This window comes from Rhizobium skierniewicense Ch11 (assembly GCF_023757665.1).
GTDB lineage: Bacteria > Pseudomonadota > Alphaproteobacteria > Rhizobiales > Rhizobiaceae > Agrobacterium > Agrobacterium skierniewicense.
This window is the reverse complement of record NZ_RXPG01000028.1, coordinates 58,119-113,336: the sequence shown is the minus strand read 5'-3', so window position 1 is coordinate 113,336 and position 55,218 is coordinate 58,119. Positions and strand designations below refer to the sequence as shown.

The following is a 55,218-nucleotide window of genomic DNA, read 5'->3' as shown; positions in this document are numbered from 1 at the left end:
CCAACCAGTGTTCGGTTGTACCCTGTAGCGCGGTTTTGCAAATTTGACAGCACGTTTTGCAAATTTTGAGTTTTGCAACCGCCCTGTCAAACTCGATTTAAGCGACCTTTTAAACCCCCTTGAAGTGGGCATCTTTAAGAGTTCGCCACGCATACGCCGCATCCAGGCTGACCACTCCGTTACCGGCTGCGGAGGATTGGTCCATCCACAATCTAATTCAAGATGTTCAGGGCTCATTGGCCATGTACCTTTATATTTGTAACTCCGGCACCTCGCAGCGCAGAAATGACGCGAGTAATATTCTCTTCGGTTTCGCTTTCGAGTAAAACAGTCAGGCCATTTTCACCAATCACCCATTGAGCTTGGTGGACGATACCGTCTATTAAACCTCGGACCTGGTTGATCTGTTTGGGTGAAATCTCTGTGGTGTAGCCGTCAATTTGGACGACCGAGATTGGGGAACGACCAAGGATATCTGCGAAATCGTCATCAAACTTCAGCCTTTGCTGATGTCCCGAAATGCTTTTTAAGTTTGGGCGATTTCCGTGTTCTAGTGAGCGTTTGAGTATGTTCAGTTCTTGCCTTAAGCCTCCATCTCGTGCAGCATTAGTCTGTCAGCTGGCGTGGCGGCTTGCTCAAATTGCTGGAAGCCCTTAGCCTTCGTGACAGGGTTTTCTGAGACGTAGTCCAGCCCGACCGCGTAACTGACAGCGCTTGCCAAACGCTTCTGTGCATCAAATAAGTGAAAATGCTCTTGAAGCTGAAAAGGGATGGCTCTGTAAGGCTTCACATCAAAAGGAATCTCTGTTCCCTCTAGGAACATATGGATCACGGGTTTTGCGACCATATGTCGAATACCCATTTCATAAAATGCGTTAGCGTTCAAAAGGCTCATATCTACGATCACCAACTCTGCTTCCAGCAGATGAGTGATCATTTGAGTGTCGATCATACCAGGGGACGAGATAGTGTCTGAACGGATGACCTCAAAATCACTGAAGTGGTCAGAAAAGGTTGGCTTGATTATTCCATTAAGCAGCCAATCTGCGTGCGTGCGAGTTGGGGTGGAACTGGCACCTATTGGCCCGACGACAAAGCACGTTTTTAGCTGTTTTGATGCTTTGTTACTGTCTTCTGTCATCTGTCCACCCCTTTTCGATTAGCTTCGTGTGTTGGATATAATCACTTCACGCACCACTTTACTATTGGTTCCACCAGCCACTGAATAGGTACAATCGACCTCCTCCGTTCTAAAGGCCGAGAAGGTTTCGAAGACGCCTGGAACGGCGTTTAAGGACGGGATGACGTGCCCTTTAAGAGCACTCAGAACCTTGGCCATCTCCGCGAAGTCTGCCCGACCTAAGATACCATAACCATAGTCGCGCTCGTTTCCCCAGTAGGGCGGATCAAGATAAAATAGCATGCCAGGCCGGTCATACCGCTCGATAAACTGGCACCACTGGAGCTGTTCGATGACGACGCCGGTCATTCGCTCGTGAATGGCTTCTAGCTGTGGTCCTATCTTCATCAGATTGAACCGTGCACATTGCATGGAAACACCGAAACTCTGACGGTCAACTTTGCCGCCGAATGCGGTGCGTTGCAGGTAAAGGAAGCGCGCTGCACGTTTGATCAGTCTGCGTCGTCGGCTCAGCGCTGTGGAGATACGTCCGTTTCCACCTATATTTCGTTTGGTAAGGCGTCTCCTGAATCCGGGCGCCTTGTTCTGCCGGGGACACTTTCAGGGAAATCTTCCTCACATGTGTGAATGTTCCCGCCGCCACAAAGGGCCGTGATATCCGCTTTCTGTGTTCAGGCTTATTTTGCCGTTCCAGCGAAAATCTCACGCAAAGCAAAGGGCCACCTTTGCGGGCGGCCCTTATTTCTCTTTTGCTGTTCGGATGTGTCAGCCTTGGCATCAGGCGCGCCTGAACATCCAGTTGAAACTTAAAGGCCTGGGCGGCGGTAACGGTCGCGTTCCTTGGCGATCTGGTCGGCATTGTACGGATCGAGCGTGTCGTCGAACTGCTTCCAGCCCTCCTGATTGTAAGCTGTTCTGCGTTCGGTTGGGTCGACCCAGTTGGATCGCTGCAGGATCGCTTCTGCTTCTGGAACCATTGCTTCATCGACACGAGCCGTCACAATCGTGCCGCCCCGGCGGACGCCTTCGGCATACACATGTGCATCTTCCTCGGAGACGCCGGAGCCCGTGAGCGCGCCGACGATACCGCCTGCTGCACCACCAGTTACCGCGCCTGCGACAACGCCAGCGGCCGTTGCTGCGAGCCAGCCTGCTGCGACGACGGGGCCAACGCCCGGGATCGCCATAATGCCGAGACCTGTCAGCAGGCCGCCTGCGCCACCGACGACTGCGCCAATACCAGCACCAGTGCCCGCGCCTTCGGCTGCTTTGGATTCACCATCAACATCGCCATGGTGATGGCCATCTGTGTTGTGATTGTTCGAAACAATGCTGATGTCGCCCGACGGGACACCATGTGCCTCAAGGGCGTTCACCGCAGCGCGCGCATCGGAGTGGTCATCGAATAGTCCGGTAACAGTTTTCATGGATTCATCCTCAAATTGTGTTGGCTTACTTGGCGACGACGTTACCCTGGTAGTCCAGAGCGACAGAGACGGTCTTGCCGTCCTTCATGCCCGATGCCATCCAGATGCCCTTGTCGTTCTTCATGAGGTCTTTGACGCCCGTTACGCCGGTTTCTTCCATGCGTGTCTTGGCCTGTTCTTCCGTGAAGCTGTTGGCGCCTTCCACAGGAGCGGGTGCATTGTTTGCACCCGGCGTGGCGACTGCGGGGGTGCTGCCGTCAGCGGTCGGTGCTGGTGTCGTCTGGGCCATAGCGGAAAGAGCGGACGCGCCGAGCAGCGCTGCCGCAACAATGATCTTCTTCATGGTGGTTTCCTCTCATGCGGGCCAGTCTCTGCGGCTCCGTGATGATCTAACCGCCACTCCAGTCTTTCGTTCCATATTAGTTACATAAAATTAATAAGCGCGGCGTTGCCACATCATGTGTTCTGGAAAGGACATCTGCGTTTGGGAACGACAGCGATTCTAGATATCGACAACATTGACAAGGAGGAGATGATAATCTTGAGGATAATTCGATCGCGCGTTTGCTAAGCACCGCACGGCAACTTAAAAAATCGACTTATGCCTTACGCGTTGATGCATGATGTTTGCGGCGCTGATCTCAACGTCGGATACGTCATCCGATCTTCCGCTGATAATCGCCGAAGCGCTTGCGCTCCAAGGGATTAACGCAAATTTTTACATGCGACGGAAAGCCTGTCGTTTTTTGGAACGAAATCCGACACCCGGAATTGTAACGCTCAGGTGTGGTACGTGTGGGGACGACTTTGAAATTCATCGGCGGTGGCGAATGCGGAGATCTATTCCGGGATTTTGCTTGGGAGCAAAGTCCGTTGGGATTGCCGGATGAATGGCCCGTTGAATTGCAGACGCTCGTCAACGTGATGCTCGGGTCGCTCCAGCCCATGTTGATGGTGTGGGGACCAAAGCAGATCACACTTTACAATGATGGCTACGCAGAGATGTGCGGCAATCGTCACCCGGCTGCTTTTGGGCATCCCTTCAAGGATCTTTGGTTCGATATCTGGGATGGGGTAGAGCCGATCATATCGGCGGCCTATGCCGGGCAGGGGACTTCGATGGATGACATCGAATTTATCATGCATCGCAAGGGCTATCCGGAGGAAACGCATTTCTCTTTCTCATATACCCCTGTCCGCGACCGTGATGGTGTGGTGTTGGGCATGTTCTGCGCATGCTCTGAAATCACCAACGAAATCATGCTTCGGCGAGAACAGAAGAGTCAGCAGGAGAAGTTGCTTCAGATCTTCGAAATGTCGCCTGCGGGCATCGCGATGCTGAATGGCCCGACGCACGTGTTCGAATTTGCAAACGAGGAATATTACTCGATGATCGGCGTTGGCCGCGATATCATTGGAAAGCCCGTGGCGGAGGCTGTTTCCGAGGTTGTTCGGCAGGGCTTTATCGATCTGCTTGATACGGTCTACCGCACGGGGGAGCCTTTTTCAGCGCGTGCCGTGCCGGTCGAGCTGAATCGCGGGCCGTCCGGCGAGCGGCAAAAACGTATGATCGATCTTGTCTATCAGGCTATGCGGTCGTCCTGTGGAGAAATCATCGGTATTCTCGTTCAAGCCCAGGATGTGACGGAGCGTCTTGCAGAGCAGAAGCACCGGGAGTTGATATCCCATGAGTTGGGTCATCGTCTGAAAAACCAACTTGCCATGGTGCAGGCGATCGCGTCGCAAACACTAAGAACGGCCAAGGATATTGCATCCGCCAGGCGCACGCTCTCGGACCGTATCGGCGTATTGAGCGCAGCGCATGATACCGTTATTCTGGGCGGAATTGGAACATCCGAGGTCCACAAGCTTGTCAACCAGATGGTGGAACTGCACGACGATCCGATGGCGCCAAGGATTTTTGTGTCGGGACCGAAATTACGTGTCGGCTCGCGCCCGTCTCTCTCCCTATCACTCATTCTGCATGAGCTGGCGACCAACGCGATCAAATACGGGGCTTTGTCATCGCCGGACGGTAAAGTGGATATCCATTGGGACGTCATTGAGCATCATCCGGAACGGTTTGAACTTGTCTGGACGGAAAGGGGAGGCCCTGCGGTCGTCGCGCCCGAGAAGGAAGGGTCCGGTTCCCGTTTGATCAAGGCAGGCCTTGCCGGGGCCGATGATAGCCGCGTCGATATCGAGTATGACGCACGTGGCGTAAGCTGTCGGATTTCGGCAGAGCTGGTCAGTTTCCAGCGGGAGCATTAATCATGCAAGAGCCACCACGCCTTCTCGTCGTCGAAGACGACGGGCTCATACGCCTCGACCTTGTCGATATGGTGTCGGACCTTGGTTGTCTGGCATATGAGGCCTCGACGGCTGATCAGGCGGTGACTTTGCTCGAGCGGCAGCACTCGATCAGTGCCATCTTGACCGATATTGACATGCCCGGTTCAATCAACGGTCTGGGCCTGGCTAATGTCGCTCATCGACGCTGGCCGCATATCAAGGTCGTGGTGATTTCAGGACGTTACAATCCAGCGGAGGGTATCTTGCCACCCGGAGCGATATTTATAACCAAGCCCGTTTCACAGCATAGCGTTGAAAAGGCTCTCTCGGCCATTGGCGTTCTCTCGCTTTAGGAAAATATATATTTTCCTTCTGTGCTGCTGCGGGTCTTATTCAAGAGATGATAATATGGCAACGGTCAGGCATATTCCGCTAACTCACGAAATCAATCATTGATAATTCGTTAAAATCAGATTCGACATCCGATTCGATGCGGTGTAGAACTTAAGCGTTCAGTAAAATGAACGTCAGCATTTGGCATGTCTTGGGAGGATAAGTCTTGTCTTATGTGGCTTTTGAACGTGTCGGCGCGCAGTTGTCGCCGCAGCAGGTCACTGATCTGCAGACCATATTCGATGGCGTTTGTTTTGAATGCCTTGAAGACCGCAGCAGCGAAGTCGCCAGTAAATGTGCAGCCGTTCTCATCCGAAGTGCTCAACGTGGTATCTGGGATCATGATATGTTGCGTGATATCGGTAAAGCGGTTCTCAGACGTCATTGATGTTTAAAAACATGAGTGGTTAAAGCGCCCGGTTGCCCGGGCGCTTTTCTGTGTATCAGGCTTTTTCCTGAATGTGGGCTTCCAGAAACCAAAGAGACTTATCCAGATCGCGCGATGCGGCAGTGAAGATATCCGCAGTATTGGCATCACCGGCATCATCAGCTTCATCGATTGATTTACGGATCAGGTTCGCAACGTCGCCGTAGCGCTCGATAAGCTCATCCAGATGGTCGTGAATTTTGAAGATGTCTGTCGGGTAGGCTTTGAGTTTCGAGGTCGAAGACACCGACTGGACGCTTCCCAGCGCGGTTCCTCCGAGCTGTACAGCGCGCTCGGCGATTGTGTCGCTGTGCTTGTCGAGCGATGTGCGAAACGTATCCAAAAGCTCGTGGATCGCGATGAATTGTGGACCTTTGAGGTTCCAGTGGGCCTGCTTGGTGACCAGTGACAGGTCGATGACAGAGGCCAGCGCCTCGTTCAGGAGTCCGATGACCGTTGCTTTTGCATTGGAGGGTAAATCGTTTCTGGTCTTATGGGTTCTCATTTTCTTCTCCTGAAACACCACTCGTTACTTTATTGTTTTGAGACGTTCGGGAAAGCAACGAGTGGGAGCGTCAGTCGTTCCAAAATCTGTCCGTGTATGAAACATTTCGTGTGACGCTCACCGGTCAGGCGGCACATCGCTCATGATCACACGGTTCATCAGGACGAGGGAGCGGTCCGGCGCGATGCGGTAGGTCTCGTAAGCACGCCGGCCATCTCCCATGTTGAAATCGTGCCTCAGCGTGCTTCCAACGGGCGACTTGGTGAGCTTTGTTCGCGGCTGTCCGCCATAGGTGATGCTGCCTGGGATGGGTTCGATAGGGGATGTCGCTGTTGTGCATGAGGCAAGTGCGACGGCGCACAAGAGAGCGGCGGTTTTCTTCATTCCCGTGTTCCTCTGTTCAAGCTCAGTCATACAATTATAACCAACCTGTAGCCTTTGCGTTCCGGACATAAAAAAGCCCCGCATCCTTTCGAATGCGGGGCCGGTCCTTGGGAGGATTGTTTTATCAGTCTTCGTTGGCGGCAAGCTGCGTCAGCACCTGACCACGACCCCGAATACGCATGATGAGCGGAATGAGGAAGGCGGCAGCGGCAACGATAAACAGGGCGACCGCAATCCACGACGTGAAGAGCACGGAGGGGTCTCCCTGACCGATGGCGAGCGCACGGCGCAATTGCTGTTCGGCAAGAGGTCCGAGGATGAGACCAACGACGGCAGGCGCGATCGGGTAGCCGAAAATCCGCATAATATAGCCGAGGATACCAAAGGCGAGCAGCATACCGAGTTCGAACACGGATGGGTTCGCGCCAATCGTACCGAGCGTTGCGAACAGAAGAATACCTGCATAGAGCCAAGGCTTGGGAATCGTCAGCAGCTTTACCCACAGGCCGATCAGTGGCAGGTTGAGAACCAGCAGCATCACATTGGCGATGAACAGGCTGGCAATCAGGCCCCAGACGAGTTGCGGGTTCGTTGCGAATAGCAGCGGACCTGGCTGAAGGCCGAACTGCTGGAAACCGGCCAGCATGATCGCAGCTGTCGCGGTTGTCGGTAGACCAAGCGTCAAAAGCGGCACCAGCGTACCGGCAGCCGATGCATTGTTGGCGGCTTCCGGACCGGCAACACCCTCGATGGCGCCGTGGCCGAATTCTTCCGGGTGCTTCGATAGCTTCTTTTCCGTGGCATAGGACAGGAACGTGCCGATTTCAGCGCCGCCCGCCGGCATGGCGCCGATGGGGAAGCCGATCAGCGTGCCACGCAACCATGGCTTCCACGAACGAGCCCAATCCTGCGCGCTCATCCAGACCGACCCCTTGACGGCTTCGACCTTTTCGTCGCCGCTCTGGCCTTGGGCGACGATGAACAGCGTTTCGCCGATGGCGAACATGGCAACGGCAAGCGTGGTGACCTCAACACCATCCAGCAGGTCGGGAACGCCGAAGCTCATGCGTGTCTGCCCGGTCAACTGGTCGATGCCGACGATCGCAAGCGTGAAGCCGATAAAGAGCGAAGTGAGACCGCGCAGGGCGGAATCACCGAAGGCGGATGAGACGGTTACGAAGGCCAGAACCATCAGCGCGAAATATTCGCGCGGTCCAAATACAAGCGCCAGCTTGACAATGTAAGGTGCCACGAAGGCCAGCGCGATGGTGGCGATGAGGCCTGCAACGAACGAGCCGATGGCAGCGGTTGCCAGGGCCGGTCCTCCGCGCCCCGCGCGTGCCATTTTGTTGCCTTCCAGTGCGGTGACGATGGAAGCGCTTTCGCCGGGTGTGTTGAGCAGGATCGACGTGGTAGAGCCGCCATACATGCCGCCGTAATAAATTCCAGCAAACATGATCAGCGATCCCGCAGGATCAAGCTGGTAGGTGACCGGCAACAGGAGCGCGACGGTCAGCGCAGGGCCAATGCCGGGCAGAACGCCAACAGCGGTGCCGAGCGTGACCCCGATCAGCGCATAGAGAAGGTTCATCGGTTGCGCCGCAATCGCGATACCTTGCAGCAGAAATTCAAAAGTGCTCATGGACAGTTGTCCCCCTGTCGGGTGAAGCGGCGGTTGCGCCCCATATACGGAGCGCCCAGGCTTCATGTCTTCATTGTTTATCGGGTGGATCGGCCGTTAGAAAAACAGCCGTTCCAAGGGTCCAGCGGGCAGCGACAATTGCAGCAGTTGCGCAAAGATAACCCAGATGACGAAGCTGAAAACGATGCCGATGGGGATCGAATACCAGAGCTTGCGTTTACCGAAAGCACGCGCCGTAAGGGCAAAGAGCAGACCTGTCGCGATCGAAAACCCGGCGATTTTCAGGAGCAGCATCTGTGCGGCAAGACCCGCGATGACCCAGAAAACAGGTCCCATTTCCTGTTTGTCACGGGTCGGAAACTCATTGCGCCACGCCTCGATCGCCGTCCAGATCGCCAGCCCGATAAGACAGATACCAATGGCGTAAGGAACGGTTGCCGGGCCAACCGGAGAATAGCCGGTGACGCTGGCAAGCCGTGCAGAATCCCAGAAGATGACGGCTGCAACGGCCACCAAAAACACGGCGATGGCGAACGCCGCCCAATCAGGGCGGCGCTTTGTGGGTTGGGAAGGGGATGAACCCTGGCTCATTTTACCAGTCCGATGTCTTTAAGAATGGTTTCGGTCGACGCCGTGTCTTTTTCAAGCTGTGCCTTGAAGGCATCGCCAGCGAGGTAGGTGTCCATCCAGCCCTTGGTCTTCAGTGTTTCCTGCCACTTGGCAGACTTCACCAGCTTTTCGATATCGGCGCCAACAGCCTTTTCCTGCTCAGGCGTCAGGCCTGGAGGAGCTGCAACCATGCGCCAGTTCTGGATGACGACATCAAGGCCGCTTTCCTTCAGTGTGGGCGCATCGATGCCTTCGAGCTTCTGCTCGCTGGAAATCGCCAGAATGCGAACCGTGCCTGATTTAACCTGGCTTTCGAATTCGCCGTAGCTGGAGATGCCGGCGGTGACCTGTGCGCCAAGAATGGAAGCGAGTGCTTCGCCGCCACCGGAATAGGCGATGTAGTTGATCTTGGTCGGGTCGACGCCTGCAGCCTTGGCAATCAGGCCAGCCGTAATGTGGTCGGTGCCGCCAGCGGAACCGCCGCCCCAGGATACGCTGCCCGGATCTTTCTTGAGCTGCTCGATGAGCTGTCCGATGTTTTCGATGGGCGACGATGCAGGAACGACGATGGCTTCGTACTCACCGGTTAGACGCGCAATGGGCGTGACGTCCTTCAGCGTAACCGGAGCCTTGTTGGTGAGAATGGCGCCAACCATCACGTAGCCGCCGACGATCAACGCATTCGGGTTGCCGCTCTGCTGGCTTGCGAACTGTGCAAGACCGATGGTGCCGCCCGCGCCTGGAACGTTCTGAACCTGAACGCGCTTGGAGATGCCTTCTTCCTGCAGCACGCTCTGCAACGAACGCGCCGTCTGGTCCCAGCCGCCGCCAGGGTTTGCCGGGGCGATGATGGTGTAGTCAGCTGCTGCTGCCGGAAGTGCGATTGCGCCTGCGAGAAGCGAAGCGATGAGAAAATGCTTCAAAGGGAACCCTCCTTGTATGCCGTTTTGGCATTGTTGTTGTGATCGCGGAAGGGGCGCGCATGGACGACATCAAGGGTGGCAATAGCAACCCGAACCATCTGTCCTGTGAGACTTTCCTCCCGCTTCTTCAGTCCGCCTCCACGGATGAACGAAGAATTGTACAGCACCATAGAAAGCTGTCATCTAACTGACGCTTGGCAACTCCTCGACACATTTACTGTCTATTAATTTTTGAAATCCGTCTACTGGGCACGCAGAGCTTCGTTCCAGCGCTCGATGATGCGGGCGCGCTTGACCTGATCGAGATAGACCATCAGTCCCGGACTGACCGGAACCGGCCGCAATTGTGCGCCGTGGATGGCCTGCATCATGTTGGCGGTGTTTTCCCCCGCCACATCCGGACTGACGGCGGGTATCTGCAACTGCCGCGCCATGATGGTCTGACCTTCCTTCGACATGAAGAACTCCAGGTAGCGGCGTCCGAGTTCGGCGTTTCTGGCCGCCTGCGGCACCAGCCCGATACGCGACATGACGACCGTGTAGTCCTTCGGCAGCACGATACCGACATCGGGATGGCGAGAGGCCCAATCTGCGGCATAGGAACCGAGGATGTTGTAGCCCAGCAGGAACCGACCATCGGAAATGCGCTCCAGAATGGCGGAGCTGGTGGAGTAAACCTTCACGCCCGCCGTTCCCATTGATTTGATGACGTTCCAGATATCGCCGAACTGTTCCTGATCGCGTGACATGAACAGGAAGCCGACGCCGGAGCGTTCGATGTCATAGGTCGCGATGCGCCCATGCACCTCTTTGGCGTGGCGTTCCAGATAATCCACGAATTCGGCACGACTGGCCGGGGGCTTTTCCGTAATAAAACTCGGCTTATGGTAGACGAAGACGGCGGGCTCGAAGGTCAGCGCATAGGCCGTGTTGCGCCAGTTGGCCCAGGCGGGCCATCGGGCGCTCATCGGCAGGTCGGATCGCTGCGCATAGCCGTCATTGCTGAGTTTGACCTGAAGATCCATGGCGGAGGAGAAGGCGAAATCGGCGGTTTTTTCACCCGCATCCGTTTCGCGCACGATGCGGTCGTAAATCTCGCCGGTCAGCATATCTTCATAGGAAACCGCGACATCCGGGTTCGCTCTCTGAAACCCCTCGATCATAGGGGTTGCCAGAGGTTCGTCCAACGAGGAATAGACCACGAGCGTTTCTGCATCCACCTTGCCGGACAGGGCAGGAAACACCATTGGCTGCGCCTGCAAACAGGTGGCGATACCAAAGAAAAGACAGAGGGATAGAAGAATACGCATGGAAAAGATCATGCCGCAGGCCCTTGCCATTCACAAGACGGGTAGGCTTGGATAAATTCGATCCAAATGGAGGGCGTCTGCTTGCGAATTCTGCTTGTGGAGGACAATCAGGTGCTGTCGGAAGGACTTTCCGCGCTGCTGCGGGGTAGCGGCTATGCCGTGGATGTAGTGTCCGATGGCGCTTCGGCGGACGCCGCCATTGCCGCTGAAAATTTCGATCTGGTCATTCTCGATCTCAACCTGCCGGAAATGGACGGCATCGAGGTGCTGCGTTCGATGCGTGACCGCCAGGATAAGGCAGCGGTGATGATTCTGACGGCGCGCGGCACGCCGGAAGAGCGGGTGAAAGGACTGGATCTCGGCGCTGACGACTATATGACCAAGCCGTTCGATATCACCGAGTTCGAAGCGCGGGTGAGGGTTCTCCTGCGCCGCAACGCCGGTTTGCGTTCCTCGCTGGTCAGTTTCGGCAAGGTGTCGTTCGATCTGACGTCGCGCACCTTTTCCGCCGAGGGCATTCCGCTCGATATTCCTGCGCGTGAGGTGGCGCTTCTGGAAGTGCTGTTCATGCGTGCCGGAAAGGTGGTGGCCAAGGAAGCCATCGTCCAATCGCTGACGGGTTTCGATGACGAACTGTCCGGCAATGCGATCGAGCAATATGTCAGCCGTCTGCGCAAGCGACTTGCTCCGCATGGGCTGACGGTGAAGACGGCGCGCGGCATTGGTTATTATCTCGAGAAGTTGCCGGAGATGGCGCAATGAAGCAGGCCGCCTATTCGCTGCGGCGGCGCCTGCTGGGCTGGCTTCTGATTTCCACGGCGATCATCGGCTGCATTGCGCTGGCCGATACCTACCGCGAAGCCACCAATACAGCCAATATCGTCTCTGACCGGGTGCTGTCCGGTTCCGCCCTGGCCATCGCCGAGCGGGTCGTTGTCTCCGAGAATGGGTCACTTGAGGTGGATATCCCATATGTCGCGCTGGAAATGCTGACATCGGCGGCGCAAGACAGGGTGTTTTATCGGGTGGACGGCCCGAACGGTCAGTTTCTGACGGGCTACCAAAACTTGCCTTCGGTGGAAAAGGTCCGCAGTGACACGCCCATTTTCGTGGATGCCGAATTTCGCGGCGAGCCCATCCGTGTGGCCGCAATCGAGCGCTTTGCATCGACGGGTGTGAATTCCGTGCCGTTTACCGTCACTGTTGCAGAAACCACGATTGCCCGCAGTCGCTTGGCGCAGGCGATTATCATTCGCTCGGCCCTGCGTCTTCTCTTCATGATCGTCGGTGCCGCCATTATCGTCTGGATTGCCGTGACGATCTCGCTGCGTCCGCTCTATCGGCTCAGCGAAGCTATTGATGAACGCAGCCCCAATGATTTGCACCCCATCCGCCAATCGGTGCCGGTGGAGGTCGAAAACCTCGTGGAAACCGTCAACTCCTTCATGGTGCGGTTGCAGTCGGCGCTGGATGCGCTGAGGCATTTCACCGGCAATGCCAGCCATCAGCTGCGCACACCGCTGGCCATCATCCGCACCCAGCTCGCGCTGTCGGCGCGGGCATCCACCTTGCAGGAGGCACAGGCCGCGGCGCACAAGGGGGATGCTTCTGTCGCGCATGCCGAGCATATTCTGGCGCAGCTTTTGCGCATGGCCAACATTGATGCTGCCGGATCAGGAGAAAAGCAGAGCCTTGTCGATGTCGATCTTGTCTCCTTGGCTCAATCCGTGACCGCAGATTACGTCCCTGTCGCCGCAGAAGCGGGCATCGATCTGGGGTTCGAACACGTGGAAGCGACCAGCATCCCGGCAGAGCCGCTTTTGCTCGGCGAGCTCCTCGGCAATCTCATCAGCAACGCCATCGCCTATGCGGGGCGGGGAGCGGAAGTGACGGTCAGGGTGGGGAAAACAAACGGGTTGGCCTACATCGAGGTGGAGGACAACGGCCCCGGGATCTCAGCCGAAAAACGCAATGTGGTGCGCCAGCGTTTTGCCAGGGGAGACGGAAACGCGGCACCCGGTGCGGGTCTGGGGCTTGCAATCGTCGAGGAGATTGCCTCGCTTTTCAACGGGCGGCTTGTGCTGGACGACGGCGCATCTGGAAGAGGTCTGAAGGCGACTGTGCGCTTTTGAGGAAGCGGCGCGCTTGCGCCACTTCCATTTATGCTGGCGAACTTACTCGTTAATCTTGTCGATCAACTGCATCATGATATCGGCGCAGGCCTTCATCGGCTCGTCATCGGCACATTTGATGTCAATCTTCGTCTCGCCCTGTTCAAGGCGGAAGTGCGCGCCCTTCGATGGCGGTGGCGGTGGCGGCATCATCATGCGGTCACGCGGGCCGCCGTCTTTCGGACCACCGTCACGTGGACCCCAATGGCCGGGCGGAGGTGGCGGAGGCGCATCCGCCTGCGCGCCGGGACCTGGCGGTGGTGGTGGTGGTGGTGGCGGTGCATCGACCTGTTGACCGGGGACCGGTCCACCGGCTGGTGGTGGTGGCGGTGGCTGTTGGGCGAACGAAGACCCTGCCGCGAGAAGAAGCGCGGCGCTGGCGATAATCAACTTTTTCATGAGGGACACCTCTGGTGTGTGACAACGCAGAACAAACGGTTGCACGAGGCAGTCGGTTGCTCACCACCGAAAATAAATTCCAAGTTTTTGTGGATGAAAAACTTTAGCCCATCCGCTCTGATGCGTATGAGCCTGGGCTGGGTGGGAAGACGACGGTGCGGTTGCCGTTGATGAAGGTGCGGTGGTGGATGTGGGCGTGGATCGCGCGGGCCAATACCTGGCTTTCCACATCGCGCCCGAGCGACACGTAATCTTCTGCCGATTGTGCGTGGGTGACGCGGACCGTGTCCTGTTCGATGATCGGACCTTCATCGAGATCGGCTGTGACGTAATGGGCCGTGGCGCCGATCAGCTTCACACCGCGCTCATAGGCCTGCTTGTAAGGGTTCGCACCCTTGAAACTGGGAAGAAACGAGTGGTGGATGTTGATGATGCGGCCCGACATCTTGCGGCACATTTCATCCGAGAGCACCTGCATGTAACGGGCCAGCACCACCAGTTCCGTGCCGCTGGTCTCGATCAGGTCGATCAGTTGCGCTTCGGCTTTCGGCTTGTTGTCCTTCGTCACCTTGATGTGGTGGAAAGGGATATCGTGATTGACGACGACCTTCTGATACTCGAAGTGGTTGGAGACAACACCGACGATATCGATGGGCAGCGCGCCGATTTTCCAGCGGTAGAGCAGGTCGTTGAGGCAGTGCCCGAAACGCGAGACCATCAGCAGTGTCTTGGTGCGCTCGCCATCGCTGTAGATAGCAGCATCCATGCCGAACTCCGCAGAGATGGGAGCAAAGCCGGCCTGTAGCGCTTCCATGCTCTCGCCCTCTTCGGAAATGAAGGAGACGCGCATGAAGAACTTGCCGGTTTCGAGGTCGTCGAACTGGGAGCTGTCGACAATGTTGCAACCCTTCGCCGCCAGATAACCCGAGATAGCAGCGACGATGCCGCGTTTGGATTGGCAGGCCACGGTCAAAACATAGGTCGTCATCGGCTTTCCCTCATCATGTGTCGAACGGCCTATAGCGCAGGTCGAGAGTGGCGCAAAGCCTCTCGTGCTTTACCAAGCCTTGAATGGATAGGGCATGTCGGGAGGGGTGAGACATGCCGGAAGCGACATTCTATGTTCAAAGGAAAAGCCGCCACCCGATTTCCGGCGGCGGCTTGCCAATCTTGTCAGGCGAGAAAGCTATCGCGCAGCGTCTCGAATTTCGAGAGCTGGTCCGCCAGCAATTCCTTGTTCTCGTCACGGCGCACGAAGAGCTTGAACATGGCGCTGCCACTGGCATTCATGAACCAGACCGAAAGCGAGCGGCGCCCATGGAATTCCCGATCGATGAAGGCGATCGAGGCGCAATTGTCTTTCCTGATATGTCCGCCAATGGGGCTATCGCCATGAATGTTGAACCAGCCGTGGCCCTCTGTTCCCTCGGGAAGATGCCCGGGAACCTCGAAGACGATATCGGGTGTCTGAACGATCATCAGGACTTCGCCCCAGCTGCGCAGTTCATTCCATATGTCGTCGAATTTGTCGGCAGGAGCTGAGACGGCGGCACCACGCGGCAAAACCTTGAGAATATCTGCTGGTGTCACCTCTGCCTTGGCGGCGATGGCCTCCACCACCCCATCCGGATTTTCGGCAAGAGCGGCTTTCGCGCGCGCTATCATGGCAGTGTCGCTCATGCTTGCGCTGCCACGGGTAGGTCTTCGCCGTTCTGGCCCTCGTGTATAATAACGTCAAAACCTTCGAAATGCGGACCAGAGAGATATTCGACCTTGCCGCGATTGTTACCGGCATTGGCGTGGGCGGCACGGAACTGCTCGGACTTTGTCCATGCGGTGAAGTCATCTTTGGTGGCCCATACGGTGTGGGAGGCGTAAAGCGTATGATCGTCAGCCTTCGCACCCTTCAGCATGTGAAACTCCAGATAGCCGGGCATCTCGGCCAGGTGACGCTTACGGTCACGCCAGATGGTTTCGAAAGCCTCTTCAAAGCCTGGCACGACGCGGAATCGGTTCATGGCAATAAACATCGATAGTCTCCCTTTGAATGTGCGGCACCGGATGGTGGTACGCTACCCCTGAAAAGCGGAGATATAAAAGATAACGGAAATAGTCAACTTATCGGATTGTGCGACTTTAAAAGATGTGTAATTAACTCAACTTATATGGTGTGCAGGCTGTCGCACACCGCATTGTTCAGGATCATGTCATGCCGCTTCTGCTTCGCTCGATTGCTTTTGGTGCCGCTCTTCCCGTGGCGCTGGCACTGTCTCCGCTCGCTGCCCACGCGTCCGACAAGGGCAACCCCGACGCGAAGCGGATTGTTGCACTTGGCGGTACGGTGACGGAAATTCTCTACGCGCTGGGTGCCGGAGATCGGATCGTCGCGCGTGACTCGACCAGCAGTTTTCCCGCTGAAGCGTTGTCCAAACCGGATGTCGGTTATATGCGCGCGCTCTCCTCGGAAGGTATTTTGTCGCAAAAGCCGGATCTCATTTTGTCGGAGGATGGGGCAGGTCCGGCAGATGTGATCGGCATTTTGAAAGCCAGCGAAGTGCCGATGGTGACAGTCGACACGCCGCCGGAAGGCCGTGCTATTGCCAAGAAAATCGAGGATGTTGGCGCAGCTATTGGGCTTGAAGACAAGGCAAAGGCGCTTGCGGGCGATGTTGACGCTGGTCTCGATGCGCTGGCGAAGGACGTTGCCGCTGTTGGCGACAAGAAGAAGCGCGTCTTGTTCGTTCTGTCGGCCGCAGGCGGGCGCATCATGGCTGCTGGCAAGGATACGGAGGCTGCGGCGATCATCGAAATGGCCGGTGGTATCAATGCCGCCGAGGAAATTACCGGCTACAAACCGCTGACCGATGAAGCCGTGATTGCAGCCGCGCCCGATGTTGTTTTGACCATGCAGCGCGGCAACCATGCGGCAAAGCCAGACGAGCTTTTTGCGCTCCCCGCCTTCCAGTCGACGCCTGCTGCCGCTTCCAAATCGCTGATCAGCATGGATGGATTGTATCTGATCGGATTTGGTCCGCGCACGCCCGCTGCCGGTCGTGAACTGGCTTCGCAACTGTATCCCGAGATCGTTAAACCGTGAGCGCGTTGGCTGTGACCGAGGTCGCAGGTCCGATTCCCGGCGATCGTTCGCGCAAGGGGGCCATCACCCTTGCGGCGTTGTGTATTTTTCTTGTCGTAGCCTGTCTCGTCTCCCTCGCCAGCGGGCCGACGGGTGTGGGCCTGTATGAGCTGTGGCTTTATTTCACCGGTCATTCGCAAAGCATGGAACCACGCGACCGCGTCATTCTGGAAGCGGTCCGTTTGCCGCGCACGGGCCTGGGTCTTATGATCGGGGCAGCCCTTGCCGTCTCCGGTGCCATGATGCAGGGCCTGTTCCGCAATCCACTGGCCGATCCCGGTCTTGTTGGTGTCACCTCCGGGGCAGCACTTTTTGCAGTTGCCGCGCTGGCGCTGGGTGGCAGCCTGCTTGCGCCACTGTCTCTTCTGTTCGGCATTCACTTTCTGCCGCTGATGGCGTTCTTCGGCGGTTTGATGAATACGCTGCTGCTCTACATGATCGCGACGCGGAACGGCGCAACATCGACAACGGTTCTGATCCTCGCCGGTATCGCCGTTGCAGCGCTGAGTGCAGCCTTGATGGGTTTGATGATCTTCATGGCCGATGACCGCGCCCTGCGCGACATCACCTTCTGGAGCCTGGGTTCACTGGGTGGGGCAACGCCGCTGAAGATATGGACGACGCTACCGTTCTTCCTGATCATCCTGGCCAGCATTCCCTTCGTGTCGAAAGGGCTGGATGCGTTGATCCTGGGAGATGCGGCTGCTTTTCACATGGGTATTCCGGTTCAACGTCTGAAGCGGACCGTCATTCTGGCGGTCGCCGCTGCCTGCGGGGCAAGTGTCGCCGCAGCCGGGTCCATCGGTTTTGTCGGTATCGTCGTGCCGCATCTTTTACGGCTGGTCATCGGTTCCTCGCATCGCTTCCTTTTGCCCGCGTCGGCTATTGGTGGCGCAGGGCTGCTCCTTCTGGCGGATAGTTTTGCGCGCACGGTGGCCGCTCCCGCCGAGTTGCCGATTGGCGTCGTGACCGCGCTGATTGGCGCTCCGGTCTTCCTGTTTCTACTTCTGGGCAAAGGCAACGGTCTCGGTCTGAGGAATGTGTCATGATTTCCACACGCGGCGTCACCGTCATCCGTTCGGGTCGTAGATTGCTGGACGAGGTCACGATCAGGCTCGAGCCCGGCACGTTCAGCGTCATCATCGGCCCAAATGGCGCTGGAAAATCGACCTTGATGAAGGTGCTGTCAGGTGAGATGACCGCCGATGCTGGACATGTCGCCTATCACAAGATCGATGTTGGCGTGTTCAAGCCTGCGCAACTGGCACGCATTCGTGCCGTTTTGCCGCAGAGCACAGTTCTGTCCTTTCCCTTTACGGCGCTGGAAATCGTGCGCATGGGGGCCGTGGCGCAAGGCTCCGTGAAGCCGGAGGCGCAGGCGAGGCAGGCGCTTGCCCAGGTCGGCCTCAGCGGTTTCGAGGGGCGGTCCTACAATATGCTATCCGGGGGCGAGCAACAGCGCGTGCAGTTTGCGCGCGCCTTGGCGCAGGTGCCCAATGCCGTGGAGAATGGCGAGGCGAGAGCGCTTTTGCTGGACGAGCCGACATCGAGCCTCGATCTCGGCCACCAGATTTCCGTGCTGGAGACCGCGCGCGACTTTGCGCGTGAAGGTGGGACCGTGCTTGCTGTTCTGCATGACCTCAATCTCGCCGCCGAGTTTGCCGATCAACTTATCGTCATGCATCACGGGCAAATCACAGCCTTTGGCTCATCACTTGACACCATCAACGACGACATCATTGCTCGGGTCTACGGCATTGGCGGGACGGTCGGGCGCATTCCTGCGCGGCACATTCCCTATGTGCTGCCGCAATCGCGCCACCGATGAGCCTGGACGTCAAGGTTCCGGTCGGGTGGTGACGAACAGCGCTGCACCCAGCATCACCGCGGCAACGATTGCGGCTCTGAGGGGCGTTGGCTCCGTAGCGAACCAAAAAATGGCGTAACTCATTGTCATCAAAGACACAGCGGCGATCTTTGCCTTACGCGGGATGGCGCCTTTGTCACGCCAGTTGCGCAAGGACGGACCGAATTTGGGGTGGGATAGAAGCCACGCCTCAAGCTTTGGCGATGATTTGGAAAAGCACCAGAGCGCGATCAGCAGAAACGGTGTGGTCGGCAAAACGGGCGTGACAGCACCGACGACGCCGGTTGCGACCATAAGCCAGCCAAGACAGAGATAGAGGATGCGCATGACTGCCGTTATCATGAGTATCCATGTCATGATAGTGTGAAAGCTGTGATGCCAATCGGGTATGTGACTATCCGCTGAAAGTCGCGAAAAAGCCTCATGGGTTGAAAATCCGGACTCCAGCCGTTATTTGGCTGCCCGGACACCCGCGTCTTTCGCGGGCCAGCAGGATTCAGGGTAAGGGAAACACCATGGCCAAACTTATTCACTCTATGGTCCGGGTGCTGGACGAAAAGCGTTCGGTCAGTTTTTATCATCGGGCTTTCGGCCTCGAGATCGCCGAACGGTTCGAGTTCGACACGTTCACGCTCGTCTATCTCAGCAATGCCGAAGGTGATTTCGAGCTTGAGCTGACCATCAACAAAGGCCGCGAAGTGCCTTACGCGCTGGGCGATGGCTATGGCCATATCGCTGTCAGCGTCGACGATGTAGAAGCAGAACACACCCGCCTCACCGCGCTTGGCCTTGTCGTGGGAAAGATCATCAACGCTGAATACAGGGGCGCGCCCTTCGCAAAATATTTCTTCATTTGTGATCCCGATGGATACAAGATCGAAGTGCTCGAGCGCAGCAAACGGTTCAAATAGGCAAGAGGATTTTCATGGCAGAGGTGGGTGTGAAACTTGACGAGAGCTGGAAGCGTGCGCTTTCTGCCGAATTCGCCAGCCCCTACATGCTCAAGCTTAAAGAGTTCCTGCTGGCTGAAAAGAACGCCGGCAAGCACATCTTCCCCAAAGGGAGCGAATATTTTCGCGCCCTCGATCTGACGCCTCTGAATGAGGTGAAGGTCGTCATTCTGGGTCAAGATCCCTATCACGGCGCGGGACAGGCGCACGGCTTGTGTTTTTCCGTGCAGCCGGGTGTTCGCACGCCACCGTCGCTCGTCAATATCTATAAGGAATTGCAGAGTGATCTCGGTATTTCACCGGTGAAGCATGGCTTTCTGGAGAGCTGGGCCAGTCAGGGTGTGTTGTTGCTCAACAGCGTTCTTACGGTGGAAGAAGCGCGCGCTGCGTCCCATCAAGGGCAGGGGTGGGAGAGGTTTACCGATGCCATTATCCGCACCGTCAATGACGAATGCGACGGCGTGGTCTTCCTGCTGTGGGGCTCTTATGCGCAGAAGAAAGCGTCCTTCGTGGACCAGGCGAAACATCTGGTGCTGAAGTCGCCCCATCCATCCCCGCTCTCTGCCCATAACGGGTTTTTCGGAAATCACCACTTTTCGAAAGCCAATGACTTTCTCGTTTCGCGTGGCCGCGAGCCGATCGATTGGCAATTGCCTGAAAAACTGTGATCGACCTTGGCAAAAACTGCTTTGCACTTTGAAGTAGGGTGATCTAAAGATAACCGGACTGTAATCTGAAGGATTTAAGCTGGTGCTTCTGTCTGCGCAAACATCTGTCGTTCTTCCCGATCCATCCGCCATCGTGGATGCCTTCCACGAACATTTCGCCGAGTACATGACGATGACCCGCGAGGGGGAGGCGCTGCACTTCGAAGCTGATTACGGCAATGGCACATTCGGTGCCGAGAATGGGCGGTTTGCGGCGAGGATCAATTGTGTTTCGGAAAATGTCCTGCTGTCCGTCAAAGCCATGGTGGCTGAACATATCGTCGAGTTTACCGGTGATACGTCTCTGGACTTTCGCTGGGAAGGCCACGGCTCGGATGTGCGAGAAATGCCCAACCTCTTCAGCGGCCGGGTCGTGCGGGCTTACAATCTGACGCCAAGAATGCGACGGGTCGTGATTGCCATCGACAAGGGCATTGAGCGGTTGATGAGTGGCGGTCTGCATGTCCGCATTCTGATCCTTCCCGATCAGGACCGGGCGCCGGTTTGGCCATATCTGTCGAAAACTGGCGCCATCGTTTGGGCCAAGGGCGAGGACGAGCAGTCGCGCCGTGTCTACACCATCCGTACGGGCAGTGTCTTACGCGGGGAGATCAATCTCGATTTCGTGATGCACGAGGGCGACGATATGCCGGGTGCACATTTTGGTGCGACGGCGGCTCCCGGCGATCTCGTCGGCATCGTTGGTCCTGGCGGTGAGCTTCCGGATGCAGATCATTACGTTTTTGCCGGTGACGAAACCGCGCTGCCTGTGATGTTGCGAATGGCTGAGGAAATGCCAGCGGGTAAGACGCTGACGGTGTATGCCGAAATCGACAATCCGCAGGAGCGGCAGGAGATTTCATCTCAGGCAAATGTCAATTGGAACTGGCTCTATCGCAACGGTCAAGCGGCTGGAACGGCGGGATTGCTGGAGCGGGCACTGCGGTCCCATCCATGGTCCGGTGCCGATGGACTGCATGTTTTCGTTGGCTGCGAGAAGGGCGAAGCGCGTTCCGTCAAGAAAATGCTTGGCGAAGAAGCCGGTCTTCCAAAGACCGCGTTCGTGACCGCGGGTTACTGGGTCAGGGGTGCCAATGATGACCACTGACCATCATGTCATTTGCTGAACAGTTCGGTTCGTCGTTCACAAATTGAGAACAATCCGTTCTGAACGTCCAGTCTATGCGCGCGCCCTGATCTGCACCATCTTGAACCCATGAAAGAAGGGCATCGCTTTCCTGCGAGCTCATCCAATCGGAGGGTTTAAAATGTTGAACCAGATCAGAGGTCTGCACCACGTCACATCCATGGCAGCGAGTGCGCGTGGGAACAACCATTTCTTCACGGACACGCTTGGTCTGCGCCGGGTTAAGAAGACCGTCAACTTCGACGCGCCGGATGTTTACCACCTCTATTATGGCGATGAGGTCGGCACACCGGGCTCTGTCATGACCTACTTCCCGTTCCCACACATTGCACGTGGTCGCCAGGGCACCGGCGAAGTTGGCACGACGTTGTTCTCGGTGCCCGAAGGTTCGCTTGCCTATTGGCAGGACCGCCTTGCCAAAGCCAATGTGGACGGTTTGAAAGCCGATGACGCCTTTGGGAACAGGCGCCTCCATTTTGCAGGTCCCGACGGGGATGGTTTTGCGCTGGTCGAACTCAAAGACGATGCACGGGCGCAGTGGACGGGCAATGGCGTTGGCGAAGATCAGGCCATCAGGGGTTTTCAAGGTGCATCGCTGCGGCTTGCAGATGAAGGAGCAACCGCCGAACTTCTGAAATTCATGGGCTATCAGGAGGTCGATCGGCAGGACGGTGTGCTGCGGTTGGGCATGCCCGGTGGCAATGGTGCCGATTTTATCGACATAGAGACGATGCCGAATATTTCTGGCGCGCGTCTGGGCGCTGGTTCTGTTCACCACATCGCATTTGCCGTCGATAATCGTCAGACGCAACTCGAGGTGCGTAAAGCGCTACTGGATACGGGCTATCAGGTCACACCGGTCATCGATCGCGATTACTTCTGGGCGATCTACTTCCGGACACCAGGCGGTGTGCTGTTTGAGATCGCCACCAACGAGCCCGGTTTCGATCGGGATGAGGATACGGCGCATCTGGGCGAAGCGTTGCAGTTGCCATCTCAGCACGCCCATCTGCGCGCGACGCTTGAGCAGCATCTCGAGCCACTTGAAAACTGATTTTTTCGAAAAGAAGAGGACGCCTGTGGCTTGAGCGCCGCAGGCTGTTCTCAGGAGATATTGTCATGAGCAAGGATGCTTATTCTCACAAGGTGCGCGCCGGTGCGCCGGGCCAGCCGGTCTTTTTCGTCTTTCACGGCACGGGTGGGGACGAGAACCAGTTCTTCGACTTCGGTACCAGGCTGTTACCGAATGCGACGGTCATTTCGCCCCGTGGCGACGTTTCCGAATTCGGTGCCGCACGCTTCTTCCGCAGGACGGCCGAGGGCGTTTACGATATGGCCGATCTCGATCGTGCGACCCAGCAAATGGCGGCCTTCGTCAAAGCCAACCGCGATCATCATGCGTCAGGTCTCGTGCTGGGACTCGGTTTTTCCAATGGCGCGAACATTCTAGCCAATACACTGATCGAGTTTCCTGATCTGTTCGATGCCGCGGTGTTAATGCACCCGCTGATCCCGTTCGAGCCGAAACCTGCACCCGCACCTGCCTCACGTCGGGTGCTGATCACGGCGGGTGAACGTGACCCGATCTGCCCCGTGCCCCTGACCAATGGTCTGATGCAATACCTGAAAGCACAGGGCGGTGAGGTCGAGATGGAGTGGCACGCTGGCGGCCATGAAATTCGCGGGAATGAGATAGAGGCGGCGAAGGCGTTTCTGGCGCGATACGTGTAGCGGTCCCGGAAGGGTTTAGCGAAACCCGTCACTGTCATCCTCGGGCTGAGCTTGAGGATGACGTGGCCATTATCTAATGGCGCTCAATATGCGAAACCGCTTTAAGCACACGACGCGCCGGAGATGACGACATGTCTACCGGTAGCCGCAATCCTGTAACTGCTTCTCGTAACGCATGGCAATGTTGGCAGAGCGGCGTGCCGCATTCTTGATAGCGGTATTGCTGCGCCAGACGCCGTTCGCATAGCCCGTATGGCCGGAATAGTAGGCCAGATAAAGATTGTAGGGATCGTTGAGTGCGATGCCATTCTGGCGGTTGCTCTTGGCATGGTACCAGCCGACGAAGTGAATGGCGTCGGTGAAATCCGTGCGGCTGGCGTTCCAGCGTCCGGTTTCGCGCTGATAAACCTTCCATGTGCCATCCAGCGCCTGCGCATAGCCATAGGCGGTCGATTTGCGTCCCCAGGGAATGAAACCGAAGAGTTTGTTGCGAGGTGGGCGCGCATAGGGCTGGAAGCTGGATTCCGTGTAGATGGTGGCCATCATGACAGGCACGGGCACGCCGAACTCCCGTTCCGCCGCCTGCGCGTCCTTCTTCCAGTTGTTGAATATGCCGTCTCGCTGTTCGAAGATCGCGCAGGCATTGCCAATCTGCGACGGCGCGGTCGCACAGCCAGCCAGAACAGTCAAAAGAAAAACGACGACAAATACGCCACGCATCGCGAAACCTCTCGTTCCGCCCATTACTAAATTGTAAATGTTAACGCTCGGTTTTGAGACAAGGTTAACGCAAATGCGATCTATTAAGGTTTTGTCAACAATCAGAGACGGCCGATAGCGCCTGCCATCTGGTAAAGCGCCAGTCCAGAGGCTGTACCAGCATTCAAGCTGTCCAGTTGCGGCGATTGGGCAATGCGAGCGGTGTTGAAACGGTTCAGCACGTCCGGCGGCAGGCCATCACCTTCCGTGCCTATGACGAGGGCCATGCGGTTGGAAGCCGGTATCTCCCTGATTTCCAGAGTGCCTGTTGGGGATAGGCTCCAAATGTTGAAATCTTTTGCTGCCATTGTTTCCAGCAATTCGACGGCATTGCCGCCGCGATGATAGGGGACGGACAACACCGAGCCGACCGAGACGCGCAGCGACTTCCGGTAAAGGGGATCGCAGCAGGTGCTGTCCATGAAGACGGCATCGGCGTAGAAGGCAGCTGCATTCCGGAACATCGAACCGAGATTGTCGTGGTTGGAAATACCGCAGCCGACGAGAACCAGTGATGATTGCGGCAATCGGCCGATGGTCGCCTCCAGGTCCGTCTCGCTCTTGCGCCGTCCGAGCGCCAGGATGCCGCGATGCAGGTTGAAGCCAACGATCGCGTCCAGCACCGATGCCTTGGCCACATAGATCGGGACATCAGATGGAAATTCGCTGAGAATCTCCGCCACGCCTGCAAGGCGATTTTCGAGGATCAGGATGCTTTCCGCTTCGAAATCGAGACCGGCCTTGTTCGCCTGCGCCAACATGCGCAGCACGACGGTGCCTTCGACAATGAAACGACCGTGCCTGCCGGTCAGGTCACGCTCACGGATGTCGCGAAAGACGGCGATGCGTGGATCGTGTGGGTCGGTGATCGCGGTCAGCGCGAGATCAGCGGGCATCGATGGTGATGTCTGCTACGAAACGGCCAGCCTGTACGTTGAACACCAGTGCCTTGCGGGTGCCGTTGGCGAGCCGTCCGTAGAACAGCATATCACCGTTGGCAAACGAGACGGTCTCAATGGTAAAACCTTGTGGAAGGCTGGCGGTGGCGGCAACCGGCGCGTCCGATGGAACGGGGTTCGTTGCGGCTGTGGTTGCTGTCTTGGAAGGGCCGACCGCCTTGTAGACAACGGCTCCGAAGACAGCCATAAGGCTGATAAACATTACGGAGCCCGACACGATCTGCAAACGGATCATCTTGCGGCGAACTTTTTCCATGGCCGGATCTAACGGCTGGTCGTCCTGTTCGGCTTGCTCGATCTGCGTCATCGGGATCCTTGGATATTGTTGAGTGATCGGAACATAAGAATGAACGACCCCTTTAAACAAGGCGGAGACGCAAGGAAAGTCCTGATTGCCGGGGAAAACGCCGAAGGCCGCCTCGATGCTTGGCTCGCAGCCGAAGTCGAAGGCGATCTGTCGCGCAGCCGCATCAAGGCCTTGATCGAGCAGGGCGCAGTTTTCCTCAACGGGAAGCCTGTGACCGAGCCGAAGAAGAAGGTCCATCCCGGCGATCACATCGAGATCACCATGCCGGAAGCGGAAGACCCTGAACCTAAGGGTGAGGATATTCCGCTAGATGTGGAATACGAGGACGAAGACCTCATCGTGCTGTTAAAGCCACCCGGCCTCGTCGTGCACCCAGGCGCCGGTAACTGGACGGGAACGCTTGTCAATGCATTGATCCACCATTGTGGCAATAGCCTCTCGGGTATCGGCGGCGTCAAGCGTCCCGGCATCGTTCACCGCTTGGACAAGGAAACCAGCGGTGTCATGGTCGTGGCCAAAAACGACAACGCCCACCGCAAGCTGGCCGCCCAATTTGCAGACCACGGACGCACCGGGCCGCTGGAACGCGCCTATAAGGCCATCGTCTGGGGCCGCCCCAAGACCTTGCGTGGGACAATCGATGCTGCGCTGGGTCGCGGTGCCGACCGCACAAAGCGTGCCGTCAAGCGTGATGACGTTGATGACGCGCGTGAGGCCATTACCCATTACGAGGTGATCGAGCGCTATCACGAAAAGCCGGATGCGACCTGCCTTGCCTCTCTGGTGGAATGCCGTCTCGAAACCGGGAGGACCCATCAGATCCGCGTGCACATGGCGCATATCGGCCATCCGCTGATCGGTGATCCTGAATATGGTGCGGCCTTCCGCACCAAGGCCAACCTGTTGCCAGCCGAGGCCAAAGAGGTGGTCAACCGGTTCCCGCGGCAGGCCCTGCATGCTTATCTGCTTGCTTTCGAACACCCCCGCACAGGGGAGGTCATGGAGTTCGAAACAGACATGCCAACCGATATGGAAGAGCTGGCGCAGGCCCTTCGAGCCTGAAATTGCCCAATTACCAACACAGTCACTCCGGGATACATCAACGTCCCGAGTGACTTTTTTTGCCCAAAATTTTTGTAAGTATTAAATTACGCTTATAAATTAGTTTATGATAATTACTTAAATAAACGATCTATATTACTGTCTCATTTTTGCTTCAATTACTCCTACTTTTTTGCATTGCAATAAAGCGTCCAGTCGAAGCCAGTATTCCCTCAAAAATTGAGCCGTTGAGGGTTGAAATCTACTTTGCAACCTGTTCGCTAGAATGCCTAAACTAGGGGTTGAGCGCTGTGAATGTCCATGACCGTAAATTCATCTTTCATGATCTGCAAAAAATAGAAGGCTATATTGATCCACCCGATGCCCTCGTCTTTACATCACTGTTGCATGCCCAGCAGAAAAGAGCTTTCGAGGGAGGCGTTGCCGAAATCGGCGTGTTTTACGGGCGCTCTTATTTTCTCCTGCGCAAGGTCGTCGGTAATGATTGCCGTGTTCTGGCCGTAGACCTCTTCGATCTGGAAGATGGCGATGGCCAAAGTCGTCAGTACGAGCGCTTTCTCGACAATGGCAAGCGTCTGAATCTGAAGGTCGATGAAGACCTCGTCATCAAGGGTGACAGTACGCAACTCAGCCCGGACGAGGTGCTTGCGAAAGTCGGAAAGGTCCGTTTTTTCAGTGTCGATGGTGGCCACATGCTGCACCACGTTCTGGCTGACAGCAGACTTGCGATGGACGTCCTAGCGGATCACGGCGTTATTGCTTTTGACGATACCTTCAATCCGCAATGGCCCGAAGTGACCGTCGGCGTTGCCGACTTTCTCCGTGCGCAGGGCGACCGTTTCAGCGCGTTTTGCATGACCAAATACAAGACCTATGTCTGCCGTCGCGAGTATCATGACTACTATCAGCAGGTCGTGCTGCAATCACCGGAACTGTTGGCGTTCGATCATGTGGAAACGGAGTTCCTGGGGGCCAAAGTTACGCGCCTGCATAACCCCATGGGTCGTCGCATGATCTATGAATTGATGATCCGTTCCGGGCTCACGAATTTTTCGGAACGAATTTATCGTTGATCTGTTTTTAACAGCAGACTGGAGCGACATCATTCTGTGACGCGCATTTCAATTGCGCGCTCTTGAAACGTGAGTTTCCAATACATATTTGTCATGTGGGTTCGTGCGGGGTCGGAGTTCGACACGCAATTTTGGTTTGCCTGAGAGGGGAGCCAGCCCGGAACATAGATAAGGGGGTGCTTTATGGCCCGCAACAGTTTGCCTTCGATTACTGCCGGTGAAGCCGGCCTCAATCGATATCTCGACGAAATTCGTAAGTTCCCAATGCTTGAGCCGCAAGAGGAATATATGCTCGGTAAGCGATACGCCGAACACGGCGATCGCGATGCAGCTCACAGGCTTGTGACGAGCCATTTGCGTCTTGTGGCGAAGATCGCCATGGGATATCGCGGCTACGGCCTGCCGATCGGCGAAGTCGTGTCGGAAGGCAACGTCGGACTGATGCAGGCGGTCAAGAAATTTGACCCGGAGCGCGGCTTCCGTCTTGCGACCTATGCGATGTGGTGGATTAAGGCATCCATTCAGGAGTATATTTTGCGCTCGTGGTCTCTCGTCAAAATGGGAACGACGGCCAATCAAAAGCGCCTATTCTTTAATCTGCGGCGTCTGAAGGGTAAGATTCAGGCTATCGACGAGGGTGATCTGAAGCCTGAACATGTGACCGAGATTGCGACCAAGCTTCAGGTTTCCGAGGAGGAAGTGATCTCGATGAACCGCCGTCTTCATGGCGATGCGTCCCTGAACGCGCCGATCCGGGCTGCGGAAGGCGAAGCAGGGCAGTGGCAGGATTGGCTGGTTGACGATCACGAAAGTCAGGAAACGGTGCTGATACAGCAGGACGAGCTGGAGACGCGCCGTCGGATGTTGGCCAAGGCTATGGGTGTGTTGAACGACCGTGAACGTCGCATCTTTGAGGCGCGCCGTCTGTCGGAAGATCCCGTCACACTGGAGGACTTGTCGACCGAGTTCGATATCAGCCGCGAGCGTGTTCGCCAGATCGAAGTTCGCGCTTTCGAAAAAGTTCAGGAAGCGGTTCAGAAAGAAGCATTGGAGACTGCAAAGGCACTGCGCGTCGTGGACGCGTAACGCTCACGTTTCTTGCTTTTGTTGTTAGCAAAAAGCCCCGAATGGAGACATTCGGGGCTTTTTACATTTATACAAACACTCATAAGAGTATCACTGATTGTTTGCCGGCGTGGCTGCACTCCACTCGCGCAAGGCCGTATCGAAAGCGGCTTTGCCGTCGGCACCCTTTTGCAGTGTGAGAAGCGCGCGGCGGCCATTACGATACGAGACTGGAATGTCGATCCAGTCACGCGTTCGCATGAGCTCCAGATTGGTCTTCAACGCATCCGGGAAGTCGTTCAGCGCGATCATGTGGAAGTCGTCCGTAATCTTTGCCGGAACGGCGATCAATGCGTTGCCGCGATCCTGTTCAGTGCTCTTCATGGCTATGCGCTGAACGCTGTCGATGGCACCGCCTTCGAAACCAGCTCCAACCGAGAACACGATCTCGACCAGATGGCTGGCGGGCAATGAAGGATCGGTGTTGCGTTTGAAGGTAATCAAGGCACTCAGGCCACGTCCGGGGATGGTGATCTGACCCTGAACGGTCGCGGATGGCTTGCCCTCTGCATCCGCGTCATTTTGCAACGACCAGGACACTGTTCCTTCGATTGCTGTTGGGACAGTCTGGCCAAGCACCTCTTCGTAGAGGAACATGCGATGGCCGGCTGCGGCTGCCGCTGCCTGTTGGGCAGGCGCTGCCCCGGCTGGTGGCGTTGCCGTTCCGCTTGCTGCAGCCGGTGTCTGAGCCGGCGCTTCTGGCACAGCTTCCGTCTGCTGGTACACGGATTGGCCTTCGGCCGTCACAGGCTGGCCATTGGGTCCTGGACCCGCTCCTTCATCTTTTTCCGTACCATTGGCCAGAAGGCGCTGAGTGAACTTGGTGCCCGTCACAGAGCCATCATCAACAGGTGGCGTATTGGACGCGGCTGGCTGCTGGCCAGTGGTCCCGCTTTGCGCCGGTGGAGTCGTAGTCGCAGGTGTGTTGGCCGGCGCGGACGCCGTCTCTGTCGATGGAGTGCTGGTACCGGTTTTGGCCGATTGTACGAGGCCGCCAACCATGTCGTTCAATGTGTCGCGGTTGATCCACAAAGCATAAGCGCCGCCCGCGAGAAGAACGACACCACACAAGCCCAGAACCATGCCGGCATAATTGCGCTTCTGCTTTTTCTTCGTTCTGTAGGCAGACGCGGGAATACCATCGGCAGAGATTCCAGAATCAAAATCATTCTTATTGGCATTACCAGACGTATTGCCGGACGTGCCGTCGTAACCGATCAGTTCTTCCAGATCGTCCCAGGGCGTACGTTCCCTGTCGTCCTTTTTGCCCGATTGCGGTGCGAAGGGATCTTCGTCTGCACGGGGAAGGCTTGGGCTGGATTTTGTCGTCAGATCGAGCGATGTGTCCTGAAAATAGGTCGAGTAATCCTCGACAACGGCCGGAGACTGTTTTGGTGCTTCCTGCTCCTGATCTTTGTAGAGTTTATCGTCATCTGCGAAGGTCGGAGCTTCGCCGAAGTGGACGTCGTCAGCGCGCTTTTCCGCATAAGGCTCCTCTTTCGCAACGTCCTGATAATAGGGCGATGGGGCCGAGTAGCTCGCATCATAGGGCTGTGGCGTGTTTTTGTGGAAGACGTCGCTCTCACCGGCGTGGGGAACCGGTTCCTGATGAAGGTCGTCTACAGGCTGATGAGCAGGTTCTTCAGTCTGATATGCATAGCGCTCTTCCGCAGGGCTATCCTGTCCAACCCAGCCTTGATGGGCATGATCTTCACTCTCTACTGATGTAGGTGCGTGATCTACCTCAGCATCGATAGGATCAGGGGTATAGCGCGCCTCTTCCGTCGCCGTCGTAAAGTAGGTCGGCCCTTCAGGGTCGCGGGAAACATAGTCTTCTACCGGCTCGGCGTGGGGCTCTTCGGCCTTCGGATCTTCATAGTATGTTTCAGGCTCGACAGCAGCAGGCTCGACGGGCGCGTAATCCTGTGGCTCCACCGCTACAGGTGTTTGCTCATAGACGCGCTGCTCTTCCGCGACGGTTTCTTCGTAATAGGGGGAAGAGACATCCGGTGCCGGCGGAATCGCAACCGATGCACCTGCGGCGACCAAATCGTCTTCGTCTTCATCGATGGCGGGAAGCGCCTCCGAATATTCGCCCTCTACCTCGGCAATAGCGGTGTCGAGCTTGAGGATTTGCCGCTTCAGCAGCTCTTCCGGCGGGCGCGGCTTCATATTTTCAAGCTGGCGCACCACAGCGCTACGCGCCTTGTCGTACACCTTCACCCGGTTTTCGGGGGTATTGTTCGCCAAGCCATCCACGGCCTTGCGAATGACTGCTACAAAATCCGCCATAAGCACTTTCTCGTCGAGGCCAATGACGTTCTGGCCCGATATGGTTTATGAAACTTGATCGCTGGGGACATTAATCCTCAAATGGATCAGTCACAAGTATTGTGTCATCCCGCTCAGGGCTGGTGGAGAGAAGAGCGACAGGCGCTCCGATCAACTCTTCGACCTGACGGACATACTTGATAGCTTGAGCAGGCAAATCCGCCCATTTACGGGCACCGACGGTGGATTCTTTCCAGCCTTCAAGCGTGATGTAGATGGGCTCCACGCGCGCCTGGGCACCCTGGCTTGCCGGAAGATGGTCGATTTCTTGTCCGTCGAGCTTGTAGCCGACGCAGATTTTCAACTCTTCCAGACCATCGAGAACGTCAAGCTTGGTGAGCGCAATGCCGGTAATGCCATTGGTTGCGACAGACTGGCGAACCAGTGCGGCGTCAAACCAGCCGCAACGGCGCTTGCGGCCCGTGACTGTGCCGAATTCATGTCCTTTTTCGCCAAGGAACTGTCCGACTTCATCGTGCAGTTCCGTGGGGAAGGGGCCTTCACCGACACGTGTCGTATAGGCCTTGGTGATGCCGAGGATATAGCCGAGCGAGCCAGGACCCATGCCCGATCCGGCGGCGGCCTGTCCTGCAACCGTGTTGGACGAGGTCACATAGGGATAGGTACCGTGATCTATATCGAGCAGAGATCCTTGTGCGCCTTCGAACAGGATACGCGCACCTGCGCGGCGCTTCTTGTCGAGCAGCAGCCATACGGTTTCGCTGAACGGCAGTATCTGGTCGGCAACTGATGTCAGTTCCTGCATGATGTTTTCATGGCTGACTTCCGCTGCACCAAAGCCCCGGCGAAGCGCATTGTGGTGCGTCAGAATACGGTCAACCTTGGCAGAAAGCGCCTCGGTGTCTTCCAGATCCATGACGCGGATGGCGCGACGGCCAACCTTGTCTTCATAGGCCGGGCCGATGCCACGACGGGTGGTGCCGATTTTTGTGCCGCTGTTGGAGGCTGCGTCTTCGCGCATGCCGTCCAGTTCGCGGTGAAGCGACAGAATGAGCGTCGCATTGTCTGCAATGCGCAGGTTCTCAGGTGTGACCTTCACGCCCTGGGCGTCGAGACGGCCGATTTCCGCGATTAGCGCATGCGGATCGACCACGACGCCATTGCCGATCACGGCAAGCTTGCCGGGACGAACAACGCCGGATGGCAGGAGCGACAGCTTGTAGCTGACGCCATCGATCACAAGGGTGTGACCTGCATTGTGACCACCCTGATAGCGCACGACGACGTCGGCGCGCTCGGATAGCCAGTCTACGATCTTACCTTTGCCTTCATCGCCCCACTGCGAGCCGACCACCACGACATTCGTCATTTGCTGCTTTCCTGCTCATGGCGTTGAAACGCCCCTAACTCAAACCCGCGAATGTATACTGCGTTGTTTTGCGGAAAGCGACCCTGTTTATGGGGCGAAACCTTGTTTTTCCGGCATAATTCGGTTCGGGCTCGTCTCTTGTGGTGGTATCCGTCCTTGCGGAACGCGAATCCGCGGTGCAGAACAACGGCGGTTGTTGAGCTAAAGGTCAAAGTTTCCGTGTCATCGAAAGCCTATCTTGTTTTGATCATCGCCACATTATGCTGGGGCGGAAACGCCGTTGCTGGAAAGATGGCGGTGGGTCATATCAGCCCCATGGTGTTGACCAGTCTCAGGTGGACGATCGCTGTTGCTCTTATCACCGCCATTTCGTTGCCGCAGCTTGTGCGCGATTGGCCGGTGGTGAAAACACGCCTGCCTTATTTCTTTGCATTGGGCGCTATCGGCTACACCTGCTTCAACGCAACGCTCTACACGGCACTGAAATACACCTCGGCCGTCAACGTGGCCGTTATTCAGGCGGTCATTCCAACAGTGATTTTCGCGTTCAATTTCGCGCTGTTTCGGACCCGTATTTTTATTGGTCAGATCGTCGGCTTCATTTTGACCATCACTGGGGTGGCGCTTCTTGCATCGCGTGGCGATCTCATCTCCCTTTTGGCGCTGAAAGTGAATATTGGTGATGCGATCATGCTGCTCGCCGTCCTTGCCTATGCGATCTACACCGTCATGTTGCGGTGGAAACCAAAGGTGAACTGGCGTACGCTGATGGCCATTCCGGCGGTGGCTGCTCTGATGTCCTCCCTTCCGCTTCTATTATGGGAAGTGTCGCAGAACACAGCGGTCTGGCCCGATGCCAAGGGCTGGATGATCACTGTCTACACGGCGCTGTTTGCCTCGCTTATTGCGCAAATCTTCTTCATTCTCGGCGTGGAGCGCATCGGGCCCAACCGTGCTGGGCTTTTCATCAACCTTATTCCAGTTTTCGGCACGCTCCTGTCTGTCATGATTCTCGGAGAGACGCTTCATCCCTATCAAATTTTCGCATTGCTGCTGACACTTGGCGGAATTGCCGTGGCTGAAAGAAAAAAACCGCCGCTTCGGTGAGGAAGCGGCGGCAAGTCAGTCATGATTCGAAAATGATGTGGGGTTACTCAGCGGCCTGTGCTTGATCAAAGCCGGAAAAATATTGGTCGATTGCGGACATGGTCTGGTCGCGAGTTACGTTGATCCTGTCGGCGCTGTTCAATGGCGCGACAGATGCGATGCCCCGATATTCCAGGGCTGAAAATCCGCGGGCGAAACCGGCAGGGCCTGCCGCGTCAGCATGGCTGGTGATCGAGGCGATAACGATACCACAGATGGCAGCAGCAAAGAGTTTCTTCAGCATTGTCAAACCCTATTTTTGCGTCGGCCAGCTTGTTGCCGGTCTTATCCGCGTATCCTTTTGGCGCTGGACGTCTTGTCCGGGCCAGTGATCACGACGTTACAGGGCAGTCTTTTCAGCGGATTTAAGCCAATAGCTACAATTTTATCGGTCTTTAATTTTAATGCGATTTATCGCGTTTTTGTGCATTTCTTCGGGCTTTCTAACAGCTGCACACAATTCAATGCGTGCTTGGATCCGCTCGGACCGTGTCAGACGTTGCCTTTGGTCTGAAAGAGATGATTGCACTTCTTCGATCTCTCTAGCGAGAGGCGGATTTGCACTTTCGGCCCAGAGCCAAAGCCGGAGAAGCCTTTTGTCACTTGCCACACGTCCACTCGCATCGCGAGTCAGCCGTATGAGCGCGTCGACCGCGCGGCGCTGCACCACCTCATCGGCTTTGTCATCAAGCACGTAATAGGATGGGTTTTCGATTGGATATGCGGTAATCGATAGGTCCAGAAGCGCAATGCAAGCTTTCGAGTTTTTTAGCCTAGCCAGCCAGCAAACGAGATCGAATGGGTCTACCCGAAGCGTTAAGAGTGCTTGGATGATACAGTCCGAGACGTAACCTTCGTGGCGATTTTCCTTCATGGCTAGTGGCAATAAAAGTGGTGCTGTGTCGTTATGGATAAACCAGTTTATCGCCACACGACAGAACAGGGTCCGAAGCGCATCCTGCTCTGTTTTATCAAATCGCCAGAGACCAACTCGCAAAGTGTAGTGGATAAGGAAGTAATCGGTTTCGGATTTCAAAAACGCCAGTTCAAGCGCACGTGGCAGGAAATGTAGGAACGTGTCGCGCCCACCTGAGCAGTTGGGATGCTCGTAGTAAATCTGGTCAAAATCTTCTAATTTGGCGCGATGTAACGGCCCCGCCGCTCTGGTGCGTTCTTCGTTCTGGGACGTAAAACATTGACGGCACCAGTTCCAGACAGGGCGGTAATGGGAAAACGCAACGTACACGGCCTCAAGACACATAGCCGCATCTGGGGGCGTCTGATTGAACCGGTAGAGGTACTGCTCTGGCTGGTTGGCTGGTCGTTGACGACGCTTCACTTGATTCCATCCTGTTTGTAGCGACCGGATAGACGCTTGAAGGTGTTAGGCTTTTTGCCCCGCCATGATGTCGCTTGCACGGCTCGCGAGGTTTTTTCGGCTGCTTTTGTTCGAGACATTCGAAATGAGTGAGGGTAGGGTCGAGGCCGTGCCCTCCTGGGCTGCGGTCAAGGCGATCATACGCGCGGCAATCTGTGAAATCTCGTTGCGGATCGCATCGTCATTGCCAGTGCCCTTGCCATTCAACAAACGCTCGGTCAGTGCGGTTCCTTGATGACGAATGTCTTCAATTTCCCGCGCAATCTGCTCAGGCGTGGCGATAATTTGGGGCAGGGGTTTTTCAGTGTGTGCGGGTTCGAGTCGGTTGCTTCCACCGTTCCCGGTGGCGACGCCTTTCAGGCGGCTGATTTCCTGAGCCCGACGTTCCAAGAGGGTTTCGTTGTCGGCATTGCGGGCTGCTTCCGTTGCAAGCTGTTCTTCGAGCCTGGCGATCTTGCGGCTTTCGCGGGTCATCTGGTGAGCGGCTTCGCGGTTTCTCGCTGCGGCCTCTTCCAATTCCTTTGTGATCGTCTCACGCTCTTTGCGCCAGGAGGCGAGCTTGTGTTTTGCTTGCTCCACTTCGATGTCGCGGGCCGACAGCGCTATTTTCAGGTCATCGAGCTCGCGGGAAATGGCACTGACGCGTTTGGTGAGGTTGGAGATTTCCTGCGTGCGGGAGATCGCGGTTTCCTCGGCGTCGTTCAAGGCAGCCTTCAAGCGTGCCGATGCATCTTCGTGGCGAAGCGCTTTGGCGCGTAACTCGCTTGCCTCCAGTGTCAGCGTTTCGATCTGGCTTTTCAGTTCACGCGTTTCGGCCAGAAGGGCCGTGGTGTCGCTCAGTGCGCTGTCGTTTCTGAACTTCAGGGAATGTGCTTTTTCACGTTCCGCGTCCAGTTCCTGGCGGGTGCGGGCATTTTCTGCCGCATAGAGCGCGCGCGCCATGTCTTTCTGTGCGCGAACCTCCTGCGGACTGATCGGCATCGTCGCGCGCAATCGCTTTTCTGTATAAACGACGATGCGGCGATGGATCGACGGCGCCAACAGCGAAACCAGCAAAATGGCAGAGAGAAAACCGAGTCCGAAAAGAAGGGCGTATTCGATCACGCGGGTCGTCTCCACTCACAAAAGGCAATGATGGCCATCCATGATGGCATTTCAACGGTTGGGTCTGTTACTACAAGCCTTCGATCATCCCACGTCAAACTTGCGCCAGACCTGATCGACGGTGACCATATTATGCACAATTGCTGATATTGCGAATCAGAACGGGTTCCAAGTTGGCTGCTGGGTGAGCTTGAGGTAACCGACATTGATGCCGAGACGTGCGCCGATGCCGGTTCTGATCGGAGCAATGGTGACATCGCTGTTTTTCAAAACGGTCATGCCCACACCCGCGACGATGAAGGCAGAGCCGCTGACGCCGCCATAACGACGGTAAAGCGAATCGACTGCGGGAAGGTTGTAGACCAGCATCATGGCGCGCGTGCCCTGGCCGCCATAATCCAGTCCCAGCGACGGACCCTGCCAGAAAACGGGGTGCTGACCGGCGTTCTTGGTGTAAAGCTGGCCTTCTCCATAGGTCAGGCCAGCAACAAAGGCACCGGAACCTTCCTGGCCGAGAATGTAGCCGTTGGGCAGGCCATATTGTTGAAAAGCACGCTCGACGACCTTCGCAAGCCCGCCGGTCGTTTCACCAAAGAAACCGTGACCTGCATCAATAATTTCCTGAAATGAATATTGGTCACTGCTTTGGGCAGCGGCATGGCCCGAGGAAATGCAAAGGCTCGCGAGTACCACGAAAATCTTTACCAGTCCCAGGCGTGCAATGGTGCGGAGTTCGGTAAATCGCATCGTCAAGTCCGTCCGTCTGTTTATTCGTTTTGCCCTGTTAAGGCATTTGGCATTTTGAAACTATGATATTAACAATCGGTTTACCAAATATGATGTCATTATGGCTTAATAACTTCCACACAGTCCGCGCAACCCTTGCGCAGGAGAGAATTTTATGACGAGCAAACCAAACCTGACGCTGTCCGGCGCCGATCTGGCGGCCCTTCTGTGCAGTCGCGTATGCCATGACGTGATTTCTCCTGTCGGAGCGATCAACAATGGACTGGAACTGCTGGATGAGGGCGGCTCGGACGCCGATGCGCTCGATCTGATCAGGACATCCGCGGTCAACGCCTCCGTTCGCCTGAAATTTGCTCGTCTCGCCTTTGGCGCATCCGGCTCTGCCGGCGCCTCAATCGACACGGGTGAGGCAGAAAAGGCAGCCAAGGATTTCGCCGCTGCCGAAAAGAAAGCCGAAGTCACCTGGAACGGTCCGCGTGCCATCGTGCCCAAAAACCGCGTTAAAATGCTGCTGAACCTGTTCCTCGTCGCCTACAGCGCTATTCCACGCGGTGGCAACGTGGACGTGGTGCTTGAAAACCCTGAGACGGACGCGCGCTTCGAAATCACAGTGAAGGGACGCATGATGCGTCTGCCTGCGAAGTTCGTTGCACTGTCTGAAGGCACCGAAGAGGAAGCGGTTGATGCCCATTCCGTACAGTCTTATTACACGCTTCTGATGGCACATGAGGCGGGGATGACGATTGAATACGCCGTTCACGACGACCGAATCGTCTTCACGGCGTTTACCATCGACGCCGCCTGATCGAGCGTAACACGATATGGTGATCGGGGCTGCCTCTGGTGGCCCCGCTAGAACGTTTCCATTTAACAAGGGAACGCTCTAGCCTTGGGGCCGATTCATACGGTCCTCCGCTTCATCACCTCGTTGAGATAGACCTCATCCGCGATTCGGAAATGCGTCTGCCCCGAGAGGGAGAAGCTGTGGGCTTTGTAGAATTCGATTGCCCTTGTGTTCTGAGAATTGACAGCCAGCCAGACCTCGGAAATATCCCGCGCCTGACACAGGCGTAGCGCTTCGTGCAACAGGCCCGAGCCAAGCTTGCGCCCGTGATGTCTCGGCTGGACATACAAGGTGCAGATTTCCGTTGCGCAGCGGTCACAATCCGGTGCCGGACTGTCAAACGACAGGCGGATAAAACCATCGATGCCATTCTCGTTTTGCGAAACAATGACGGCCTCGTTCTCGCTCGCGAGGAAGGCTTCGAATTTGGCTGCTGTGAATTCGCTCAAGGCATACTCGGCGAAGACGGAATTAACGCCTTTTCGCACATAGGTACCAATCCAGACTTCCACCGAGATGGCCGCCAGGCTCGCCGCGTCGTCTGCCCGGGCAGGTCTGAAATGCATGGACTGTAACTTCCTGTGAGATCTGACGGAAATTTGATGTTCGTAAAGACAAAAAAACCGCCGGAGAGGGGCGGTTTTTTGTATGCGGGCGTGCTTGGGGAGTATCAAGCTGTTTCGAGAAACTCGGTGACAGCGTCCGGCTCGCGCAGAACGTATCCACGGCCCCAAACCGTTTCGATATAGTTTGCACCGCCAGCGGCATTCGCCAGCTTCTTGCGCAATTTGCAGATGAAAACGTCGATAATCTTCAGTTCAGGCTCATCCATGCCGCCATAGAGATGGTTGAGGAACATTTCCTTGGTGAGCGTGGTGCCCTTGCGGAGCGAAAGAAGCTCCAGCATCTGGTATTCCTTACCGGTGAGGTGAACGCGCTGACCGCCAACTTCCACCGTCTTGGCATCGAGGTTCACGATCAGCTCGCCCGTTGCGATCACCGACTGGGCATGGCCCTTGGAGCGGCGAACGATGGCGTGAATACGTGCAACAAGCTCATCCTTGTGGAAAGGCTTGGTCATATAGTCATCCGCACCGAAACCGAGACCGCGAACCTTGTCTTCAATGCCGGCCATACCGGAAAGAATAAGGATCGGTGTCTTGACCTTGGAAAGACGGAGCGTTCTCAGTACCTCGTAACCCGACATGTCGGGCAGGTTGAGGTCGAGAAGAATGATATCGTAATCGTAGAGCTTTCCAAGATCCACGCCTTCCTCACCGAGGTCGGTTGTGTAGACGTTGAAACTTTCGGACTTCAACATCAGCTCAATGCTCTGAGCCGTTGCGCTGTCGTCTTCGATCAATAGAACCCGCATAATTATCCCCTTTGCCGCCGCGGAAGGTAATGATTGCCTTTTGCGCGATACGGATCCAGTCGTTGCCTGATTTGCAGGCTGCCACCAAATGGTTAACAAATTCTAATTACCTTTGGCAAGGTGTGTAGAATTTATTAAATAGTGGCTCCAGTCTGCTGATATTCAACGTGAATCCGCACCGCCAAACATGAACCATAGCGTGAAGTTATCCCGCTAAGTGATTCAACCGACTCTGACATTGTCGTGCCCGTTGTTTTTCGGGCTTGGCATTTACCGACCTTTAAATGATCTGCCTTATCATTAACGATGCCCGTAAACGAAAGGTTAACGACGTCGATTTTTTATTAACGTCCGGTAACTTTTCAGAATTATTCCGGCACATGCCTGAGTGAAGGGCCGGTTCCAGTTTTTACCGGGGTCTCGCTATCCACGGAGTATTGCGTATGAAGTCGCGTGACAGCCTAGTTCGCCTGAAGGAATTTCAGGTCAACGAAAAACGTCGTCAGTTGCAACAATTGCAGTCGATGATGTCCGAATTCGAACGAATGGCCAAGGAGTTGGTCCATCAGATTTCTCTGGAGGAGAGCAAATCGGGAATTACCGATCCGTCGCATTTCGCCTACCCGACTTTCGCCAAGGCTGCTCGTCAGCGCGCGGATAACCTTCAGGTCTCCATTCGCGAACTGAAGATGCAGGAAGAGGCGGCGGAAGCCGTTCTGGAAGAGGTCCAGGCGGAATTCGAACGGGCAGCGGCCCTTGAAAGCCGAGACGTTGCCATTCGCGCTCGCGCGTAAGGCATAAATCAAAGAAACAAAGACGTCCTCATTGACGGCGGCCAGTGGATCAGGAGGCTGCTTTCAATGGCGCGACGTCACGTCTTGTCGTTGGACACATTCAACCAGATCTGCCCGACGCAAATTCCTGTTTCGGGATCAAAAAAAACCGCTCAATGGACGAGCGGTTTTTTTATGCGGCGTGCTTTGTCTCATGCCTTTGCATCATGAATGTCTGCAAAAGGGTGGTTGAGAGTTTGCCCAGCGTCGATAATTGCCGATGAGGATTTCGTGAGAACAAAACAAATCAGCGCCACGCAATCCCCGAATCCATGGAGAAAGGTGACGCTCGATTTCTCTGCCGTCGATATGCCCCTTGACGGGCATCGACAGAATTTAGTGGCGGTACTGCTGGATGCGCGTGGTGCGCAGGCCAGCAAGACCGTGGTCACTGATGGAAGACTGCCAGGAGAGAAATTCCTCCACTGTCAGTGTATAACGTTCGCAGGCTTCCTCGAGGCTCAATAACCCTCCTCGTACCGCTGCGACAACTTCTGCCTTTCGACGAATGACCCAGCGGCGCGTGTCCGCAGGAGGCAAATCGGCAATCGTCAGAGGGCTGCCATCGGGGCCGATGACATATTTAACTCGTGGGCGTATCATTTCGGTCATTGGACACTCTACACAAACTCAAGACCATATCTGATGCACTTTAGGGCCGTACCTTTAAAAATTACCTAAGCAGTCAGAGACATTTTGTTAAGAATTTGAATGGTTTCGCCTGATTTGTTCGAGCTTTGCTGGATTCTTGTGTCATAATAAAAAAATCATTTTATTATTTTTTGTCTCAATAACGTTCAGCAACGCCATATCTGAATTTCATAATATTATCTTGGACTTAGAATCTTGGTCGATCTGATCGCGCCTGCCGCCTGCTTTTGGCAAGCGACAGGCGCGGAAGAGAACTTCTTACAGCGCCGCCACCAAGAGCTCCGTTTTTCCTGCTCCGTAAGCCAATTGGCACGCGCCGCCATGCGCCAGCGAGATGCGATCCTTCTCGTTTAGGGATACAATGAAGCTTGCTGATTGCGTGCTGTTTTCGGCGGACGTTGTGCCCGCAAGCGCAAAGGAACTGTTGGCATCATTGATCCTGAGCGTGACGGTGTGGCCCGAGGATGCGACAACGGACAGTGTCAGTGTGATCAGATAAAGGCCTGTCAGGGGTACCACCAGATCCTTCTGCACATCGACCACACTATTTCCCAGTGCAAAGCCGCCTTGCTGGACGGGCAGGTCCGTGAAACCGGAGATGGTGCCAGCCGTGTGAGACACAGTTTCTACGGCGCGTCCTGCCCGCACAAGCGGACGCTCAGGCAGCGAGACATGCCCTGCACCGGAAATGGAGAGGGCTGTTTTCCAATCCACGCCATTTGCCGACATCTTGATGGAAAAGCTGTCGTTTCCCGCCAATCCCATTTCGGCCCGACCCGACCAGCCGGATTGAAACAGCAGCGATGCCGTGTCGGTCGGTGCTGCCTTGTTGACCTTTATCTGGTGCCCGCCACCCTCGTTGGTGAACAGGCTGGCCGGTGATGCCACCGTGAGCCTGTTTTGCGGATCCGCAGAGGCGTTGATGCCCAATCGTCCGAAAGCGCCTGCTGCGGGCAGGGGGATGTCCTGCCAGTTCCCATTGCTCAGCACCCTCATCTGGCCGGTTTCCAGAAACCACGCACGCCATCCTTCACGCGGAACGATGTAGACCCACGCGTCGTCCTGCCACAGGCCGAGCTTCCCACCGTGTCTCTCCCATTCTCCGGTGGGTACGGAAGCGATGAGGAAGCAATCGCCATCCTCCATCGTTTGGGGTGGTTGGCTGATTTCGCGCCTGATCGTCAGTTGTGTGACGGCATCCAGCTTTTGCAGAGCTTCGTTATGCGTCACATGTTTTTGCGCCTGAGAGGGCAATATGTAGGGTAGTTCAAGTCTCGACGTCTGTTCGGTCATCTTTCAATCTCCGTTGCGTGGGAGATTGTGTGGCCGTCCGGATAGCTGTGGAGAAAAAAATAAAAATAATTTTTGTGCGTTAAGGTGCTGCGCCCCAAGCGATGAAATCAGGGTTCGCGAGTGCGTCCTCGCTGCTGTCCTTAACGTCGTATCGCAAGGGAAGGCCGGCAATATCGAGCGTTATGCCGCCGGCCGCGCGTAGCACGGCATCACCCGCCGCCGTATCCCACATCATGGTCCGGCTGAAGCGTGGATAAACGTCGGCAGCGCCCTCGGCCAGCATGCAGAATTTGAGCGAAGAGCCGATGGAAATGCTGTCGATCAAACCATGTTCTGCGACAAAGGCTTCGGTCTTTGGTGTGCAGTGCGAACGGCTGATGACCGCAATTGGAATGGTCGGCTTGGCCCGGCACCGCACATTGCGAACGTCGCTCGGTTCAAAATCGTCGGTGACCTGGACCTTTCGCGCAACTTCGCCGTCTCCTGTCCACATGACTTTCAACGCTGGTGCGTAGACGACGCCCAGAACTGGTGTTCCATTGCGCACCAGCGCGATGTTGACCGTAAAGTCCTGCTTGCCGGCAATAAATTCCTTGGTGCCATCGAGTGGGTCCACCAGAAAAAACTCGTCTTCGGCTTTGGGGACGAGACCGACGGAGGCGGCTTCTTCGGCAATGACCGGTATGTTGGGGAAGTTCAATGCAAGTGCTGCCAGAATCACGGCTTCTGCCCGTTGATCCGCTTCTGTGACGGGCGAACAGTCGTTCTTGTACGTCACATGAGGACCGGCCGCATGCACCGCCATGATTTCCCTGCCAGCCTTTAATGTGGCCGCTGTTAAGATGTCGAGCATCGAGATCCTTCTGCCGATCGCCGGACGCGTTCCATTTGGCACCCGACATAAGCTTTCAGGGGCTCGTTTACAACGCAACCGGTCTCCCGCCAAGGCACGAAAATATGTGGTAACAAGTTAGGATTTTATGACGATGAGCCGCTTTTTACAGCATTCTCTGCCAAAAATATGATCTTTGTGAACCCTCAGGTGGCATTCAATGTGGAAACACCAAATAAAAAGCTGTTTTACAGATTTTTGACTTCACATTTTTTCCGAACGCGATATGGGTTTTAACCAAGGGGGACAGAAAATGCAGCCCCCGGAAGCAACATAACGAGACCTCTTCTGTCGAGAATAGGTCCGGGGGAAAGATATGGAGTATTTTGTCCAGCAGCTCATAAACGGGCTGACTCTTGGATCGATCTATGGCCTCATCGCGATTGGCTATACGATGGTTTACGGCATTATCGGAATGATCAACTTCGCCCATGGCGATATATTCATGCTCGGCGGTTTCGCTGCATTGATCGTTTTCCTTATTCTCACATCCTTTTTTGCCGGTATCCCCGTCGCCGTTCTGCTTTTGGTGATGATGGTCGTTGCAATGCTGATGACCGGTCTATGGAACTGGGCCATTGAGCGCGTCGCGTATCGTCCTCTTCGCGGCTCCTTCCGCCTGGCGCCGTTGATCACCGCCATCGGCATGTCGATTGCATTGTCCAACTTCATTCAAGTCACGCAGGGCCCGCGCAACAAGCCGATCCCGGCACTTGTGACGGATGTTTACCACTTTGGTGCCATCACCATTTCGCTGAAGCAGTTGTTGATCGTGGCGATTACCTCGGTTCTGCTGCTCGCCTTCTGGTATATCGTCAACAAGACGCCGCTTGGCCGTGCGCAGCGTGCAACCGAGCAGGACCGCAAGATGGCGGCGCTTCTGGGCGTTGATGTCGATCGCACCATTTCCATCACTTTCGTCATGGGCGCTGCACTCGCAGCCGTCGCAGGCTCCATGTATCTCATGTATTATGGCGTTGCGTCGTTCAACGACGGCTTTATTCCTGGCGTGAAGGCGTTTACCGCAGCCGTTCTCGGCGGCATTGGATCTCTACCCGGTGCTGTGCTCGGCGGGCTTCTTATCGGTCTGATCGAAAGCCTGTGGTCTGCCTATTTCTCCATCGCCTACAAAGACGTCGCGGCCTTCGGTATCCTGGCATTCGTGCTGATTTTCAAGCCGACCGGTATTCTGGGTCGCCCAGAAGTCGAGAAGGTTTGAGATCATGGCAAATATCGCTTCCGAAAAGGATACGCCCGGCTCGAGCCTGATGGTTCAGGCCGTCAAGGAAGGCATCTTCGCGGGCCTCGTGTCGCTTGGGATGTTCATCCTCTATGTCGGTATCGTCACCTATCAGGATATCAACAACCAGCTAATCTGGGGCACACGCTGGGGGCTTCTGGCCATCTTCGTTGGCGTTGCCGCTATCGGCCGGTTTCTCGTCGTCGGCTTCGTGCGCCCGCATCTGGACAAGCGCAAGATTTCCAAGGCAAAGACCGGCATTTTGGAGATTGCCGAAGATAAAGGCTTCTTTCACAAGCACTTCCTCAAGATTGCCCTTGTCTTCCTGTTGATTTATCCAGCGATCGCAGTTGGTCTCTTCGGGTTCCAGGGATCTTTGAAGCTGGTCGACAACTTCGGCATCCAGATCCTCATCTACGTCATGCTGGCATGGGGCCTGAACATCGTCGTCGGTCTCGCGGGCCTGCTGGATCTGGGTTATGTGGCCTTTTACGCCGTTGGCGCCTACTCCTACGCATTGCTGTCCAGCTACTTCGGCCTGTCGTTCTGGGTTCTGCTTCCCATGGCCGGTATTCTGGCAGCGTTCTGGGGCATCATCCTCGGCTTCCCGGTTCTGCGTTTGCGCGGTGACTATTTGGCGATCGTGACACTGGCTTTCGGTGAAATCATCCGACTCGTGCTGTTGAACTGGACTGAGGTCACCAAGGGAACATTCGGTATTTCCGGCATCGCGAAGGCGTCCGTCTTCGGCATCTGGTCCTTTGATGTCGGTGCCCCCAACAACTTCGCCAAGGTCTTCGGGCTGCCGATGTCCTCGTCCTATTACAAAATCTTCCTGTTCTACGTCATTCTGCTGCTGTGCATGCTGACGGCCTATGTCACCATCAAGCTTCGTCGCATGCCGATCGGTCGTGCTTGGGAAGCACTGCGTGAAGACGAAATCGCCTGCCGCTCGCTCGGTATCGATACGGTCAAGACCAAGCTGACAGCTTTTGCAACCGGTGCGATGTTCGGTGGTTTTGCCGGATCGTTCTTTGCGGCGCGTCAAGGTTTCGTGTCACCGGAAAGCTTTGTATTCCTCGAATCGGCCGTCATCCTTGCCATCGTCGTTCTCGGCGGAATGGGCTCGCTGACGGGCATCGCCATTGCTGCCGTCGTCATGGTCGGCGGCACGGAGTTGCTGCGCGAAATGGAATTCCTCAAGCACATCTTCGGTCCTGATTTTACACCTGAACTCTACCGTATGCTGTTGTTCGGTCTGGCGATGGTCATCGTGATGCTGTTCAAGCCACGCGGCTTTGTCGGCTCTCGTGAACCCACGGCCTTCCTGAAAGAGCGCAAGTCCATTTCCGGCGACTTCACCAAGGAAGGTCACGGCTGATGGCTTCCGGAAACATTGAAATGACAAAAGACACAATCCTTAAGGTCGAACACCTCTCCATGCGGTTCGGTGGACTGATGGCCATCAACGACTTCTCCTTTGAAGCCAAGCGCGGCGAAATCACTGCGTTGATCGGGCCGAACGGTGCAGGCAAAACGACCGTCTTCAACTGCATCACCGGCTTTTACAAGCCGACGATGGGCATGATCACGATGCGGCGGACCACGGGCGAGGAGCATCTTCTCGAACGCCTGCCGGATTTTGAAATCACCAAGAGGGCCAAGGTCGCGCGGACCTTCCAGAATATCCGTTTGTTCTCTGGCCTGACTGTTTTGGAAAATCTGCTGGTGGCCCAACACAACGCGCTGATGAAGGCGTCCGGCTACACGTTCCTGGGTTTGCTTGGCATGCCAGCCTATAAAAAGGCTGCTGCCGGCGCCATCGACAAGGCGAAATACTGGCTCGATAAGGCCGATCTGACGGATCGTGCCGACGATCCGGCCGGCGATCTTCCCTATGGGGCGCAGCGTCGCCTGGAAATTGCACGGGCCATGTGCACGGAACCAGAACTTCTTTGCCTCGACGAACCGGCCGCGGGTCTCAACCCGAAAGAATCGCTGGCGCTCAACAATCTGTTGCGCGGCATTCGCGCTGAGGGCACGTCTCTGCTCCTTATCGAGCATGATATGTCCGTTGTCATGGAGATTTCCGATCACGTCGTGGTTCTCGAATACGGCCAGAAGATTTCCGATGGTACCCCGGACCATGTGAAAAATGACCCGAAGGTCATCGCCGCCTATCTGGGTGTCGAGGATGATGAAGTGGAAGAAGTGATTGCAGAAGAACTTGGGGGAACGGTGTGATGTCCGGTGAACCCCTTCTCAAAGTCCAGAACGTCGAAACCTATTATGGAAACATTCGCGCGCTTGCGGGCGTCGATGTGGAAGTGAACAAAGGCGAAATCGTTAGCCTCATCGGCGCCAATGGTGCAGGCAAATCGACGCTGATGATGACGATCTGCGGAAGCCCGCAGGCGCGCACCGGGTCGGTGATTTTCGATGGCGAAGACATCACGAAAATTCCGACACACCTTATTGCTCGTCGGCGCATCGCGCAGTCGCCGGAGGGGCGTCGCATCTTCCCGCGCATGACCGTTCTGGAAAATCTTCAGATGGGCGCCAATCTTGATAATCTGAAATACTTCAAGGAGGACGTCGAAAAGATCTTTACGATGTTCCCGCGCCTCAAGGAACGTCAGAGCCAGCGTGGCGGCACATTGTCGGGTGGCGAGCAGCAGATGCTGTCTATCGGTCGCGCGCTCATGTCGCGCCCCAAGCTGCTTTTGCTGGACGAGCCATCGCTCGGCTTGGCGCCCCTGATCGTCAAAGGTATTTTCGAGGCGATCAAGACGCTGAACAAGGAAGAGGGGCTGACCGTCTTTCTCGTCGAGCAGAATGCGTTCGCCGCCTTGAAGCTGTCTGACCGGGCCTATGTCATGGTCAACGGCAAGGTCACGATGAGCGGGTCTGGTAAAGAGCTTCTGGCCAATCCGGAAGTGCGTGCGGCCTATCTAGAGGGTGGTCGCCACTGATTTCTGCGCTCACTCAGGTGGCGTAGACGTTGGATAACAATAAAGCCTGCGGGTAAACGGCAGGCGCCTGGCGAAGACAGGCCCTGCCACAACGATGCAGGGCACTGATGGGGAAAAAGATGCAGGGACTTTTTTTCGAAAGCGATAGCGGCGTTCGCTACATCTTGCGGGGGCTGGTTGTTCTCCTGGGATTTTGGACGGCTTGGCGGACCGGCAGGTCTGTAGCCGATAGCTGGGAAAATTATCCGCGCGTGGTGGTCTACACCCTGCTTCTCGGTGTGGTGATGCGGTTCATGCATTATGCGTTGTTCGCCGGACCCATGCTGAGCGGCTTCTATTACCTGATGGATGTGGTCGTTCTGCTGGCTTTTGCAACTGTCGGCTTTCGCATGCGCCGGACCGATCAGATGGTCAATAACTACTATTGGCTTTATGATCGAACTTCATCATTTTCTTATAAGAAGAAAGATTGACAGCGGCGTTCTTCTGAATTCAGAATGCCCGCAAGAGTGGAACAGCCTGATCAGTTAAGGTGGGTACTGAGCAGGCGGGGATAAACAACCCAACCATGGAACTGGGAGTAATATAATGAAGAAGTCTCTTCTTTCCGCAGTTGCGCTGACCGCAATGGTCGCCTTCAGTGGTTCTGCCTGGGCTGACATTCTCGTCGGCGTCGGCGGCCCGCTGACAGGCCCGAATGCGGCTTTCGGCGCACAGCTCCAGAAGGGTGCTGAGCAGGCTGCGGCGGACATCAACGCTGCTGGTGGTATCAACGGCGAACAGATCAAAATTGTGCTGGGCGACGACGTGTCCGACCCGAAGCAGGGTATCTCGGTTGCCAACAAGTTTGTTGCTGACGGCGTCAAGTTCGTTGTCGGTCACTTCAACTCCGGCGTTTCCATTCCGGCGTCCGAAGTCTATGCGGAAAACGGCATCCTCGAAATCACGCCTGCCGCCACCAACCCTGTTTTCACCGAACGCGGCCTGTGGAACACATTCCGTACCTGCGGACGTGACGACCAGCAGGGCGGCGTAGCCGGCAAATATCTCGCCGAAAATTTCAAAGATGCCAAGATTGCCATCGTTCATGACAAGACCCCATACGGTCAGGGTCTTGCAGACGAAACCAAGAAGGCCCTGAATGCAGCTGGCGCGAAAGAAGTCATCTACGAAGGCATCAACGTCGGCGACAAGGACTTCTCTGCTCTGATCGCGAAGATGAAGGAATCGGGCGTATCGGTCATCTATTGGGGTGGTCTCCATACAGAAGCCGGTTTGATCATCCGCCAGGCCGCAGACCAGGGTCTGAAGGCCAAGCTCGTTTCCGGTGACGGCATCGTCTCCAACGAACTGGCTTCCATCGCAGGCGACGCCGTCGAAGGCACGCTGAACACATTCGGCCCTGATCCAACCATCAACCCTGCCAACAAGGATCTGGTTGCCAAGTTCAAGGCGGCAGGCTTCAACCCTGAAGCCTACACGCTCTATTCCTACGCTGCCGTGCAGACGATTGCTGCTGCTGCCAAGGATGCAGGCTCGGTTGACGCAGAAGCCGTTGCTGCCGCCATGAAGAAAGGCAAGTTCATGACCGTTCTCGGCGAACTTTCCTTCGATGAAAAGGGCGATCCAAAGGCTCCTGGCTACGTCATGTACGAGTGGAAGAAGGGCCCGGACGGCAAGTACAGCTACTTCCAGCAGGGCAGCTAAGTCCTACCGACATTCCGACAGAAGCCCGGCAGCGATGCCGGGCTTTTTTCGTTGAAGGGCCTGCATCATGTCCGTTGCCACAATGGAGACATCAAGGCGGATCAGAACATCAGCGTGTAAGGATTGCAATTAGGGATAGCGATGACGACGCGGCGCATTCTGAAGGGCTCCGGCATTCTTGCCATCTTGCTGGTCGTGATCGCCTCGCTCCATATGTTCAGCAATGCCCGAACGACGCAACTGTTCGGCGATATCATCGCCCGGGTTGAAACGGACAGGCCCGTCGTGGCGCTCACATTTGATGATGGCCCGTCTGCGCGCTTCACGAAAGAGGTATTGACGATCCTGAAAGACAGGAACGTGACGGCGACATTTTTCCTGATCGGCAAGGAGACCGCTGAAAATCTGCCGCAAGCACGGCTCATCGTTGATGCCGGACATGAGATCGGCAATCACTCCTACACCCATTCCAACATGGCGTGGATGGGGGCGGGCACGGTAAAAGATGAGATAGAGCGAACGGATGCGGCCATCCGCACGGCTGGATATCAGGGAGAAATTCTCTTTCGCCCGCCCTATGGCAAAAAACTGCTGACGCTGCCTTGGTATCTTTGGCAGCACGATCGCAAGACGATCATGTGGGATGTCGAGCCGGAATCCTTCGAGGACATTGCAGGAAATGCGGATGCCATGACGCGCTATGTCATCGACAATGCCAGAAACGGCTCGATCATCATCTTGCATGTGATGTATCGGGGAAGGGATGTCTCCCGTCAGGCCTTGCCTCAGATCATCGACGGGCTACGCCAGCGTGGCTTTGGGTTCGTGACAGTGTCGGAGCTGCTCAAAAACCGGACATAACGCTGGGACTTTAGTGTCTGTCTTCCAGCACGCTTAGAACCCTGTCGGCACGTTCGCTTGTGGTTGTCTTCTCAAGGATAATGGTTTCGTAGCCCAGTGCGCGATAGTCGGACAGCAGGCGCTTATATTCCGCTTCGGCCGTACCGAAATCATGTTTACGCTCGCCGTCCGTCACATAGATTTCGACCCAGGGAGGGGTCATAAACACGACGGGGTTATATCGGTGCTGCAGCTTCAGTGTGTGAAGCAAACCATCTCCGGACACATGGTGGAGGGCAGAGGCGGCATCGATCAAGCCCCTGTCGAAGAATACCCAGCCGTTACCGGGCGCTTGCGTGCGATCCGCCAATGCCATCGCGACGGCAAGGTGAGCAAAGGCTTCCATATTGATCCATGGAAGGGCGGTGCCGCCTGAGCTCAGTTCAGCCGAAACGATCCGTCGGCCGGGTTCTTCAATGGTGGTGTAACCGCGTTTTGCCAACTCCGCCAGCAGGGTGGATTTGCCGCCGCCTGAACAGCCGGAAATGACCACCAGGTTATTGGATGTTTCTTTCATGTTCGGGTGCCTTTAACTTTTGAAATTCTTCAGCTTTCGGGTTTCGGAACATTACCGCGTATTAATCTTGGAGATGGGAACCGAAAGCCAGATGTTACGTTCTGCTTGACAATCAATGAGGTCTCAAAATGAAAACTCTTCTCATCTCGTCCCTGATCGCTGTCTCGTCTGTCATTACCTTCGCGGCGCCTTCATTTGCGCAGGGCGTAACGGTTACGACAACCGAACGCGTTGTCCGTCAGCCTGTACGTGATGAATACCGCCCGCGGCATCATCGTGCTCCACGCGAGTGCTTCGTCAAAAAGGTCCGCACCCAATATCACGGTCGGGTTGTTGTGAAGAAAACCCGCGTTTGCCGCTGATCGGTCGGTCGCATCTGACATCTGAAAAACGGGCGCAGCAGGCGCCCGTTTTTATGTGTCGTGGAGGATATGGGCCGCCTTAACGGCAGCGGACGCACGGTTTTCAACGCCAAGTTTGACGTAGATCTGTTCAAGGTGCTTGTTCACAGTGCGAGATGATAGCCCGAGAATGTCTCCGATGTCCCGGTTGGATTTGCCTTTGGCGATCCAAAGCAGGACCTCGGATTCTCGGGTGGTCAGTGAAAAATGCTGACGCAACATCACATCCGCAGATTTGTCGCTGGCTGCCATCAGCCGGAACAGATGCTCATCCGGCCCCATCGCTCCAAGGAATGTCAATTGCAACATGGCGCGGTCCGCCTGCTGGATGGTGAGCGGCAGATCTCTCGACGTATCGTTTCTGCGGTTGGCCAGCCACTCTGCGACGTGCTGGGTGACGATCTCAAGGCCGTCATCCCGGCCTGTTGCGGCGTTGACCAGCCGCGTTGCCTGCGGGGTTGACCAGTGGATCGCTCCGTTGCTGCGCACAGCCAGGAGATGGCGTCCTGCCGCATCCAGCGCGACCCGCGCGCTTTGCGCAGAGCGTGCGTTAGACAAATGGACGCGAATCCGGGCACGCAATTCGTCAATGTTGATCGGCTTGGTCAAGTAGTCTACGCCACCGGCCTCGAGCGCCCGCACGACGTGCTCCGTTTCGGTCAATCCGGTCATGAATATGACCGGAACCTGCGTCACCGCCGCGTTGGATTTCAGCCGCATGCAGGTCTCGAACCCATCCATCGACGGCATGACCGCATCGAGCAGGATGATATCGGGCGTGATGCGCTCAGAGATGTTGAGAGCAGATTGTCCTGAGGTGGCGATCAGTACGGAAAAGCCCGATTGCTCCAGCGCATCAGTCAGAAAGCCCAGCGCGTCAGGGCTGTCATCCACCAACAGAACAATATCCTTCGCCATCGCGGCAGATGGTACGCTCATGGTTGACGCTCCTTGTGTCCGGTACTTTCGAAACGGCTAAGAAACGCGGCATAACCCGCCATATCGAAGGCGTGCACATAACTTGCCAGTTCTTCGGTGAAAGGCAGGTTTTCTGATGTTCGTGCGAGATCCTTAAGCTTTGCCTCGATACCGCGTATATAGCCAATTTCACCCAGTTGCTGCAAATCCTTGATGTGCGACGGCCCCGGCGTGCTGATTTCGGCCTTGGCGGGTTTGGCCGGTGCGGGCGTATCGGCTTCATAGACCCATGCAAGGCCCAGATGCACCGCGAGCTTGTCGCAGAGACGGCGGATATCGACGGGCTTGGCAATCGTATCGTTGTGATTGTCATCGCCCGCACCGGCGATTGAGCCATCGCCGATATTGGCCGAAAGCATGATGAGCGGGGCTGTCTGGCCCGCCTCGCGCAATTTCGTCACGAGCTGCCAGCCGCTCATGCCGGGCATGGAGATGTCGATGAGGAATAGATCTGGCTGAACGCCCTCGATAAGTGTCAAGCAATCGGGGCCGCTATGTGCTGTGAGCACGACGAAATCGAGAGGCCCTAGAACCTCGCGCATCAGTTCGCGGTGATCCTCATTGTCATCGACGACGACGATGGTCCGGCGCTGACCCGAATAGGAGACAATGGTCTTTTCCGGGGCAGGGGTCGTATTTGGACGATGAACTGCAGACAGCATCAAACGCACCTTGAAGGTCGAGCCCTTGTCCTTTTCGCTGACGACGGAGATTTCGCCGCCGAGCGTGTTGGTGAGAAGCTGTGTGATGGTCAGCCCCAGACCAAGGCCTGGCATAGGTCGGATGCTCTCTGCCTCACCACGCTGGAACGGCTCATAGATGCGGTTCAAATCCTTTTCGGCTATGCCGCGTCCCGTATCCGAGATGCTAAAGGTTGCTACCTGGCTGCGATAGGCGACATCGAAGTTCACGGTACCAGTGTCGGTGAACTTGATGGCATTGGAGAGAAGGTTGACGAGGATCTGGCGCAGGCGCTTCTCGTCCGTGCGGACATATTGGGGCAGGGCACGGGTGCGTTCATGTTTCAGTTCAAGGCCCTTTGCCTGTGCCTGCGGGCGGAAAAGATCGATGATCTGGTCGAGAAAATCCTGAATGTTGATTTCGTTGGAATAGACCTGCAAGCGGCCCGCTTCTATCTTTGAGATATCAAGCAGACCGTCGATCAGGCCGGAAAGATGATCTGCGGAACGTCTGATAACCTTGATGGCGGACTGGCGCGGTTGTGGGATCGTTTCGTCGCGCTCCAGGATTTGTGCGTAACCCAAAACGGCATTGAGCGGGGTGCGCAATTCATGGCTGAGGCCAACCACGTAACGGCTTTTTGCACGGTTGGCGGCTTCTGCCGTGTCCTTGGCATTTTGAAGCGCTGCGTCCGTTTTCTTGTGGGCTGCGATTTCCTTGAGAAGGAGCGTGTTTTGTCGTGAGGATTCCTCTTCCGCGACAACGCGGCTGTCATGGGCAAGAACCAGAAACCAGCAGACGATGCCAGCGATAACGGCAAAGACGAAGAAAACGGCGAGAATGGTGCGATTGACCACGTCGACGGTGGCGGGTGAGGCGGTTCCCACCTGATGGGCGATCAGGGCGAGTGTTGCACCCAGTAGTGCGACGGCGAGCGCTGCAGACATGGCGTATCGGCCCAGACGGCTTGATAGCCGAACGACGAGATCATTCGGCAGGAACGTGCGGGCGACGGTGGCCACCTGATAATTCAGTTTGGCTTTTGGCTTGCACATATCGTGACAGCGGCTATCCAGCGAGCAGCAGAGCGAGCAGATGGGCGCGGCATAGGCCGGGCACCAGGCCATGTCTTCCGGCTCGAACGGATGTTCGCAGATGGAGCAGGTGATGCTGCTTTCCTGCCTCCACTTTTGTCGCGGCTTGCGGGCAAGGTAGAATTTGCCTTTCGTGCCCCAGGCAAGCAGTGGCGAAACGGTAAAGGCGACGATCAGGGTAAGATAGGGTGCAAGCGACGCGGCCAGCGTACCGAATACGCCGAAATGCGCAATAAGGGCGATGGTGGCGGAAAGCGCCATGGTGCCCACACCGACCGGATTGATATCGTAGAGATGGGCGCGCTTGAACTCGATGCCGGGTGGCGCAAGGCCGAGCGGTTTGTTGATGAACAGATCAGCCGAGATCGTGCATAGCCATGCCATGGCGATGATGGAAAAGATACCGAGTGTTTCTTCCAGCAGGCGATAGATGCCCAGTTCCATCAGCAGCAACGCGATCAGCACATTGAACACCAGCCAGACGACACGACCGGGATGGCTATGTGTGAGCCGTGAGAAAAAGTTCGACCATGCCAGCGACCCGGCATAGGCGTTCATCACATTGATCTTCAACTGCGAAACGACGACGAAGGCCACCATCAGCAGCAGCGCAGCATTTTCGTTGGGGATCATATAGCCGAAGGCCGTGAGGTACATCTGCGAGGGATCGGCCGCGCGGTCCACGGGGACGCCGGAGCTGAAGGTCAGCACGACGAGGAAGGAGCCTGCCAGAAGTTTCGGTACGCCAACCAGAACCCAGCCCGCGCCTGCCAGAAACACGGCAAACCGGTGCCGTAGTTTCAGCTTGCCATCGGCGGGCAGGAAGCGAAGGAAATCGACTTGTTCGCCGATCTGCGACATCAGTGCCAGAATGACGGCAGAGGCAGCACCGAACTCGATCAGGTTGAAATCGGCCGTTGTACCGGGTGGGCCGGAAGCATGGTGAATCCCCGCAAAAGCGCGCCACAGATCGAATTTTTCCCAGTCCAGAAAGGCGATGAAGATAAAGGGCAGAACGTTAAGAACGATCCAGAAGGGCTGGGTGATGATCTGGAAGCGGCTGATGAGGCGCACGCCGTGGGTGACGAGTGGTATGACCATGATGGCCGAAACGATGTAGCCGATCCATAGGGGAATGCCGAGCGCCAGTTCCAGCGCGCCAGACATGATCGACGCTTCGATAGCAAACAGCATAAAGGTAAAGGCGGCATAGATGAGCGAGGTTATCGTAGAGCCGATATAGCCGAAGCTTGCGCCCCGGGTCAGCAGATCGATATCGACGCCGTAGCGGATGGCGTAACGGCTGATTGGTACACCCACGGCCAACATGACGGTGGCAGCGACGAGGATAGCAAAAAAAGCGTTGGTCGTGCCGTAGGACAGCGTGATCGCGCCACCAATGGCTTCCAGAGCCAGAAACGATATTGCGCCGATGGCGGTGTGGGAAATGCGGCTGGAGGAAAACTGGCGGGCGCTCTTTGCGGTAAAACGTAGCGCGTAGTCTTCGAGCGTCTGGTTGGCAACCCAGCGGTTATATTCGCGGCGTACGGGGATGATGCGTTGCCGTGCGGCCATGCCAATTTTCCAGAGGCTTCAGGAAGCCAGTTGCCGGGTCGCGGGGCCGGTGGCTGTAGGCTTACAGAAAAATGGCGTCGCCCGAACCGGGCGACGCCATTTTTTACAAATCAGGCAGCGGCCGACTGTGTGAGAGGCACTTCGGCAATCGTCTTCAGAACGATGGACGAGATCTGGTACGGGCAACCCTGCGAGTTCGGACGACGGTCTTCAAGGTAACCCTTGTAGCCGTTGTTGACGAAAGAGTGCGGTACGCGGATCGATGCGCCACGGTCAGCAACGCCATAGGAGAACTTGTTCCATGGCGCCGTTTCGTGCTTGCCGGTCAGACGCAGATGGTTGTCCGGGCCGTATACGTCGATGTGCTCTTTCCAGTTCTTTTCGAAAGCAGCCATGAGCGCTTCGAAATATTCCTTGCCGCCAACTTCACGCATGAACTTGGTGGAGAAGTTGCAGTGCATGCCCGAACCGTTCCAGTCGGTATCGCCGAGCGGCTTGCAGTGGTATTCGATATCGATACCGTACTGCTCTGTCAGACGCTGCAGCAGGTAGCGAGCGATCCAGATCTGGTCGGCGGCACGCTTGGAGCCCTTGCCGAAAATCTGGAATTCCCACTGGCCCTTTGCCACTTCGGCGTTGATGCCTTCGTGGTTGATGCCAGCGGCAAGGCACTGGTCCAGGTGCTCTTCAACGATTTCGCGAGCGACCGCGCCGACACTGCTGGCGCCGACGCCGCAATAATACTGACCCTGTGGTGCAGGGTAACCCTGGTCAGGGAAGCCG

Annotated in this window: 60 protein-coding genes (1 of these 60 cut by a window edge); 27 read left to right on the top strand and 33 right to left on the bottom strand. The window is 56.1% G+C overall.

The genetic code is table 11. From position 1 onward, the window contains the following. Positions 1-583 precede the first annotated feature (583 nt). The 4 genes from EKM04_RS17195 to EKM04_RS17180 all read right to left on the bottom strand — a co-directional run bounded on the left by EKM04_RS17195 (position 584) and on the right by EKM04_RS17180 (position 2,911). Positions 584-1,141, bottom strand: coding sequence for a hypothetical protein (locus tag EKM04_RS17195; RefSeq protein WP_183895849.1), 558 nt, complete (start codon positions 1,139-1,141; stop codon positions 584-586). A gap of 18 nt (positions 1,142-1,159) precedes the next feature. Next, on the bottom strand, positions 1,160-1,606 hold the full coding sequence (locus EKM04_RS17190) for a DNA adenine methylase (protein WP_234910941.1): 447 nt from the start codon (positions 1,604-1,606) through the stop codon (positions 1,160-1,162). A 341-nt stretch (positions 1,607-1,947) separates the two neighbouring features. Further along, positions 1,948-2,568, bottom strand: a complete 621-nt coding sequence (locus EKM04_RS17185) for a hypothetical protein (RefSeq protein ID WP_183895847.1) — start codon at positions 2,566-2,568, stop codon at positions 1,948-1,950. A 25-nt stretch (positions 2,569-2,593) separates the two neighbouring features. Then, on the bottom strand, positions 2,594-2,911 hold the full coding sequence (locus EKM04_RS17180) for a PepSY domain-containing protein (RefSeq protein WP_174153840.1): 318 nt from the start codon (positions 2,909-2,911) through the stop codon (positions 2,594-2,596). Between the two features lie 464 nt (positions 2,912-3,375). Here EKM04_RS17180 and EKM04_RS17175 point away from each other — a divergent pair, with 464 nt between their 5' ends. The 3 genes from EKM04_RS17175 (at position 3,376) to EKM04_RS17165 (ending at position 5,641) form a co-directional block, all read left to right on the top strand. Next, positions 3,376-4,839, top strand: coding sequence for a sensor histidine kinase (locus EKM04_RS17175; protein ID WP_183895845.1), 1,464 nt, complete (start codon positions 3,376-3,378; stop codon positions 4,837-4,839). Positions 4,840-4,841: 2 nt separating this feature from the next. Next, positions 4,842-5,213, top strand: coding sequence for a response regulator (locus EKM04_RS17170; RefSeq protein ID WP_174153838.1), 372 nt, complete (start codon positions 4,842-4,844; stop codon positions 5,211-5,213). A 215-nt stretch (positions 5,214-5,428) separates the two neighbouring features. After that, entirely contained in the window at positions 5,429-5,641 is a 213-nt protein-coding gene (locus EKM04_RS17165; protein WP_252094088.1) for a hypothetical protein, read from the top strand. A 55-nt stretch (positions 5,642-5,696) separates the two neighbouring features. Here the strand turns inward: EKM04_RS17165 and dps are convergent, their stop codons facing one another. From dps to EKM04_RS17135, 6 genes are all read right to left on the bottom strand, one after another. Beyond that, entirely contained in the window at positions 5,697-6,185 is a 489-nt protein-coding gene (gene dps / locus EKM04_RS17160) for a DNA starvation/stationary phase protection protein Dps (protein ID WP_174153836.1), read from the bottom strand. A 117-nt stretch (positions 6,186-6,302) separates the two neighbouring features. Then, on the bottom strand, positions 6,303-6,569 hold the full coding sequence (locus EKM04_RS17155) for a hypothetical protein (protein WP_183895843.1): 267 nt from the start codon (positions 6,567-6,569) through the stop codon (positions 6,303-6,305). A gap of 124 nt (positions 6,570-6,693) precedes the next feature. Next, positions 6,694-8,211, bottom strand: coding sequence for a tripartite tricarboxylate transporter permease (locus EKM04_RS17150; protein ID WP_174153834.1), 1,518 nt, complete (start codon positions 8,209-8,211; stop codon positions 6,694-6,696). 96 nt (positions 8,212-8,307) lie between these two features. Continuing rightward, positions 8,308-8,802 carry a tripartite tricarboxylate transporter TctB family protein gene (locus tag EKM04_RS17145; RefSeq protein ID WP_183895841.1) on the bottom strand — a complete coding sequence of 165 codons (495 nt, stop codon included), beginning with the start codon at positions 8,800-8,802 and terminating at the stop codon, positions 8,308-8,310. After that, entirely contained in the window at positions 8,799-9,743 is a 945-nt protein-coding gene (locus EKM04_RS17140; protein ID WP_183895839.1) for a Bug family tripartite tricarboxylate transporter substrate binding protein, read from the bottom strand. Before EKM04_RS17140 ends, EKM04_RS17145 begins: the two co-directional genes overlap by 4 nt. Positions 9,744-9,985: 242 nt before the next feature. Beyond that, positions 9,986-11,053 (bottom strand): ABC transporter substrate-binding protein, encoded by a 1,068-nt coding sequence (locus EKM04_RS17135; RefSeq protein WP_234910940.1) that lies wholly within the window; start codon positions 11,051-11,053, stop codon positions 9,986-9,988. Between the two features lie 81 nt (positions 11,054-11,134). Here EKM04_RS17135 and EKM04_RS17130 point away from each other — a divergent pair, with 81 nt between their 5' ends. Together EKM04_RS17130 and EKM04_RS17125 are read left to right on the top strand one after the other, a co-directional pair. Further along, entirely contained in the window at positions 11,135-11,815 is a 681-nt protein-coding gene (locus EKM04_RS17130; RefSeq protein ID WP_183895835.1) for a response regulator, read from the top strand. After that, complete coding sequence (locus tag EKM04_RS17125) at positions 11,812-13,185, top strand: sensor histidine kinase (protein WP_183895833.1); 1,374 nt, start codon at positions 11,812-11,814, stop codon at positions 13,183-13,185. Before EKM04_RS17130 ends, EKM04_RS17125 begins: the two co-directional genes overlap by 4 nt. Before the next feature lie 42 nt (positions 13,186-13,227). Here the strand turns inward: EKM04_RS17125 and EKM04_RS17120 are convergent, their stop codons facing one another. The 4 genes from EKM04_RS17120 to hmuQ all read right to left on the bottom strand — a co-directional run bounded on the left by EKM04_RS17120 (position 13,228) and on the right by hmuQ (position 15,653). After that, positions 13,228-13,623: a hypothetical protein gene (locus EKM04_RS17120; protein WP_183895832.1), complete on the bottom strand. Its 396-nt coding sequence runs from the start codon at positions 13,621-13,623 to the stop codon at positions 13,228-13,230. Positions 13,624-13,726: 103 nt separating this feature from the next. Then, on the bottom strand, positions 13,727-14,611 hold the full coding sequence (gene purU, locus EKM04_RS17115) for a formyltetrahydrofolate deformylase (RefSeq protein WP_174153827.1): 885 nt from the start codon (positions 14,609-14,611) through the stop codon (positions 13,727-13,729). Between the two features lie 185 nt (positions 14,612-14,796). Further along, positions 14,797-15,303, bottom strand: coding sequence for a heme utilization cystosolic carrier protein HutX (hutX, locus tag EKM04_RS17110; RefSeq protein WP_174153826.1), 507 nt, complete (start codon positions 15,301-15,303; stop codon positions 14,797-14,799). Further along, the gene (gene hmuQ / locus EKM04_RS17105; protein WP_174153825.1) at positions 15,300-15,653 is read right to left on the bottom strand and encodes a heme-degrading protein HmuQ; all 354 of its coding nucleotides are present in this window, start codon (positions 15,651-15,653) and stop codon (positions 15,300-15,302) included. The genes hutX and hmuQ overlap by 4 nt, the downstream gene beginning before the upstream one ends. 179 nt (positions 15,654-15,832) lie before the next feature. Between hmuQ and EKM04_RS17100 the strand changes: the two genes are divergently transcribed. The 3 genes from EKM04_RS17100 to EKM04_RS17090 are packed head-to-tail and all read left to right on the top strand — an operon-like array spanning position 15,833 to position 18,587. Then, positions 15,833-16,720 (top strand): heme/hemin ABC transporter substrate-binding protein, encoded by an 888-nt coding sequence (locus EKM04_RS17100; protein ID WP_183895830.1) that lies wholly within the window; start codon positions 15,833-15,835, stop codon positions 16,718-16,720. Then, positions 16,717-17,808 (top strand): FecCD family ABC transporter permease, encoded by a 1,092-nt coding sequence (locus EKM04_RS17095; RefSeq protein ID WP_183895828.1) that lies wholly within the window; start codon positions 16,717-16,719, stop codon positions 17,806-17,808. The genes EKM04_RS17100 and EKM04_RS17095 overlap by 4 nt, the downstream gene beginning before the upstream one ends. Beyond that, positions 17,805-18,587 carry a heme ABC transporter ATP-binding protein gene (locus tag EKM04_RS17090; RefSeq protein WP_183895825.1) on the top strand — a complete coding sequence of 261 codons (783 nt, stop codon included), beginning with the start codon at positions 17,805-17,807 and terminating at the stop codon, positions 18,585-18,587. The genes EKM04_RS17095 and EKM04_RS17090 overlap by 4 nt, the downstream gene beginning before the upstream one ends. A 9-nt stretch (positions 18,588-18,596) precedes the next feature. Here EKM04_RS17090 and EKM04_RS17085 read toward each other — a convergent pair whose 3' ends face one another. Further along, positions 18,597-18,953 carry a YbaN family protein gene (locus tag EKM04_RS17085; RefSeq protein ID WP_183896136.1) on the bottom strand — a complete coding sequence of 119 codons (357 nt, stop codon included), beginning with the start codon at positions 18,951-18,953 and terminating at the stop codon, positions 18,597-18,599. A gap of 188 nt (positions 18,954-19,141) precedes the next feature. On the opposite strand from EKM04_RS17085, the gene EKM04_RS17080 reads away from it, so the two are divergent. From EKM04_RS17080 to EKM04_RS17060, 5 genes are all read left to right on the top strand, one after another. Beyond that, complete coding sequence (locus EKM04_RS17080) at positions 19,142-19,537, top strand: VOC family protein (RefSeq protein WP_183895823.1); 396 nt, start codon at positions 19,142-19,144, stop codon at positions 19,535-19,537. 14 nt (positions 19,538-19,551) lie between these two features. Continuing rightward, complete coding sequence (ung, locus tag EKM04_RS17075) at positions 19,552-20,244, top strand: uracil-DNA glycosylase (RefSeq protein ID WP_183895821.1); 693 nt, start codon at positions 19,552-19,554, stop codon at positions 20,242-20,244. Between the two features lie 82 nt (positions 20,245-20,326). Beyond that, on the top strand, positions 20,327-21,391 hold the full coding sequence (locus EKM04_RS17070; protein ID WP_252094086.1) for a DUF2218 domain-containing protein: 1,065 nt from the start codon (positions 20,327-20,329) through the stop codon (positions 21,389-21,391). 160 nt (positions 21,392-21,551) lie between these two features. Beyond that, on the top strand, positions 21,552-22,484 hold the full coding sequence (locus EKM04_RS17065) for a VOC family protein (protein WP_183895819.1): 933 nt from the start codon (positions 21,552-21,554) through the stop codon (positions 22,482-22,484). Positions 22,485-22,549: 65 nt separating this feature from the next. After that, a complete protein-coding gene (locus EKM04_RS17060; protein ID WP_183895817.1) occupies positions 22,550-23,161 on the top strand; it encodes an alpha/beta hydrolase in 612 nt (203 codons plus the stop codon). 135 nt (positions 23,162-23,296) lie between these two features. Here the strand turns inward: EKM04_RS17060 and EKM04_RS17055 are convergent, their stop codons facing one another. The 3 genes from EKM04_RS17055 to EKM04_RS17045 all read right to left on the bottom strand — a co-directional run bounded on the left by EKM04_RS17055 (position 23,297) and on the right by EKM04_RS17045 (position 25,186). Beyond that, on the bottom strand, positions 23,297-23,881 hold the full coding sequence (locus EKM04_RS17055) for a transglycosylase SLT domain-containing protein (RefSeq protein WP_183895815.1): 585 nt from the start codon (positions 23,879-23,881) through the stop codon (positions 23,297-23,299). A 101-nt stretch (positions 23,882-23,982) separates the two neighbouring features. Continuing rightward, on the bottom strand, positions 23,983-24,816 hold the full coding sequence (locus tag EKM04_RS17050) for a TrmH family RNA methyltransferase (protein WP_183895813.1): 834 nt from the start codon (positions 24,814-24,816) through the stop codon (positions 23,983-23,985). After that, positions 24,806-25,186, bottom strand: a complete 381-nt coding sequence (locus tag EKM04_RS17045; protein WP_183895811.1) for a hypothetical protein — start codon at positions 25,184-25,186, stop codon at positions 24,806-24,808. The genes EKM04_RS17050 and EKM04_RS17045 overlap by 11 nt, the downstream gene beginning before the upstream one ends. A 39-nt stretch (positions 25,187-25,225) precedes the next feature. On the opposite strand from EKM04_RS17045, the gene EKM04_RS17040 reads away from it, so the two are divergent. From EKM04_RS17040 to rpoH, 3 genes are all read left to right on the top strand, one after another. Then, the gene (locus EKM04_RS17040) at positions 25,226-26,248 is read left to right on the top strand and encodes an RluA family pseudouridine synthase (protein WP_183895809.1); all 1,023 of its coding nucleotides are present in this window, start codon (positions 25,226-25,228) and stop codon (positions 26,246-26,248) included. Between the two features lie 290 nt (positions 26,249-26,538). Next, the gene (locus EKM04_RS17035) at positions 26,539-27,321 is read left to right on the top strand and encodes a class I SAM-dependent methyltransferase (RefSeq protein ID WP_183895807.1); all 783 of its coding nucleotides are present in this window, start codon (positions 26,539-26,541) and stop codon (positions 27,319-27,321) included. Positions 27,322-27,504: 183 nt separating this feature from the next. Next, on the top strand, positions 27,505-28,407 hold the full coding sequence (gene rpoH / locus EKM04_RS17030) for an RNA polymerase sigma factor RpoH (RefSeq protein WP_174153812.1): 903 nt from the start codon (positions 27,505-27,507) through the stop codon (positions 28,405-28,407). A 90-nt stretch (positions 28,408-28,497) separates the two neighbouring features. Here rpoH and EKM04_RS17025 read toward each other — a convergent pair whose 3' ends face one another. Together EKM04_RS17025 and EKM04_RS17020 are read right to left on the bottom strand one after the other, a co-directional pair. Continuing rightward, a complete protein-coding gene (locus EKM04_RS17025) occupies positions 28,498-30,738 on the bottom strand; it encodes a hypothetical protein (protein ID WP_183895805.1) in 2,241 nt (746 codons plus the stop codon). A 70-nt stretch (positions 30,739-30,808) separates the two neighbouring features. Beyond that, entirely contained in the window at positions 30,809-32,107 is a 1,299-nt protein-coding gene (locus EKM04_RS17020; RefSeq protein WP_183895803.1) for an adenylosuccinate synthase, read from the bottom strand. A gap of 219 nt (positions 32,108-32,326) precedes the next feature. Here EKM04_RS17020 and EKM04_RS17015 point away from each other — a divergent pair, with 219 nt between their 5' ends. Then, on the top strand, positions 32,327-33,214 hold the full coding sequence (locus EKM04_RS17015; RefSeq protein ID WP_183895801.1) for a DMT family transporter: 888 nt from the start codon (positions 32,327-32,329) through the stop codon (positions 33,212-33,214). 43 nt (positions 33,215-33,257) lie between these two features. On the opposite strand, the gene EKM04_RS17010 is transcribed toward EKM04_RS17015, so the two are convergent. The 4 genes from EKM04_RS17010 to EKM04_RS16995 all read right to left on the bottom strand — a co-directional run bounded on the left by EKM04_RS17010 (position 33,258) and on the right by EKM04_RS16995 (position 36,488). Continuing rightward, positions 33,258-33,497, bottom strand: coding sequence for a hypothetical protein (locus EKM04_RS17010; RefSeq protein WP_234910930.1), 240 nt, complete (start codon positions 33,495-33,497; stop codon positions 33,258-33,260). Between the two features lie 141 nt (positions 33,498-33,638). After that, the gene (locus tag EKM04_RS17005) at positions 33,639-34,592 is read right to left on the bottom strand and encodes a hypothetical protein (RefSeq protein ID WP_183895799.1); all 954 of its coding nucleotides are present in this window, start codon (positions 34,590-34,592) and stop codon (positions 33,639-33,641) included. A gap of 45 nt (positions 34,593-34,637) precedes the next feature. Next, entirely contained in the window at positions 34,638-35,735 is a 1,098-nt protein-coding gene (locus EKM04_RS17000; protein ID WP_183895797.1) for a coiled-coil domain-containing protein, read from the bottom strand. A gap of 156 nt (positions 35,736-35,891) precedes the next feature. Then, a complete protein-coding gene (locus tag EKM04_RS16995; protein ID WP_183895796.1) occupies positions 35,892-36,488 on the bottom strand; it encodes a DUF1134 domain-containing protein in 597 nt (198 codons plus the stop codon). 148 nt (positions 36,489-36,636) lie between these two features. Here EKM04_RS16995 and chpT point away from each other — a divergent pair, with 148 nt between their 5' ends. Further along, on the top strand, positions 36,637-37,287 hold the full coding sequence (gene chpT, locus EKM04_RS16990; RefSeq protein ID WP_183895794.1) for a histidine phosphotransferase ChpT: 651 nt from the start codon (positions 36,637-36,639) through the stop codon (positions 37,285-37,287). 95 nt (positions 37,288-37,382) lie between these two features. Here the strand turns inward: chpT and EKM04_RS16985 are convergent, their stop codons facing one another. After that, positions 37,383-37,892: a GNAT family N-acetyltransferase gene (locus EKM04_RS16985; protein ID WP_183895792.1), complete on the bottom strand. Its 510-nt coding sequence runs from the start codon at positions 37,890-37,892 to the stop codon at positions 37,383-37,385. A gap of 104 nt (positions 37,893-37,996) precedes the next feature. Then, positions 37,997-38,701: a response regulator transcription factor CtrA gene (ctrA, locus tag EKM04_RS16980; protein WP_183895790.1), complete on the bottom strand. Its 705-nt coding sequence runs from the start codon at positions 38,699-38,701 to the stop codon at positions 37,997-37,999. Between the two features lie 443 nt (positions 38,702-39,144). On the opposite strand from ctrA, the gene EKM04_RS16975 reads away from it, so the two are divergent. Then, the gene (locus EKM04_RS16975; RefSeq protein ID WP_174153802.1) at positions 39,145-39,495 is read left to right on the top strand and encodes a flagellar export protein FliJ; all 351 of its coding nucleotides are present in this window, start codon (positions 39,145-39,147) and stop codon (positions 39,493-39,495) included. A gap of 375 nt (positions 39,496-39,870) precedes the next feature. On the opposite strand, the gene sciP is transcribed toward EKM04_RS16975, so the two are convergent. From sciP to cysQ, 3 genes are all read right to left on the bottom strand, one after another. After that, positions 39,871-40,146: a CtrA inhibitor SciP gene (gene sciP, locus EKM04_RS16970; RefSeq protein WP_027675777.1), complete on the bottom strand. Its 276-nt coding sequence runs from the start codon at positions 40,144-40,146 to the stop codon at positions 39,871-39,873. 297 nt (positions 40,147-40,443) lie between these two features. Beyond that, positions 40,444-41,478, bottom strand: coding sequence for a DUF2793 domain-containing protein (locus EKM04_RS16965; RefSeq protein WP_174153801.1), 1,035 nt, complete (start codon positions 41,476-41,478; stop codon positions 40,444-40,446). 79 nt (positions 41,479-41,557) lie between these two features. Then, positions 41,558-42,331: a 3'(2'),5'-bisphosphate nucleotidase CysQ gene (cysQ, locus tag EKM04_RS16960; protein WP_174153800.1), complete on the bottom strand. Its 774-nt coding sequence runs from the start codon at positions 42,329-42,331 to the stop codon at positions 41,558-41,560. Between the two features lie 355 nt (positions 42,332-42,686). On the opposite strand from cysQ, the gene EKM04_RS16955 reads away from it, so the two are divergent. The 7 genes from EKM04_RS16955 (at position 42,687) to EKM04_RS16925 (ending at position 49,150) form a co-directional block, all read left to right on the top strand. Next, positions 42,687-43,589 (top strand): branched-chain amino acid ABC transporter permease, encoded by a 903-nt coding sequence (locus EKM04_RS16955; RefSeq protein ID WP_174153799.1) that lies wholly within the window; start codon positions 42,687-42,689, stop codon positions 43,587-43,589. Positions 43,590-43,593: 4 nt separating this feature from the next. After that, positions 43,594-44,991 carry a high-affinity branched-chain amino acid ABC transporter permease LivM gene (livM, locus tag EKM04_RS16950; protein WP_174153798.1) on the top strand — a complete coding sequence of 466 codons (1,398 nt, stop codon included), beginning with the start codon at positions 43,594-43,596 and terminating at the stop codon, positions 44,989-44,991. Beyond that, entirely contained in the window at positions 44,991-45,854 is an 864-nt protein-coding gene (locus tag EKM04_RS16945) for an ABC transporter ATP-binding protein (protein WP_174153797.1), read from the top strand. Before livM ends, EKM04_RS16945 begins: the two co-directional genes overlap by 1 nt. Then, positions 45,854-46,582 (top strand): ABC transporter ATP-binding protein, encoded by a 729-nt coding sequence (locus EKM04_RS16940; protein WP_174153796.1) that lies wholly within the window; start codon positions 45,854-45,856, stop codon positions 46,580-46,582. The genes EKM04_RS16945 and EKM04_RS16940 overlap by 1 nt, the downstream gene beginning before the upstream one ends. Positions 46,583-46,701: 119 nt before the next feature. Next, on the top strand, positions 46,702-47,055 hold the full coding sequence (locus EKM04_RS16935; protein ID WP_183896134.1) for a DUF6867 family protein: 354 nt from the start codon (positions 46,702-46,704) through the stop codon (positions 47,053-47,055). Positions 47,056-47,170: 115 nt separating this feature from the next. Beyond that, positions 47,171-48,289 carry a branched-chain amino acid ABC transporter substrate-binding protein gene (locus EKM04_RS16930; RefSeq protein WP_174153794.1) on the top strand — a complete coding sequence of 373 codons (1,119 nt, stop codon included), beginning with the start codon at positions 47,171-47,173 and terminating at the stop codon, positions 48,287-48,289. 141 nt (positions 48,290-48,430) lie between these two features. Then, positions 48,431-49,150: a polysaccharide deacetylase family protein gene (locus EKM04_RS16925; protein WP_174153793.1), complete on the top strand. Its 720-nt coding sequence runs from the start codon at positions 48,431-48,433 to the stop codon at positions 49,148-49,150. A gap of 10 nt (positions 49,151-49,160) precedes the next feature. On the opposite strand, the gene EKM04_RS16920 is transcribed toward EKM04_RS16925, so the two are convergent. Further along, positions 49,161-49,706, bottom strand: a complete 546-nt coding sequence (locus EKM04_RS16920) for an AAA family ATPase (protein WP_174153792.1) — start codon at positions 49,704-49,706, stop codon at positions 49,161-49,163. Positions 49,707-49,834: 128 nt separating this feature from the next. Here EKM04_RS16920 and EKM04_RS16915 point away from each other — a divergent pair, with 128 nt between their 5' ends. Next, positions 49,835-50,068, top strand: coding sequence for a hypothetical protein (locus EKM04_RS16915; RefSeq protein ID WP_174153791.1), 234 nt, complete (start codon positions 49,835-49,837; stop codon positions 50,066-50,068). Positions 50,069-50,119: 51 nt separating this feature from the next. Here EKM04_RS16915 and EKM04_RS16910 read toward each other — a convergent pair whose 3' ends face one another. The 3 genes from EKM04_RS16910 to EKM04_RS16900 form a co-directional block, all read right to left on the bottom strand. Then, a complete protein-coding gene (locus EKM04_RS16910) occupies positions 50,120-51,046 on the bottom strand; it encodes a response regulator transcription factor (protein ID WP_183895788.1) in 927 nt (308 codons plus the stop codon). Next, positions 51,043-54,435 carry a hybrid sensor histidine kinase/response regulator gene (locus EKM04_RS16905; RefSeq protein ID WP_183895787.1) on the bottom strand — a complete coding sequence of 1,131 codons (3,393 nt, stop codon included), beginning with the start codon at positions 54,433-54,435 and terminating at the stop codon, positions 51,043-51,045. Before EKM04_RS16905 ends, EKM04_RS16910 begins: the two co-directional genes overlap by 4 nt. 110 nt (positions 54,436-54,545) lie before the next feature. After that, on the bottom strand, positions 54,546-55,218 hold the 3' portion of the coding sequence (locus EKM04_RS16900; protein WP_174153788.1) for a glutamine synthetase beta-grasp domain-containing protein. It continues 362 nt past the right edge of the window; the window shows 673 of its 1,035 coding nt (coding positions 363-1,035); the start codon falls outside the window, past its right edge; the stop codon is at positions 54,546-54,548.

Coding starts and splice junctions, on each gene's coding strand:
- EKM04_RS17195 (WP_183895849.1), bottom strand. CDS start 1,141: ATGACAGAAGACAGTAACAAAGCATCAAAACAGCTAAAAACGTGCTTT.
- EKM04_RS17185 (WP_183895847.1), bottom strand. CDS start 2,568: ATGAAAACTGTTACCGGACTATTCGATGACCACTCCGATGCGCGCGCT.
- EKM04_RS17180 (WP_174153840.1), bottom strand. CDS start 2,911: ATGAAGAAGATCATTGTTGCGGCAGCGCTGCTCGGCGCGTCCGCTCTT.
- EKM04_RS17170 (WP_174153838.1), top strand. CDS start 4,842: ATGCAAGAGCCACCACGCCTTCTCGTCGTCGAAGACGACGGGCTCATA.
- dps (WP_174153836.1), bottom strand. CDS start 6,185: ATGAGAACCCATAAGACCAGAAACGATTTACCCTCCAATGCAAAAGCA.
- EKM04_RS17155 (WP_183895843.1), bottom strand. CDS start 6,569: ATGAAGAAAACCGCCGCTCTCTTGTGCGCCGTCGCACTTGCCTCATGC.
- EKM04_RS17150 (WP_174153834.1), bottom strand. CDS start 8,211: ATGAGCACTTTTGAATTTCTGCTGCAAGGTATCGCGATTGCGGCGCAA.
- EKM04_RS17145 (WP_183895841.1), bottom strand. CDS start 8,802: ATGAGCCAGGGTTCATCCCCTTCCCAACCCACAAAGCGCCGCCCTGAT.
- EKM04_RS17135 (WP_234910940.1), bottom strand. CDS start 11,053: ATGCGTATTCTTCTATCCCTCTGTCTTTTCTTTGGTATCGCCACCTGT.
- EKM04_RS17125 (WP_183895833.1), top strand. CDS start 11,812: ATGAAGCAGGCCGCCTATTCGCTGCGGCGGCGCCTGCTGGGCTGGCTT.
- EKM04_RS17120 (WP_183895832.1), bottom strand. CDS start 13,623: ATGAAAAAGTTGATTATCGCCAGCGCCGCGCTTCTTCTCGCGGCAGGG.
- purU (WP_174153827.1), bottom strand. CDS start 14,611: ATGACGACCTATGTTTTGACCGTGGCCTGCCAATCCAAACGCGGCATC.
- hutX (WP_174153826.1), bottom strand. CDS start 15,303: ATGAGCGACACTGCCATGATAGCGCGCGCGAAAGCCGCTCTTGCCGAA.
- hmuQ (WP_174153825.1), bottom strand. CDS start 15,653: ATGTTTATTGCCATGAACCGATTCCGCGTCGTGCCAGGCTTTGAAGAG.
- EKM04_RS17100 (WP_183895830.1), top strand. CDS start 15,833: ATGCCGCTTCTGCTTCGCTCGATTGCTTTTGGTGCCGCTCTTCCCGTG.
- EKM04_RS17090 (WP_183895825.1), top strand. CDS start 17,805: ATGATTTCCACACGCGGCGTCACCGTCATCCGTTCGGGTCGTAGATTG.
- EKM04_RS17085 (WP_183896136.1), bottom strand. CDS start 18,953: ATGCGCATCCTCTATCTCTGTCTTGGCTGGCTTATGGTCGCAACCGGC.
- EKM04_RS17080 (WP_183895823.1), top strand. CDS start 19,142: ATGGCCAAACTTATTCACTCTATGGTCCGGGTGCTGGACGAAAAGCGT.
- ung (WP_183895821.1), top strand. CDS start 19,552: ATGGCAGAGGTGGGTGTGAAACTTGACGAGAGCTGGAAGCGTGCGCTT.
- EKM04_RS17065 (WP_183895819.1), top strand. CDS start 21,552: ATGTTGAACCAGATCAGAGGTCTGCACCACGTCACATCCATGGCAGCG.
- EKM04_RS17060 (WP_183895817.1), top strand. CDS start 22,550: ATGAGCAAGGATGCTTATTCTCACAAGGTGCGCGCCGGTGCGCCGGGC.
- EKM04_RS17055 (WP_183895815.1), bottom strand. CDS start 23,881: ATGCGTGGCGTATTTGTCGTCGTTTTTCTTTTGACTGTTCTGGCTGGC.
- EKM04_RS17050 (WP_183895813.1), bottom strand. CDS start 24,816: ATGCCCGCTGATCTCGCGCTGACCGCGATCACCGACCCACACGATCCA.
- EKM04_RS17045 (WP_183895811.1), bottom strand. CDS start 25,186: ATGACGCAGATCGAGCAAGCCGAACAGGACGACCAGCCGTTAGATCCG.
- EKM04_RS17040 (WP_183895809.1), top strand. CDS start 25,226: ATGAACGACCCCTTTAAACAAGGCGGAGACGCAAGGAAAGTCCTGATT.
- rpoH (WP_174153812.1), top strand. CDS start 27,505: ATGGCCCGCAACAGTTTGCCTTCGATTACTGCCGGTGAAGCCGGCCTC.
- EKM04_RS17025 (WP_183895805.1), bottom strand. CDS start 30,738: ATGGCGGATTTTGTAGCAGTCATTCGCAAGGCCGTGGATGGCTTGGCG.
- EKM04_RS17020 (WP_183895803.1), bottom strand. CDS start 32,107: ATGACGAATGTCGTGGTGGTCGGCTCGCAGTGGGGCGATGAAGGCAAA.
- EKM04_RS17010 (WP_234910930.1), bottom strand. CDS start 33,497: ATGCTGAAGAAACTCTTTGCTGCTGCCATCTGTGGTATCGTTATCGCC.
- chpT (WP_183895794.1), top strand. CDS start 36,637: ATGACGAGCAAACCAAACCTGACGCTGTCCGGCGCCGATCTGGCGGCC.
- EKM04_RS16985 (WP_183895792.1), bottom strand. CDS start 37,892: ATGCATTTCAGACCTGCCCGGGCAGACGACGCGGCGAGCCTGGCGGCC.
- ctrA (WP_183895790.1), bottom strand. CDS start 38,701: ATGCGGGTTCTATTGATCGAAGACGACAGCGCAACGGCTCAGAGCATT.
- EKM04_RS16975 (WP_174153802.1), top strand. CDS start 39,145: ATGAAGTCGCGTGACAGCCTAGTTCGCCTGAAGGAATTTCAGGTCAAC.
- sciP (WP_027675777.1), bottom strand. CDS start 40,146: ATGACCGAAATGATACGCCCACGAGTTAAATATGTCATCGGCCCCGAT.
- EKM04_RS16965 (WP_174153801.1), bottom strand. CDS start 41,478: ATGACCGAACAGACGTCGAGACTTGAACTACCCTACATATTGCCCTCT.
- cysQ (WP_174153800.1), bottom strand. CDS start 42,331: ATGCTCGACATCTTAACAGCGGCCACATTAAAGGCTGGCAGGGAAATC.
- EKM04_RS16955 (WP_174153799.1), top strand. CDS start 42,687: ATGGAGTATTTTGTCCAGCAGCTCATAAACGGGCTGACTCTTGGATCG.
- livM (WP_174153798.1), top strand. CDS start 43,594: ATGGCAAATATCGCTTCCGAAAAGGATACGCCCGGCTCGAGCCTGATG.
- EKM04_RS16945 (WP_174153797.1), top strand. CDS start 44,991: ATGGCTTCCGGAAACATTGAAATGACAAAAGACACAATCCTTAAGGTC.
- EKM04_RS16940 (WP_174153796.1), top strand. CDS start 45,854: ATGTCCGGTGAACCCCTTCTCAAAGTCCAGAACGTCGAAACCTATTAT.
- EKM04_RS16935 (WP_183896134.1), top strand. CDS start 46,702: ATGCAGGGACTTTTTTTCGAAAGCGATAGCGGCGTTCGCTACATCTTG.
- EKM04_RS16930 (WP_174153794.1), top strand. CDS start 47,171: ATGAAGAAGTCTCTTCTTTCCGCAGTTGCGCTGACCGCAATGGTCGCC.
- EKM04_RS16925 (WP_174153793.1), top strand. CDS start 48,431: ATGACGACGCGGCGCATTCTGAAGGGCTCCGGCATTCTTGCCATCTTG.
- EKM04_RS16920 (WP_174153792.1), bottom strand. CDS start 49,706: ATGAAAGAAACATCCAATAACCTGGTGGTCATTTCCGGCTGTTCAGGC.
- EKM04_RS16915 (WP_174153791.1), top strand. CDS start 49,835: ATGAAAACTCTTCTCATCTCGTCCCTGATCGCTGTCTCGTCTGTCATT.
- EKM04_RS16910 (WP_183895788.1), bottom strand. CDS start 51,046: ATGAGCGTACCATCTGCCGCGATGGCGAAGGATATTGTTCTGTTGGTG.
- EKM04_RS16905 (WP_183895787.1), bottom strand. CDS start 54,435: ATGGCCGCACGGCAACGCATCATCCCCGTACGCCGCGAATATAACCGC.